This window comes from Proteus sp. LHD240705 (assembly GCF_047921555.1).
Taxonomy (GTDB): Bacteria; Pseudomonadota; Gammaproteobacteria; order Enterobacterales; family Enterobacteriaceae; genus Proteus.
Map to the genome: position 1 here is coordinate 173,015 of NZ_JBLRMI010000006.1, position 57,671 is coordinate 230,685.

At 38.5% G+C, this 57,671-nt stretch carries 52 protein-coding genes, 1 tRNA gene and 1 pseudogene (2 of these 54 running past the window's edge); 23 read left to right on the forward strand and 31 right to left on the reverse strand.

Annotated features, from left to right (window positions below):
* The 3 genes in view from ACNART_RS12885 to ACNART_RS12895 are tightly spaced (at most 1 nt apart) and all read left to right on the forward strand, a layout consistent with a single transcriptional unit that may run on beyond the window.
* Positions 1 to 703, forward strand: the 3' portion of a protein-coding gene (locus ACNART_RS12885) for an ABC transporter permease (protein WP_198632427.1). 260 nt of this gene lie to the left of the window's left edge; the window shows 703 of its 963 coding nt (coding positions 261-963); its start codon lies off the left edge, out of view; it ends in the stop codon at positions 701 to 703.
* Positions 690 to 1,697 carry an iron chelate uptake ABC transporter family permease subunit gene (locus ACNART_RS12890; RefSeq protein ID WP_198632428.1) on the forward strand — a complete coding sequence of 336 codons (1,008 nt, stop codon included), beginning with the start codon at positions 690 to 692 and terminating at the stop codon, positions 1,695 to 1,697. Before ACNART_RS12885 ends, ACNART_RS12890 begins: the two co-directional genes overlap by 14 nt.
* Position 1,698: 1 nt before the next feature.
* The gene (locus ACNART_RS12895; protein ID WP_196533912.1) at positions 1,699 to 2,454 is read left to right on the forward strand and encodes an ABC transporter ATP-binding protein; all 756 of its coding nucleotides are present in this window, start codon (positions 1,699 to 1,701) and stop codon (positions 2,452 to 2,454) included.
* A gap of 81 nt (positions 2,455 to 2,535) precedes the next feature.
* On the opposite strand, the gene ACNART_RS12900 is transcribed toward ACNART_RS12895, so the two are convergent.
* Positions 2,536 to 3,090 (reverse strand): TetR/AcrR family transcriptional regulator, encoded by a 555-nt coding sequence (locus tag ACNART_RS12900; protein WP_198620121.1) that lies wholly within the window; start codon positions 3,088 to 3,090, stop codon positions 2,536 to 2,538.
* A gap of 87 nt (positions 3,091 to 3,177) precedes the next feature.
* On the opposite strand from ACNART_RS12900, the gene ACNART_RS12905 reads away from it, so the two are divergent.
* Positions 3,178 to 4,668 (forward strand): MFS transporter, encoded by a 1,491-nt coding sequence (locus ACNART_RS12905; protein WP_198626273.1) that lies wholly within the window; start codon positions 3,178 to 3,180, stop codon positions 4,666 to 4,668.
* A gap of 38 nt (positions 4,669 to 4,706) precedes the next feature.
* Here ACNART_RS12905 and ACNART_RS12910 read toward each other — a convergent pair.
* Together ACNART_RS12910 and ACNART_RS12915 are read right to left on the reverse strand one after the other, a co-directional pair.
* Positions 4,707 to 4,907: pseudogene (locus ACNART_RS12910) on the reverse strand (hypothetical protein); the annotation flags it as partial.
* Positions 4,908 to 5,110: 203 nt separating this feature from the next.
* Positions 5,111 to 5,896, reverse strand: a complete 786-nt coding sequence (locus ACNART_RS12915) for an AraC family transcriptional regulator (RefSeq protein WP_198620123.1) — start codon at positions 5,894 to 5,896, stop codon at positions 5,111 to 5,113.
* 446 nt (positions 5,897 to 6,342) lie between these two features.
* Between ACNART_RS12915 and ACNART_RS12920 the strand changes: the two genes are divergently transcribed.
* The 4 genes from ACNART_RS12920 to ACNART_RS12935 all read left to right on the forward strand — a co-directional run bounded on the left by ACNART_RS12920 (position 6,343) and on the right by ACNART_RS12935 (position 10,946).
* A complete protein-coding gene (locus ACNART_RS12920; RefSeq protein ID WP_198632429.1) occupies positions 6,343 to 8,763 on the forward strand; it encodes a DMSO/selenate family reductase complex A subunit in 2,421 nt (806 codons plus the stop codon).
* Positions 8,760 to 9,401 (forward strand): DMSO/selenate family reductase complex B subunit, encoded by a 642-nt coding sequence (locus ACNART_RS12925; RefSeq protein ID WP_109406736.1) that lies wholly within the window; start codon positions 8,760 to 8,762, stop codon positions 9,399 to 9,401. Before ACNART_RS12920 ends, ACNART_RS12925 begins: the two co-directional genes overlap by 4 nt.
* Positions 9,398 to 10,297 carry a dimethyl sulfoxide reductase anchor subunit family protein gene (locus tag ACNART_RS12930; RefSeq protein WP_368927515.1) on the forward strand — a complete coding sequence of 300 codons (900 nt, stop codon included), beginning with the start codon at positions 9,398 to 9,400 and terminating at the stop codon, positions 10,295 to 10,297. The genes ACNART_RS12925 and ACNART_RS12930 overlap by 4 nt, the downstream gene beginning before the upstream one ends.
* 79 nt (positions 10,298 to 10,376) lie before the next feature.
* A complete protein-coding gene (locus ACNART_RS12935; RefSeq protein ID WP_311747436.1) occupies positions 10,377 to 10,946 on the forward strand; it encodes a molecular chaperone TorD family protein in 570 nt (189 codons plus the stop codon).
* Between the two features lie 98 nt (positions 10,947 to 11,044).
* Here the strand turns inward: ACNART_RS12935 and norR are convergent, their stop codons facing one another.
* The gene (gene norR, locus ACNART_RS12940; RefSeq protein ID WP_198620128.1) at positions 11,045 to 12,562 is read right to left on the reverse strand and encodes a nitric oxide reductase transcriptional regulator NorR; all 1,518 of its coding nucleotides are present in this window, start codon (positions 12,560 to 12,562) and stop codon (positions 11,045 to 11,047) included.
* Between the two features lie 190 nt (positions 12,563 to 12,752).
* Here norR and norV point away from each other — a divergent pair, with 190 nt between their 5' ends.
* From norV to ytfE, 3 genes are read left to right on the forward strand one after another with little or no spacing between them, the layout of a single operon-like run.
* Positions 12,753 to 14,201: an anaerobic nitric oxide reductase flavorubredoxin gene (gene norV, locus ACNART_RS12945; protein WP_368927513.1), complete on the forward strand. Its 1,449-nt coding sequence runs from the start codon at positions 12,753 to 12,755 to the stop codon at positions 14,199 to 14,201.
* On the forward strand, positions 14,198 to 15,352 hold the full coding sequence (gene norW / locus ACNART_RS12950; protein ID WP_368927511.1) for an NADH:flavorubredoxin reductase NorW: 1,155 nt from the start codon (positions 14,198 to 14,200) through the stop codon (positions 15,350 to 15,352). The genes norV and norW overlap by 4 nt, the downstream gene beginning before the upstream one ends.
* Positions 15,353 to 15,389: 37 nt before the next feature.
* Complete coding sequence (ytfE, locus tag ACNART_RS12955) at positions 15,390 to 16,052, forward strand: iron-sulfur cluster repair protein YtfE (RefSeq protein WP_368927510.1); 663 nt, start codon at positions 15,390 to 15,392, stop codon at positions 16,050 to 16,052.
* Between the two features lie 58 nt (positions 16,053 to 16,110).
* Here the strand turns inward: ytfE and ACNART_RS12960 are convergent, their stop codons facing one another.
* Complete coding sequence (locus ACNART_RS12960; RefSeq protein ID WP_198620131.1) at positions 16,111 to 18,318, reverse strand: extracellular solute-binding protein; 2,208 nt, start codon at positions 18,316 to 18,318, stop codon at positions 16,111 to 16,113.
* A 346-nt stretch (positions 18,319 to 18,664) separates the two neighbouring features.
* Here ACNART_RS12960 and ACNART_RS12965 point away from each other — a divergent pair, with 346 nt between their 5' ends.
* From ACNART_RS12965 to ACNART_RS12975, 3 genes are read left to right on the forward strand one after another with little or no spacing between them, the layout of a single operon-like run.
* Positions 18,665 to 19,486: an MBL fold metallo-hydrolase gene (locus tag ACNART_RS12965; protein WP_099076083.1), complete on the forward strand. Its 822-nt coding sequence runs from the start codon at positions 18,665 to 18,667 to the stop codon at positions 19,484 to 19,486.
* Between the two features lie 13 nt (positions 19,487 to 19,499).
* Positions 19,500 to 20,747: an MFS transporter gene (locus ACNART_RS12970; RefSeq protein ID WP_198620132.1), complete on the forward strand. Its 1,248-nt coding sequence runs from the start codon at positions 19,500 to 19,502 to the stop codon at positions 20,745 to 20,747.
* A 39-nt stretch (positions 20,748 to 20,786) separates the two neighbouring features.
* Positions 20,787 to 21,500 (forward strand): MgtC/SapB family protein, encoded by a 714-nt coding sequence (locus tag ACNART_RS12975; RefSeq protein ID WP_368927507.1) that lies wholly within the window; start codon positions 20,787 to 20,789, stop codon positions 21,498 to 21,500.
* Positions 21,501 to 21,578: 78 nt separating this feature from the next.
* Here ACNART_RS12975 and ACNART_RS12980 read toward each other — a convergent pair whose 3' ends face one another.
* The 11 genes from ACNART_RS12980 to ACNART_RS13030 form a co-directional block, all read right to left on the reverse strand.
* Positions 21,579 to 22,133: an SGNH hydrolase domain-containing protein gene (locus ACNART_RS12980; protein WP_416303616.1), complete on the reverse strand. Its 555-nt coding sequence runs from the start codon at positions 22,131 to 22,133 to the stop codon at positions 21,579 to 21,581.
* Positions 22,073 to 22,468, reverse strand: a complete 396-nt coding sequence (locus ACNART_RS12985; RefSeq protein ID WP_416303617.1) for an SGNH hydrolase domain-containing protein — start codon at positions 22,466 to 22,468, stop codon at positions 22,073 to 22,075. The genes ACNART_RS12980 and ACNART_RS12985 overlap by 61 nt, the downstream gene beginning before the upstream one ends.
* 101 nt (positions 22,469 to 22,569) lie before the next feature.
* On the reverse strand, positions 22,570 to 23,286 hold the full coding sequence (locus ACNART_RS12990) for a hypothetical protein (RefSeq protein WP_198620134.1): 717 nt from the start codon (positions 23,284 to 23,286) through the stop codon (positions 22,570 to 22,572).
* Between the two features lie 175 nt (positions 23,287 to 23,461).
* The gene (locus ACNART_RS12995; RefSeq protein WP_100158564.1) at positions 23,462 to 24,352 is read right to left on the reverse strand and encodes a dihydrodipicolinate synthase family protein; all 891 of its coding nucleotides are present in this window, start codon (positions 24,350 to 24,352) and stop codon (positions 23,462 to 23,464) included.
* 172 nt (positions 24,353 to 24,524) lie between these two features.
* A complete protein-coding gene (locus tag ACNART_RS13000) occupies positions 24,525 to 25,412 on the reverse strand; it encodes a MurR/RpiR family transcriptional regulator (protein WP_109373760.1) in 888 nt (295 codons plus the stop codon).
* A 187-nt stretch (positions 25,413 to 25,599) separates the two neighbouring features.
* Entirely contained in the window at positions 25,600 to 26,073 is a 474-nt protein-coding gene (gene nanQ / locus ACNART_RS13005; RefSeq protein WP_198620136.1) for an N-acetylneuraminate anomerase, read from the reverse strand.
* Between the two features lie 13 nt (positions 26,074 to 26,086).
* Positions 26,087 to 27,577 (reverse strand): sodium:solute symporter, encoded by a 1,491-nt coding sequence (locus tag ACNART_RS13010; protein ID WP_198620137.1) that lies wholly within the window; start codon positions 27,575 to 27,577, stop codon positions 26,087 to 26,089.
* A gap of 50 nt (positions 27,578 to 27,627) precedes the next feature.
* Positions 27,628 to 28,497, reverse strand: coding sequence for an N-acetylmannosamine kinase (nanK, locus tag ACNART_RS13015; protein WP_416303618.1), 870 nt, complete (start codon positions 28,495 to 28,497; stop codon positions 27,628 to 27,630).
* Complete coding sequence (locus ACNART_RS13020) at positions 28,494 to 29,192, reverse strand: N-acetylmannosamine-6-phosphate 2-epimerase (RefSeq protein ID WP_109373764.1); 699 nt, start codon at positions 29,190 to 29,192, stop codon at positions 28,494 to 28,496. The genes nanK and ACNART_RS13020 overlap by 4 nt, the downstream gene beginning before the upstream one ends.
* Before the next feature lie 211 nt (positions 29,193 to 29,403).
* Positions 29,404 to 30,099, reverse strand: a complete 696-nt coding sequence (locus ACNART_RS13025) for an oligogalacturonate-specific porin KdgM family protein (RefSeq protein WP_109373765.1) — start codon at positions 30,097 to 30,099, stop codon at positions 29,404 to 29,406.
* Between the two features lie 80 nt (positions 30,100 to 30,179).
* Complete coding sequence (locus ACNART_RS13030) at positions 30,180 to 31,337, reverse strand: N-acetylneuraminate epimerase (protein ID WP_198632435.1); 1,158 nt, start codon at positions 31,335 to 31,337, stop codon at positions 30,180 to 30,182.
* Between the two features lie 953 nt (positions 31,338 to 32,290).
* Here ACNART_RS13030 and ACNART_RS13035 point away from each other — a divergent pair.
* A complete protein-coding gene (locus ACNART_RS13035) occupies positions 32,291 to 33,607 on the forward strand; it encodes a sodium-dependent transporter (RefSeq protein WP_198620140.1) in 1,317 nt (438 codons plus the stop codon).
* Positions 33,608 to 33,694: 87 nt separating this feature from the next.
* Here the strand turns inward: ACNART_RS13035 and ACNART_RS13040 are convergent, their stop codons facing one another.
* The 4 genes from ACNART_RS13040 to ACNART_RS13055 all read right to left on the reverse strand — a co-directional run bounded on the left by ACNART_RS13040 (position 33,695) and on the right by ACNART_RS13055 (position 38,152).
* Positions 33,695 to 35,065 carry a class-II fumarase/aspartase family protein gene (locus ACNART_RS13040; RefSeq protein ID WP_198620141.1) on the reverse strand — a complete coding sequence of 457 codons (1,371 nt, stop codon included), beginning with the start codon at positions 35,063 to 35,065 and terminating at the stop codon, positions 33,695 to 33,697.
* A gap of 11 nt (positions 35,066 to 35,076) precedes the next feature.
* The gene (locus tag ACNART_RS13045) at positions 35,077 to 36,633 is read right to left on the reverse strand and encodes a PTS transporter subunit EIIC (RefSeq protein WP_109374183.1); all 1,557 of its coding nucleotides are present in this window, start codon (positions 36,631 to 36,633) and stop codon (positions 35,077 to 35,079) included.
* A gap of 334 nt (positions 36,634 to 36,967) precedes the next feature.
* The gene (locus ACNART_RS13050) at positions 36,968 to 37,708 is read right to left on the reverse strand and encodes a MurR/RpiR family transcriptional regulator (protein ID WP_109374182.1); all 741 of its coding nucleotides are present in this window, start codon (positions 37,706 to 37,708) and stop codon (positions 36,968 to 36,970) included.
* A gap of 198 nt (positions 37,709 to 37,906) precedes the next feature.
* A complete protein-coding gene (locus ACNART_RS13055; protein WP_198620143.1) occupies positions 37,907 to 38,152 on the reverse strand; it encodes a DUF2543 family protein in 246 nt (81 codons plus the stop codon).
* Positions 38,153 to 38,277: 125 nt separating this feature from the next.
* Between ACNART_RS13055 and ACNART_RS13060 the strand changes: the two genes are divergently transcribed.
* Complete coding sequence (locus tag ACNART_RS13060; RefSeq protein WP_368927502.1) at positions 38,278 to 38,994, forward strand: RluA family pseudouridine synthase; 717 nt, start codon at positions 38,278 to 38,280, stop codon at positions 38,992 to 38,994.
* 10 nt (positions 38,995 to 39,004) lie between these two features.
* Here the strand turns inward: ACNART_RS13060 and ACNART_RS13065 are convergent, their stop codons facing one another.
* Complete coding sequence (locus tag ACNART_RS13065) at positions 39,005 to 39,487, reverse strand: cold-shock protein (protein WP_349443230.1); 483 nt, start codon at positions 39,485 to 39,487, stop codon at positions 39,005 to 39,007.
* 101 nt (positions 39,488 to 39,588) lie between these two features.
* On the reverse strand, positions 39,589 to 40,122 hold the full coding sequence (locus tag ACNART_RS13070; protein ID WP_198626260.1) for a DUF2058 domain-containing protein: 534 nt from the start codon (positions 40,120 to 40,122) through the stop codon (positions 39,589 to 39,591).
* Positions 40,123 to 40,304: 182 nt separating this feature from the next.
* Here ACNART_RS13070 and yajD point away from each other — a divergent pair, with 182 nt between their 5' ends.
* Positions 40,305 to 40,652 (forward strand): HNH nuclease YajD, encoded by a 348-nt coding sequence (yajD, locus tag ACNART_RS13075; protein ID WP_006534437.1) that lies wholly within the window; start codon positions 40,305 to 40,307, stop codon positions 40,650 to 40,652.
* A 97-nt stretch (positions 40,653 to 40,749) separates the two neighbouring features.
* The gene (locus tag ACNART_RS13080) at positions 40,750 to 41,112 is read left to right on the forward strand and encodes a YibL family ribosome-associated protein (protein ID WP_198620146.1); all 363 of its coding nucleotides are present in this window, start codon (positions 40,750 to 40,752) and stop codon (positions 41,110 to 41,112) included.
* 183 nt (positions 41,113 to 41,295) lie between these two features.
* Here the strand turns inward: ACNART_RS13080 and ACNART_RS13085 are convergent, their stop codons facing one another.
* Positions 41,296 to 42,330, reverse strand: coding sequence for a virulence RhuM family protein (locus tag ACNART_RS13085; RefSeq protein WP_368927498.1), 1,035 nt, complete (start codon positions 42,328 to 42,330; stop codon positions 41,296 to 41,298).
* A 171-nt stretch (positions 42,331 to 42,501) separates the two neighbouring features.
* Positions 42,502 to 42,596: transfer RNA gene (locus ACNART_RS13090), tRNA-Sec, on the reverse strand.
* A gap of 241 nt (positions 42,597 to 42,837) precedes the next feature.
* On the opposite strand from ACNART_RS13090, the gene prlC reads away from it, so the two are divergent.
* Positions 42,838 to 44,880 (forward strand): oligopeptidase A, encoded by a 2,043-nt coding sequence (prlC, locus tag ACNART_RS13095; RefSeq protein WP_368927975.1) that lies wholly within the window; start codon positions 42,838 to 42,840, stop codon positions 44,878 to 44,880.
* A gap of 3 nt (positions 44,881 to 44,883) precedes the next feature.
* Positions 44,884 to 45,630, forward strand: coding sequence for a 16S rRNA (guanine(1516)-N(2))-methyltransferase RsmJ (rsmJ, locus tag ACNART_RS13100; RefSeq protein WP_198626259.1), 747 nt, complete (start codon positions 44,884 to 44,886; stop codon positions 45,628 to 45,630).
* Between the two features lie 76 nt (positions 45,631 to 45,706).
* Here the strand turns inward: rsmJ and gdhA are convergent, their stop codons facing one another.
* Positions 45,707 to 47,047, reverse strand: coding sequence for an NADP-specific glutamate dehydrogenase (gene gdhA / locus ACNART_RS13105; protein WP_196533884.1), 1,341 nt, complete (start codon positions 47,045 to 47,047; stop codon positions 45,707 to 45,709).
* Positions 47,048 to 47,303: 256 nt separating this feature from the next.
* Complete coding sequence (uspA, locus tag ACNART_RS13110; protein ID WP_023583131.1) at positions 47,304 to 47,735, reverse strand: universal stress protein UspA; 432 nt, start codon at positions 47,733 to 47,735, stop codon at positions 47,304 to 47,306.
* Between the two features lie 406 nt (positions 47,736 to 48,141).
* Between uspA and uspB the strand changes: the two genes are divergently transcribed.
* A complete protein-coding gene (gene uspB, locus ACNART_RS13115; RefSeq protein WP_160230819.1) occupies positions 48,142 to 48,474 on the forward strand; it encodes a universal stress protein UspB in 333 nt (110 codons plus the stop codon).
* Positions 48,475 to 48,541: 67 nt separating this feature from the next.
* On the opposite strand, the gene pitA is transcribed toward uspB, so the two are convergent.
* Positions 48,542 to 50,041 (reverse strand): inorganic phosphate transporter PitA, encoded by a 1,500-nt coding sequence (pitA, locus tag ACNART_RS13120; RefSeq protein ID WP_198620170.1) that lies wholly within the window; start codon positions 50,039 to 50,041, stop codon positions 48,542 to 48,544.
* A gap of 309 nt (positions 50,042 to 50,350) precedes the next feature.
* Between pitA and ACNART_RS13125 the strand changes: the two genes are divergently transcribed.
* Both ACNART_RS13125 and ACNART_RS13130 read left to right on the forward strand, forming a co-directional pair.
* Complete coding sequence (locus ACNART_RS13125; protein ID WP_160230820.1) at positions 50,351 to 51,559, forward strand: NAD(P)/FAD-dependent oxidoreductase; 1,209 nt, start codon at positions 50,351 to 50,353, stop codon at positions 51,557 to 51,559.
* Between the two features lie 541 nt (positions 51,560 to 52,100).
* A complete protein-coding gene (locus tag ACNART_RS13130; RefSeq protein WP_109374170.1) occupies positions 52,101 to 52,802 on the forward strand; it encodes a pirin family protein in 702 nt (233 codons plus the stop codon).
* Positions 52,803 to 52,974: 172 nt separating this feature from the next.
* Here the strand turns inward: ACNART_RS13130 and pckA are convergent, their stop codons facing one another.
* The 4 genes from pckA to umoB form a co-directional block, all read right to left on the reverse strand.
* Positions 52,975 to 54,594: a phosphoenolpyruvate carboxykinase (ATP) gene (gene pckA / locus ACNART_RS13135; protein WP_198620156.1), complete on the reverse strand. Its 1,620-nt coding sequence runs from the start codon at positions 54,592 to 54,594 to the stop codon at positions 52,975 to 52,977.
* A 204-nt stretch (positions 54,595 to 54,798) separates the two neighbouring features.
* Complete coding sequence (hslO, locus tag ACNART_RS13140) at positions 54,799 to 55,683, reverse strand: Hsp33 family molecular chaperone HslO (protein WP_198629948.1); 885 nt, start codon at positions 55,681 to 55,683, stop codon at positions 54,799 to 54,801.
* 26 nt (positions 55,684 to 55,709) lie between these two features.
* Positions 55,710 to 56,123, reverse strand: a complete 414-nt coding sequence (gene hslR, locus ACNART_RS13145; protein WP_368927976.1) for a ribosome-associated heat shock protein Hsp15 — start codon at positions 56,121 to 56,123, stop codon at positions 55,710 to 55,712.
* A gap of 71 nt (positions 56,124 to 56,194) precedes the next feature.
* Positions 56,195 to 57,671, reverse strand: partial view of a flagellar biogenesis regulator UmoB gene (umoB, locus tag ACNART_RS13150; RefSeq protein WP_109374168.1) — the 3' portion only. Its footprint extends 632 nt past the window's final position; the window shows 1,477 of its 2,109 coding nt (coding positions 633-2,109); its start codon lies off the right edge, out of view — the gene reads right to left on this strand; it ends in the stop codon at positions 56,195 to 56,197.

Genomic DNA, 57,671 nt, shown 5'->3' on the forward strand with positions numbered 1-57,671 from the left:
TGCAAGTCTTGGCTTATTAGTTGTCATGTTGCTCTTTCCAGCCGCTGGCATCTTTACCAAAATGATGGTTGCAACTATTTTTGCCCTTCTTGGTACTTTGTTATTTATGTTGCTTTTGCAAAGGATCACCTTAAAAACAACACTAATAGTACCTTTAGTGGGCATTATGCTCAGTGCAGTTATTGGCGCACTCACCATCTTCTTAGCGGTATATTTCGATTTACTGCAATCATTAGATGCATGGACAAGTGGCGATTTCTCAAGTGTGTTACAAGGCCGTTATGAGCTGTTATGGCTTGTCGGTGCGCTAGCAATCATGGCGTGTTGGGTAGCTGATAGCTTTACTGTTGCCGGAATGGGGCGTGAATTTTCCATTAACGTGGGACTCAATTACCGCAAAGTGATGATCATTGGGTTATCCATTATTGCACTGATTAGTGGTGTTGTGGTTTCCGTTGTCGGCGCATTACCTTTCCTCGGCTTAATTGTGCCCAATCTGGTGAGCTTAGTAATGGGCGATAACATCCGCAAAACCATTCCTTGGGTTTGCTTGAGTGGTGGTGCAATTGTTTTACTGTGTGATGTGATTGGTCGCCTTATTCGCTACCCATTTGAAATTCCTGCCAGCGTTATTTTAGGCGCAGTGGGTGCCGTTATTTTCCTTTTCTTAATATTAAAGCAGCAACGTTATGCAAAAAGTTAATTCATCCATAATTAGCAAATGTACTGGCGCTGTCGAACATAAGAAAACGCGCCTCTCACCTATGTCTCGTATTTGGTTATTATTAGGGGCATCGTTATTATCCATTGTGTTATTTATGACGATAAACCTAAACGGCAATATCTCTTATATTCTGACTCACCGTGCTTATATTGTACTTACAATGATTGTGGTAGCGTTTGCCGCTGGTGTTTCCACGATATTGTTTCAAACTATCGCGAATAACCGTATTTTGACACCCTCACTTATGGGGTTAGAAGCCCTGTTTGTATTACTACAAACTGTGTTTATTTTCTTTGAAGGGGATATGCCTACCTCGTGGATGTTGAACCTATCAAAGTTCTTCTTAGAATCGACATTGCTGGTGCTATTTTCTGTTGTGCTCTATCGTTGGTTGTTTAGTTCGGTACGCTTTAACATTAACTTAGTCCTGATGATCGGGATTATTTTAGGCACTTTATTTCGTAGTTCAGCTACGCTATTACAACGTTTGATGGATCCCAATGAGTTTTCCGTCTTACAAAGTCGTATGTTTGCCACTTTCACCCGTGCAACGCCTGATCTTATCTTTTGTGCCTTAGCCATGATTGTGGTTGTCGGTGTTTTACTTTGGCGTATGCGTTATAGCTTTGATGTCATGGCATTAGGACAAGCCAATGCCATTAACCTCGGTATTAATTACCGCAAACAAACCACTTATATTCTGTTACTGATTTCTATTCTAGTGGCTGTATCAACAGCGTTAGTGGGTCCGTTAACCTTCTTAGGGTTAATTGTCGCTAACCTCGCTTATCATATCAGTGGCAGTAGCCAGCACCGTTTCTTGATGCCCGTAGCCTTCCTACTGGGCACTATTGCCTTAATCGGTGGGCAACTGGTTTTAGAATATGGCTTAAAAATGACAGGAACACTTTCTGTTGTGATTGAGTTTGTCGGTGGGATGTTCTTTATCTATTTGGTGTTAAGAAGACTTTAATATGATTGAAATCAGCAAAATATCAAAACGTTATCAAGACACGACCGTTCTCGATAATATTACAACAACAATTCAACGTGGCGGTATTACTTCGATCATAGGCCCTAATGGCGCGGGTAAATCCACACTACTTTCTGTTATTGGACGTCTATTACTTCCTGAAAGTGGCATGGTGAGCGTTAATGGTATGGATGTTGCTGCAACTGATAGCGATGTTCTTGCTAGAAATCTTTCAATACTGCGCCAAGAAAACCAGTTTGTTAGCCGTTTAACCGTAGAAGAATTAGTTGGCTTTGGTCGCTATCCTTACAGCAAAGGTCGTTTAACGCTCGATGATAAAAAAGTCATTGATGAGTCATTAGACTTTTTAAATTTGACTGAATTTCGTCACCGTTATCTAGATGAATTATCGGGTGGGCAACGTCAACGTACCTATGTTGCGATGGTGCTATGCCAAGACACAGAATATGTCATGCTTGATGAACCACTGAATAATCTTGATATGAAGCATGCAGTAATCATGATGAAACTTCTGCGAAAAGCAGCAGATGAATTAGGAAAAACCATTATTATCGTTATTCATGATATCAATTTTGCTTCTGTTTATTCTGACTATATTTTAGCCATGCGTAACGGACAACTGTATTATCACGGTTCACCAAAAGAGATCATGAAAGCAGAGATTATCGAAGATATTTTCGATACACCCGTTGACGTTAAAGAGCTAGATAATAAGCTAATTGCTATGTATTACTAATTACAATGTATTACTAATTCCATTTAGCCCTATTATCTTCAATAAAAAGCATGTTGTTCTTCTCATTAACAACATGCTTTTTTATTGCCTTTTCCCTTGCTGAAGTAACTCTGAATCAATATCTTCAAAGATAGATTGCCATTCGTTATCATCAATATCCATTAATCCAAAATAGCGCAGTAAAAAAGTGCCTTCTGTCGCTAAAAATGCCAATCTTGCCCGTTTTCCAGCTTCTGTTGTCATATCTACACCTGCTAATCGTTGCTGATACCACTCTTTTGTACTTTGTAGATATTCAGGCGTTTGCAGCAATGCTGCCATCAAACTCGCTCCTTTAGCAAAAGAGACTTTGTCATGATTATGAGTGGCATGAATATGTGCAGTGACTCGATTTTCAGGTGAGTTATCGTTTTCAACGATTTTTTTAAATTGCGTTTCATAACTGCCTTCCCAGTGCTCAAACATCGCATCAATCATTGCTTCTTTGCTACTAAAACAGTATTGAACGCCCCCTTTTGAGATCCCCATTTTTTTTGCAACAGTATCAATCGTTAATGCTGCCGCTCCTTGCTCCATGACAATGTCGAAGATAGCTTCTAACAATTTTTCTCTATCAATGGTTCTTTGACGTCCCATAAAAAAAACCTCTTTTCAATACGTTCGTATGGATTTGTATTATAGCCGCTAGTAAAAATAATACACATAAAAATAACTGAGATTTCTATGATAAAAGATTATAAACGTTGGATAGTATTACTTTTGGTATCTAGCATGCTGTTTCTCATTGTTGTTGATGTAACCGTGCTTTATACCGCATTGCCACGTTTAACTTATGATTTAAACGCAAGTGCTTCAGAAAAACTTTGGATAATGAATGCTTATCCATTAATTGTTGCTGGATTATTACCCGCAGCAGGTATGCTAACCGATAGAATTGGTCATAAAACGCTGTTTATCTGTGGTCTTCCTCTTTTTGCGATTGCCTCTCTATGTGCTGCTTTCTCACCGACAGCAACCACTTTAATTGCTTCTCGAGGTTTTTTAGCCGTGGGTGCCGCAATGAGTATGCCTGCAACACTATCAATCGTGCGCCAAGTTTTTAGCGATCCACAAGAACGAGCTATTGCGATTGGCATTTGGTCTGCGGTTGCTTCTGGCGGAGCTGCTTTAGGGCCTTTAATTGGTGGCATGTTACTTGAACATTTTTGGTGGGGTTCTGTCTTTTTAATTAACGTCCCTATTGTGCTTATTGTCTTACCGTTCTCTATTTGGCTTATTCCTAAGTTTTCGGGATATGGTGATCATAAAATTGATTATTTAAGCTCAGTACTCATTTTAGTGGGTTTGATCAGTACTATTTATGCCTTAAAAGAGATAGGAAAACCTTATACACAGTGGAATGAAGCGACGATTGCCGCCATTATTGCCGTAGTTTTCCTCACTCTATTTACTCTACGCCAACGTAAACAGACTCACCCGATGATTGACTTTAGGTTATTTAAAAACCGCTTTTTTAGTATCGGTATTTTAATGGCCGTACTTTCTATGGTGATCATTGTAGGCATTGAATTATTGCTTAGCCAGCGTTTACAGCTTGTTGCGGGTTTTACTCCACTGAATGCAGCGCTGGTCATTTTACCTATTCCTATTGGCTCTGTACTTGCTTCTCCCTTGGCAGGTTATTTCTTGGTGCGTTTAGGTGAAGTTCGCTTAATTATTGCTGGATTTATGCTTACTTTGGTGGGAAATCTGTGGTTAATTGCTGTTTATCAAACAACATCTCCAATGGTGTTAATCGGTAGCTTATTCTTAATCGGCTTTGGTTTAGGTATTATCTTTACCTCGGCATCTACGTCAATTATGTTGAGTGTCGCAGATAGGCAAGCGGGAATGGCGGCATCAATTGAAGATGTAGCTTATGAGCTCGGTAGTGTGATTGGTGTGACATTTATGGGCAGTTTGATGAGTACCGTGTACACCTTAAAACTGATATTACCTGACTCATTAACAATTGATGATGCGGTATATGACAGTTTAGATGAGGCTCTTATTGTGGCAGAAAAATTGCCAAATGACATGGCTTCTCTTGTGATATCTCAAGCAAATATCGCCTTTGAAAATGCCTTTTTTGTCGTGCTAACCGCGACCGCAATTATTACGGCACTTAGCTTAGTGGTTCTACCTTATTGTTTACGGAATGAGGTGCGAAAGTAAAATTGTTTTGATAATAGCTATTTGCACATTTTTGTAGAAATTAAAGGACAGTTATCTCCTAGGTGACGTTGTTTTCTGTCACGACTTTGTTTACCTGAAAGAAACTGTCGTTTAAAAATTGCATAAATTTTTAAACCATTCGAATATTCAATAGTTGGATTTTCTTCAGACTCAGTTGTTAACCAATCAGAGCAATCATGTTCCACAATAACACATTGTTCTTTAAGAATTAATCCCACAAACATATCTCTATACTAAAAGAGAGCAAAGTATAAAAGAGATAAAATAATAGAACTATCTTCTAAAGAAGATATTTATTAAGAATACTATTCCTACTTATTTAAATAAAATTAACATCTAACTTAAAATAAGAGTATATTTATTTTTAAACTCAAAAATTATCTATATTTAATTTAATTAGAGAATTATTTTATTATTCATATTAAAACCGATCAATATCCAATGCATCCATACTAAAATGAGAAGGCGATTGTCCCATCTGTTTTTTAAACATTGTTGAGAATGAGCCAGCGCTGTTATAACCCAAATCAAAGGCAATCTCGGTAATACCGCGTCCTGATAAGATTTGTGTTAATGAATTTAATAAACAGACTTGCTGTCGCCATTGTGAAAATGACATTCCTGTTTGCTGACGAAAAAATCGGCTAAAAGAGCGCTCACTTTTATGTAATTTATCTGCCCACTGTTGCGGTAAAGAATCTATTTTAGGATTACGGATAAAATCACGGCATAATTTAGCTAATTTACTGTCTTGTGGAATAGGCGCAAAAAACGGTAATGGTTTTGCTTTCGATAATTCACATAGGATTAACTGCATTAAAAGACCATCTCGCCCTTTTTTGTCATATTCCGCAGGTACATCAACAGCTTCAAGTAACAACTGACGAAAGAGAGGAGAAACACTTAACACTTCACACTGTTTACTGTGACGAGGAGCAGCAGAAGGCTCGATATACAAGCTTCGCGTACTCACATCTAACATACGAGTTTCATGCCCTGTTTCTGGCGGTATCCATACGCCACAAGACGGTGGAATAACCCACTCACCATCATTGGTACTCACTTCAATTAAGCCTGTGGCAGGATATAAAAATTGAGCTCGACGATGTTGATGCGTTTCTAACAACGTATTAGGCAGATAGTCTGTACCTAGCGCAATAACATCTCGGTCAAGTGAATCAACGCTTTTTAAAGGTACATTTCTCACAATTTAAACCACTCTCTTTTTATTTTCTTCCTTTTAATATAGCAGTTATCCCACGCTCTACACACTGGCAAATAATAACCTATATAATTAAAATCGTTATATATTTAAATATATAGCTAAAATACCTTATGCGAAATTTCAACCTTCTTGATATCTATTTAACAAACCCTATTAACAATCAAAAAACGAGCTTTTAACACCTCTCGTAAATAGGCTGAAATTCAAATGTCATTGTCTGGTTTTAGAATGTTGGCAAAAGATTAATCAACTACTATCCCTCTCGCAGAGGTTATTTCGAGCATTCTGCAATTATCTATGCATTCAATAATAATGCAGCGGATACCAGACATTCCCTTTATTCATAGCCTAGAAAAAACACGCACATTCTTTATATCAAGTATCGGGTATATCGGGATCCGCCTATTATGTTTAAGGTAGAGTTCATTATGAGCAATCAGTCCGATCACGATAGTGATACAAAGAGCATTCTCAACGATGTTAGCCGCCGTCACTTTATTCAAGCGAGCTCAGCATTAGTCACCCTTCCTTTTCTCGCATCAAACTCTTTTGCTGCGACAACAGATAACGCTATCCCAGTAAAATCAATAACAACCGAAGATGGAGAGCGCGTTGTTTCAACCTGTAGTAGCTTTGACTGTGGAGGCAAATGTGACATTCGTGCCCATGTAAAAGATGGCAAAGTCACCCGTATTAGCACACGCCCAGATGCTGATTTAGATGAAGAGATGCCCATTATGCGTGCCTGTGTACGAGGCCGTGGTTATCGTAAATTTGTCTATCACCCAGACCGTTTAAAATACCCAATGAAACGCGTTGGAAAACGTGGCGAGGGCAAATTTGAGCGCATCAGTTGGGAAGAAGCCACCACGCTTATCGCACAAAATATGCAACGCATTAACCAGCAATATGGTCCAGCGTCTCGCTTTGTGAGTTTAAGTACGGGCGTTACTGGCGGTATTTTCTCAGGTGCGAATATGTTACGTCGCCTGTTTAATATCACTGGCGGTTTTCTGGAAAACTATCACTCTGTCAGTAACGGCAATACCCTTGCGGTCACGCCTTATACATACGGCACCGCAGCCAGTGGCAGTACATTAGATACGTTAGAAAATACCCCTCTCGTTATTTTATGGGGTCATAATCCTAACGAAACTATTTTTGGTCATTCAAACCATTTTTTCCAAAAAATGAAGAAAAACGGCACTAAATTTATTGTCGTTGACCCTCGTTATTCTGATACCGCCTCTTCTTTAGCTGATCAGTGGATCCCTTTATTACCCACGACAGATAACGCGATGATGGATGCGATGATGTATGTCATCGTCAGCGAAAACCTGCATGACCAAGCCTTTATTGATAAATACACAATCGGCTTTGATGAGCACCAAATGCCAGAAGGTGTGGGTGAAAATGAGTCTTTAGTTGCCTATTTAATGGGTAAAAAAGATGGCATTAAGAAAACCCCTGAATGGGCTGAAACCATCACTAAAGTACCTGCCGATACTATTAAACAATTAGCGCGTGAATACGCATCGACAAAACCTGCTGCATTAATGCAAGGCTGGGGGCCTCAACGTCATATTTGTGGTGAACGGACGGCGCGTGGCGCTACTTTACTCGCCACTATCACGGGGAATGTGGGAGTGCGTGGTGGTTGGGCTGCGGGTTATGGAATGGCATTAAATTCTGAACTGCGTAAAACCATCGCAGGGCCAAGCCTATTAATCAACCCAGTAAAAGCGAAAATCAATATCACCAACTGGGTACAAGCGTGTGAAGATAAAAGTTTAGTCACACCACAAAATGGGTTACTGAATGCAGAGAAACTTGATACTGAAATCAAGATGATTTTCTCAATGGCCGGTAACTACATGACAAATCAAAATACCGATATTCTTCATGCTGCGAAAGTACTTGAAGATGAATCGAAAGTCGAGTTTATCGTCTGTAGTGATCTCTATCTTACGCCAAGTGCAAAATACGCCGATATTTTACTACCAGAAACCAGCTTCCTAGAACGTTGGAACATCGGTGGTACATGGAGTTATGGCGACTACATTATTCTTTCTGAAAAAGTAATTGAACCTGAGTTTGAGCGTCGCACTGACTACGATTGGTTACGTGAAGTTGCCGATAAATTAGGGGTAGGCGAACAATTTAGCGAAGGCAAAGAGACTGACCGTGATTGGATTGAATATTTAGTTAATGACGCGAGTGTTAAACGTCCTGAAGACGGTATTCCAACCTTTCAAGAGCTATTGGTTAAACGCCGTCATCTCTTAAAACATCGTCCTCATACGCAAAATGTGGCATTTGAGAAAAATATCCAAGATATCGAGAATAACCCATTCCCAACACCATCAGGAAAAATTGAGATCTTCTCTAAGCGTTTATATGACATGAATAATGTCGATATTCCTGCGCTTTCTCATTATGTACCCGCAATTGAGGGCCCCGAAGATACGTTAACGGATAAATTCCCTCTGCAACTTATCACATGGAAAGGGCGTAACCGCGCAAACTCAACACAATTTGCTAACCCTTGGTTGCAAGAAGTCCAACGCCAAGAACTGTGGATTAATCCGTTAGATGCCCAAGATAGAAACATCAAAGAGGGCGAGAAAGTCAAAGTGTATAACGATCGCGGGGTAACCATGGTTCCCGTCAAATTAACACAACGAATTATGCCTGGTGTTGTCGCCTTGCAAGCAGGTGCTTGGTGGCAACCTGATGCAAAAGGCATAGATCAAGGTGGATGTGCCAACGTATTAACATCATCTCGTAGCACCGCAATGGCACACGGCAATGCTCACCAAACATTATTGGTCGAGGTAGCAAAAGCATGAGTAAATTTATCGTTTATCCCGCAGTGAGTAGTAAACAGTTAGGATTTTATATCGATAGCGCTCGCTGTTCAGGTTGTAAAGCGTGTCAGGTTGCGTGCAAAGATAAAAATAACCTCGATGTCGGGCGCAAATTTCGTCGTGTCTATGAAATTACGGGTGGCGGGTATACCCGAAATCCTAAAGGCGCACTGATTAATAATGTCTTTGCTTACACCTTATCTATCTCTTGTAACCATTGTGACGATCCTATTTGCGTTAAAAATTGCCCAACAACCGCAATGCATAAGCGTGAAGGTGATGGCATTGTGATGGTAGATACAGACAAATGTGTCGGTTGTGGTGCTTGTGCGTGGTCTTGCCCTTATGGCGCACCACAAATGAACCCAGAAACCAAACAGATGTCAAAATGCGATTTTTGCATCGATTTACAGCAAAAAGGTGAACAACCCGTTTGTGTCGCTACTTGTCCGTTAGGTGCAATCCAATTTGGCCCTATTGATGAACTACGTGAACGCTATGGCGATTTAGATTATGTCACGGGTTTACCTTCCCCTGAAATAACGCATCCAAACCTTGTTATTAACCCACATCAGGGTGCCAATAATGACGGAATTAATAATAAGGGAGAAAGAAAATGAATGAATGGTCATTATTAATCTTCACATTTATGATGAATGCGGCCATTGGTCTTGCGCTAACAACAGGGCTTTTTGCTCGCCGCCTTTCTCATTATCTCAATGCAGAAAGCTACTATCGCTTTATGCTATTGGCCTTATTTGTTATTTGCGGACTAGCAGGTTTAGGCTCTATTGCCTCAATCACTCACTTAGGTGTGCCATTAAATGCCCCAAATGCGATTAGAAATGTTTTTTCCGCTTGGCTAAGTCGTGAAGTTGCTATCACAGCTATTTTTGTCAGTTGTCTAGGCTTAACCTTTTTATGGCTCTGGCGCACTCGCAAACTCTCAATGCTGTTATTAAGTACCAGTATTCTGATTGGGTTATTTGATATTTATTGCATGGCATCAATTTATCGCCACACCTCCATTTTGACATGGATGGATAACAACACGTATGTGATGTTCTTCGGGGCGATGTTAACGCTAGGTGCTGCAATTTTCTTTTTATTGTTCAAAATAGTGCAACGTGTCGGAAATAAGTTAGGTATTGAAATACCACAAACCTCTTTCCCAATGCGTTGGAAATGGCAACTATGGGGAATAATAGCAGTTAGCTTAATGGGTCGATTATTGTATCAACCTTTTTATGAGCAATATTTAACTAGCACTCTATATAGCCAAAAATCGGTGACATTCCCGTTATCACCTATTCAAGTCTATTACTCCATTGGTTCGTTACGGACTACATGCTGGATCTTAGCAACCTTTGCAGTATTGGCTTGTGGTTATAGTTTAGTGAAATTCCTAGCCCCTAAAAATCAAGAGAAATCCACTGAGTCTATTTTTGCACTTGGCTGTGTTATCGCAATTATCGCTGACTTTATGTTGCGCTATGTTTTCTACTCAATTCACTAATTGCCATTGAGTATGTCGTTTAAATAATAAAAAAAACAAACCTCATTAATCGGGGTTTGTTTAAGGAAATATCAAAATTATGAGCAGACTCTCTTATTATGCGGCTGCATTTAATTTATTGGGAATTTGTTATTTGTTCCCACCTGATGATGACACCAATAAAACTGCACTCAACTTTTTTAAAACTGGGGATTTTGTAGCACAGTGGCCTTGTAAAATTGAAAACCGTTTGTGTGAACGTTTAATTGATTCTGTGTCTATCGATACAGAGCAATTAAAAACCCAATGGCAAAATCTTTTTGTTGGCCCTAATGCGTTGCCTGCCCCACCTTGGGGTTCGGTCTATTTAGATCCTGAAGGTTTATTACAAGGGGATTCTACCCTTGCGCTGAGTGAATTTTTAAAACAGGAACGTTTAAAAGTAAACACGCCTTTTCCAGAGCCTGTTGATCATATCGGTTTGATGCTATTTCAAGCGGCGGTATTGGCATCGGAAAAAAAAGAAGAAGCAGTTAATGAATTATTTTCCCTTCATTTAACCACATGGCTACCTCACTATTTAAATAAATTAAAAATGAGTGGGTATAGCCAATTTTATAGTACATTAACAGAACTGGTAACCATCACGGTGAACGCATTCAGAAAATAGAAATTTATTAACAACTTATCATCCTAACATAATTATTTAAGGTAATTTGGACCACGCACCCAAATTACCTTTTTTCATTTAGAACATCCCTTTTAAAATTATGATAATTTTAATCCCAAGCGTTTTGTTAAACGACGTAAATTAGCCGGATCAAGTGATAATTCTCGCGCGGTTGCTGCCCAATTTTGGTTATTACGCAGTAATGCTTGTTTGATTAAGTCTCGCTGAAATTCGTCCGTTGCTTCTTTTAGATTTTTTTCTTCTGAAGGTAACATTTGAGAACCAGAGTGAACTGGATTTTCAGCCCCTAAAGCAAAATGACTCACTTGTAAAATAAGGCTATCAGTTTTATTTCCCGCTCTGGCTAAAACAATCGCTCGATGAATGGTGTGTTCTAATTCTCGCACATTACCTGGCCAAGAATAGTGTAATAAATAAAGGCGTAATTCTGGGCTAATAATCACTTGAGTAAGATTAAAACGTTGACGATATTGCTCACAAAAATAACCTACTAATAGCAGAATATCTTCGTCTCTTTCTCGTAATGGAGGCACATGCAGAGGGAAAATACTTAAACGATGAAATAAATCAGCACGGAAATTCCCCGCTAATACTTCTTCCCATAAATCACGATTTGTTGCTGCTAATACACGCACATTGACGCGTAAATTACGATCATCACCAATACGTTGAATATCACCATATTGTAAGACACGCAGTAATTTGGCTTGCAGTGATAATGATAACTCCCCTATTTCATCAAGAAATAACGTTCCGTTATCTGCCATTTCAAATTTACCACTACGATGACTAATTGCTCCTGTAAAAGCCCCTTTCACATGACCAAATAATTCACTTTCCGCCACGCTCTCAGGCAGTGCGGCGCAATTTAAATAGACTAACGGATTATCTGCACGATTAGACATTTCATGAATGGCTTTTACCACCAGCTCTTTACCCGTTCCCGTTTCGCCACTCACTAAAATATTCATATCTGCGGGTGCAACAATTTCTATCTCTTTTTTCAGTTGCATCATTGAAGGCGATAAACCAATAATTTCTGTTTTTACTGTGGGCTTAAACGTATTGGTTGGCGTAAATAACATATTTTGATTTTCAAGTTGCTCAATCAATAATGCATTATTTAATGCTCCTGCGGTTAATGCAGCAATTAAACGTAATTCTTCATCACTAAAGGTATCAAACTGATTAGGGTCCATTCCATCAAGCGTTAACGTACCAATTAAGTCTTGTCCCGCAAATAACGGCAATCCCACACAAGCATGCACTTTTAAATGCTCTCTATCCGGAATAAGCCCATCATAAGGATCGGGTAAATCACTATCCGCAGGAAAACGAACAACATCCCCAGCACGCGCAATAGTTTCAAGGCGTGGATGCCCTTCAAGTAAAAAGCGTCGCCCTAATACATCAGGCACAAGACCATCTATCGCCAATGGAATAAACTGATGAGGCTCATAACGAAGCAGAGCGGCTGCATCGCAATTTAGCACTTGCCGAAGCGTGGTCACAAGGCGTTGAAACCTATCTTGATGACCCACATCTTTTTGTAATTCAATGGCAATTTTAGCCAGCACATCAACAGAAAAGCCCATAAAAACACCTCATAGTCATTATGACTGTTATTATGGTCATTTTGACATGATAAAGATAGTCATATTGACAATATATAAATAGCCAACAAAATAAAAAACGTTATAAAACAACAAATTAAAAAATGGCACGCTTCTTGATTATATCAATACATATCCCTATGAAAAGATTAATGAGAAGGAACAATATAAAATGGCTATTCATGTTAAAAATAATGTTAATTGGGTTGGACAACGTGACTGGGAAGTTCGTGATTTTCATGGCACTGAATACAAAACATTATTAGGCAGTAGCTACAACAGTTACCTAATACGTGAAGAAAAGAATGTGCTTATTGATACGGTTGATCATAAATTCAGCCGTGAATTTGTGCAAAATTTACGCACGCAAATTGCTCTAGAAGAGATTGATTACATTATTATTAATCATGCAGAAGAAGATCACGCTGGCGCACTCACTGAGCTGATGTCTTTTATACCTAATACCCCGATTTATTGCACAGCAAATGCCATTGATTCAATCAATGGTCATCACCATCATCCTGAATGGAATTTTAATATCGTTAAAACAGGCGATAGCCTAGATATTGGTAATGGTAAGCAACTCATTTTTGTTGAAACGCCAATGTTACATTGGCCTGACAGCATGATGACCTATTTAACGGGAGATGCGATTTTATTTAGTAATGATGCCTTTGGTCAGCACTATTGTGATGAACGGTTATTTAACGATGAAGTTGACCAAACTGAATTATTTGAACAATGCCAACGCTATTATGCCAATATTTTGACGCCATTTAGTCGCCTTGTAACACCCAAAATTAATGAAATTTTAGGCTTTAACTTACCTGTTGATATGATTGCTACTTCTCACGGTGTGGTATGGCGTGACAACCCAACGCAAATCCTTGAATTATATCTAAAATGGGCAGCAGACTATCAAGAAGATCGCATCACTATTTTCTATGACACCATGTCAAACAATACACGAATGATGGCAGATGCGATTGCACAAGGTATTAACGAAATTGACCCTAACGTATTTGTAAAAAGCTATAACGTCGCCAAAAGTGATAAAAATGACATCATCACTAGTGCTTTTCGTTCTAAGGGTGTGCTAGTCGGTTCATCGACAATGAATAATGTCATGATGCCAAAAATTGCCGCCATGCTGGAAGAGATGACTGGCTTACGTTTTCGTAATAAAAAAGCCGCTGCTTTTGGCAGTTATGGTTGGAATGGCGGTGCCGTAGATCGCATTCAAACTCGCTTAATGGATGCCGGATTTGAAACCGCATTAGCGCTAAAAACCAAATGGCGCCCAGATATGCAAGCACAAGAAATTTGTCGTGAATATGGTCGTGAAATTGCACGCCAATGGGCTTTAGCACCACTTCCTGCAACCCAATCTTGTTGTACAGTCTCATCACAACCTGAAGTTGCCACAAATGTTGAAGCTGTCGATTTAGGTCCTTGTATGCAATGCAGTGTGTGTCAATGGATTTACGATCCTGCAATTGGTGAACCGATACAAAATGTTCAACCTAATACGCCGTGGAGTGAAGTACCTGATAACTTCTTATGCCCTGAATGTTCATTAGGAAAAGATGTCTTTGATGCACTTGCCAAGGAGGCAAAATGAGTAAAGACCTTCTCAGTAATGGGATTGTCATTATTGGCGCGGGCTTTGCTTCGCGCCAATTAGTGAAAAATATTCGCAAATTTAATGCAGATATTCCTATTACCCTAATTGCATCAGACAGTATTGATGAATATAACAAACCCGATTTAAGTCATGTAATCAGTCAGGCACAAAATGCCGATGATTTAACGAAACAAACGGCTCAAGACTTTGCACAACAATATCAATTAGCAATTCATCCTTATACGCAAATTACGGATATTAATACGGATGAAAAACGTATTCAGAGCATGCAAGGCGAACAATGGTATTACGATAAATTAATATTAGCCACTGGTGCCAAAACCTATTGTCCGCCAATTTCAGGGCATGAGTTAATGTTGACGCTCAATAGCCAACAAGAGTACCGAGCTTATGAAACGCAAATTCATCACGCTAAACGTGTGTTAATTTTAGGTGCTGGGTTAATTGGTACTGAATTAGCGATGGATTTTAGTCGAGCAGGTAAAGAAGTGATCCTTGCTGATATTTCTGGGCAATTATTATCGTCGCTGATCCCATCTGATCTCAGTGGTCGTTTACAATCAAGCCTAACAGAAATTGGTGTGCGTTTAATGCTCAAATCACCGTTACAGTCATTAACACAAACCGATAACGGAATTTTAGCGACATTTAATCAACATCATCAATTAACCGTTGATTGTGTTATTGCCGCGACTGGGCTTACACCAAATATAGAGCTTGCTTATCTTGCAGGTTTACATACTGACCGTGGGATTATTGTGAATGAATATCTGCAAAGCAGTGATAAAGATATTTATGCCTTAGGTGACTGTGCACAAATCAACGGTAGCTTATTGCCATTTTTACAGCCAATACAATTGAGTGCGATGCATTTAGCAAAATCACTTGTAGGTGAAAATAATGCGCCACTTAATCTACCGCCAATGATTATTCGGGTAAAAACGCCTTTAATGCCACTGCACCTTGCCGGTGAAACCGCACGTAAAGATTTAACGTGGAATATTAGTACAACACAATCGGGCATTATCGCTAAAGGCTTTGATAAAAATGATGTATTACGTGCCTTTGTGGTAACAGAAGAGCAGGTAAAAGAAGCGTTTGCTTTATTAAGAGCACTGTCCGCTTAATTTAAATAATACATTCTAAATACTTCGAGATATAACCATGAACTTACGTAACCAATCCCTAGGACAACTGGCTTTATCTATTTCAGGTGCCAGTGCCATATTTCGTCAATATAACCTCGACTTTTGCTGTGGAGGGAAAAGAACATTAAGTAAATCGGCAGAAAAAGCAGGACTCAACGTTGATGAAATTGAAAATAAACTTATTGCCCTTTCAGAACAACCTTTAGAAAAAGATTGGCGACAAGCATCATTAGGTGAAATTATTGATTTTATTATTGTTCGTTATCATAACAAACACAAAACACAATTACCTGAGCTTATTCTACAAGCGGAAAAAGTAGAACGGGTTCATGAAGCAAAACCGACTGTTCCGAAAGGATTAGCCCGTCAATTAACACTATTATTAGATGAGCTGACAAGCCATATGATGAAAGAAGAACGCATTCTCTTTCCTATGATAAAAAATGGATTAGGAAACCAAGCCAGTGCACCCATTAGTGTTATGGAACACGAACATGATGATGCGGGGGAACTTGTTGAAGTAATTAAGTTTATTACCAAAAACGTCACACCACCACCTGAAGCCTGCACCACATGGCGAGTGCTTTATAATGGTATTAATGAATTCATTGATGACTTAATGAATCATATTAGCTTAGAAAACAATTTATTATTTCCAAGAGCATTAGCGGGCAAGTAATAGTTCATACACAGGGGATCTCATCATCCCCTGCTATTTTTATAGTGACCAATAAAACCTACCGCTCACCTTGAGTATCTATCAACAAACGCTGATTTATATAATCGATAGTCTCATCTATCGTCATAATATTATTAACGACATTCGTAATACCTTGTCCGATAATAATCTCGGCTTGGCGTAAATTAAATAACTTACCATTAGGTACCGAAGATTCTCGTATTCCCTTATTAATTTCTTGATAAGCCAATGTCATCCATGGGTAACGATGGCTAATTTCTTGGTTATGGCTGAAATTTTGATGATTACTGTTTCCACCTAATAAAATAAGGTGATCCATCACCATTGGGGAATAAAGCCAACGATAAAATTGCTCTGCATATTGTGATTTTTGGCTATAACGTGAAACGCCTAATACGCCACCGCCTAATTGTGGAATACTTCCGGGCACAGGTGCAAAACCTGTTTTAGGTAAAATATTGCTATGAGCGACATCGTTAAATAAATTCATATAAGCGATAAGCATAGCAAGATGACCTTGCTCAAATTGTCTAACTGATTCACTCCACCATTTATTATCAATATTTTCGGTGATCGACAATTGCTGTAGATACTCTTCTAATATTTCACCCGCTAACGGCATTGCTAATCTAGGAATATTATTACTTCCTATTAAACGCCCACCTTTTGCGTAGTAACGTAATAAATATTCTGTTGCAATGAGCCCTGCACTCCCTAATGTTGTTGAAGCGCCCATTGGACGATTTAATTGCCCTTCTTCATGCTGTTCAGTAAAAAACTGCGTTACATTATCGTATTCTTCGAACGTCGCAGGCACCGTTAATTCATTACCGGTTTTTTCGTAATACATTCTTTTTAGAATAGGATCTTCAAACAAGTCTTTTCGATAAAACAGAAGTTGCGCACTGGCATCAAAAGGCATGGCATAAGCAACATTATTGACTAAACTAAATTTCTGTTGAGTGGGCAATGAGAAATTATTTAATAAATCCGTTAGTCCATTACCGATCTTATCTAATGGCTGCAATATTCTTTCCGCAAACCAAGGAAAACACGCCATATCAATACGCAGCAAATCATAATATGGATGTAAATGTAGCTGACTCAATATTTGATAAACTTCATCATAAGGGTGTATCGCCAAATTAACTTTAATTCCTGTCTGGCGATAAAAATGGGGTAATAGTTTTTTTAATGCACTGGTTGAAGGACTAGGCAGAATAAGCAAATTAAGATTTATATCTGCTTTATCCTCACATATAACCGCAGCGGTTTGCGTATAAAGATGATCACTTTGATTACGCACATAAATGGCATTATTTGCTGTTATCTCTCCCTCATCGGCATCTTGCATTAGCGCATCAATTACTTCTAACCCAAGTTGGGCATAGTTCATTGGAAAGTAATACAACCCTTTTAATACAGGTGGAATATTATCGCTCAATGCAAAAATAGGCGGGCAATCATTATGGCTACCGAAATAACTGGCTTGTGTTAAATAACGTGCTTTTTCTATATCTTGAGCAATAAATATGTCTGGAATTTGCTCCATAGAAAAGAAATCAAACGCAATTTTATAGCTCTCTTCATCTGACGCGCAAAGCACCACATTTTTTTTATTTGGTGCGTACTTCAAAAGTCGATGTTGTAATTCATTAACAAAAATCTGATTATTTAAATAATCACTATTGCCAATAAAAATGCCGACCAATTTACCGACAGTTTTTGCTACCTGTTGGCAAATAGCCTCTGCCGCTTGAGCAAAATCGAGTGTAAAAAAACGTTGTGTATTGAGTGGTTGGCGATAAATAAATGCAATTTGAGAAGGGGACAATTTTAACGTGTCAAAATAGATATTCGCATCATTAAGGCAACTCACGGTGATCACTTGCTTATAACCACCTGCTGCAATTTTCTGTAATAGCTCTAACTCTGTGGTTTCAAGGTCATCCGTTAAAAAAAGATCGTAAGTAACCTCAGGAAAATGAGCGATAGATTGTCTTAAAGAATTAAAGAAAACAGCATATTTTTCAGAAACTAATTGAGGTAAAAGTATCGCAATTTTATGGCTTTTATTGGTTCTTAACAGTTGAGCCTGTGTATTTAATTGATAACCCATTTGTTTGGCGGCTTGATACACAGCTTCAATTTTCTCAACGCTTACATTTCCACGCTTGTTCAATACGTTAGAAACAGTACCATGAGAAACACCTGCTAATTTTGCAATATCTTTTATCGTTGCCATAGACCTTTTTCCATCTCAATTTCCGCTTTCACTAGCATACCTGAATTATTTATCTCGACTACCGATAATTAATTTGAACGTTCCATTTAATAATTGTTTATAAAACAATCTTTTATTACTTGTCTCAAATAAATAATTATCAATATCAATTAAAAACTCATATTCATATTAATCAATAAGATAATAAAATTAATTTGAATAAGATCACTGATCTGATCTTCATTTATTGGCAAAGACTCTTCATCATTTTATTATTGGAACGTTCAAATTTATCTATGTCTTATAGATAGCCAACACCAGATAATTAATAAAATCATAATAAAACAATAGGATAAGGGGATTTCTTATGAAACTTCATTTTTTAGGGACGGCTGCCTCAGAAGGCATACCCAATCCCTTCTGCCGTTGTGAACACTGTCTAAAAGCAAGAGAACTTGGTGGGAAAGATATCCGAACTCACTCGTCTGCCATTGTCGATGACATTATGTTAATCGACGTATCACCTACATTTAGCTACCAGTTAATGCGTGATGGAATGGATGCTACCCATTTTGAAAGTCTTCTATTCACTCACACGCATCCTGATCATTTCAATGTTGGCGATCTGTTTAGCCGAATGGAAGGTTATGGTTTTGAAATTAACCATCCCCTTCATATTTTTGGCAATGATCGCGCCATTAATGGTTGTATCGAAGTTTTACCTGGTTACAGCAAAGAGCGTTTCGCTTTTCACTGCTTAATTCCTTTTGTTACTGTCGAAAGAAACGGTTATAAAATTACGCCATTACTTGCTAATCATGCGAAATGGGAACTTTGCTATGTTTATCATATTGAGAAGGATGGCAAGGTGATTTTCTATGGTCATGATTCTGGTTGGTTCCCTGAATTAACGTGGAAATGGTTAGAAAACAAACCACTTGATATCGTTGTTTTTGAATGTACTTATGGACTCAATGGTAAAGATCGTACTGATAATCATATGAGCTTAGAAACCGTATTTGCAGCAAAAGAAAAACTGCAACAACAAGGTTGTTTACATCAAGATACACAAATTGCCGTTTCGCATATTTCACATAGCGGTAAATTGCTTCACCACGAATTAGAAGCTGTTTGTGCTCCTCATAATATCCGCGTTGCCTACGACGGATTAACGTTAGAAACAAATTAAGAGGAGAACGATGATGGATATGAAAATAACCTCTCGCTTACTAATTATGATGTTTGTGCAATATTTCATGCAAGGTGCGTGGAATATGACTATGGGGCTAGTATTAAGTACCTATGGTATGGCAAGCATTATTGGTAATGCCTATGCTTTATTAGGTGTAGCAACAATTATCTCCCCATTATTTATTGGTATGGTGGCTGACCGTTTCTTTGCTTCACAAAAAGTGATGGGCATCCTTCATTTAATTAATGCCGCAGTCATTATTTGTGTTCCTCAATTTATTGAAGCACAAAACAGTGGTATGACTTTATTCTTAATTTTCATTATTGGATTATTGTTTTATCCAACCACTGCGCTTTCAAATAGTATTAGTTTCTCCCATATTAATGGTGTGAAATATTTCCCTATTATTCGTGTATTCGGTACGTTCGGTTTTATGGCTATCGGATTTATATTAGGAGAAATGGGCTTCTCTGGTAGTACGATGACTTGGTATATTGCTTCTGCTGTGGGCGTATTACTGGGTTTCTATTGCTTTACTTTACCTAATACACCACCGAAAGCGAAAGGCAAACCGTTCTCTGCTCGTGATATTTTATGTTTGGATGCACTGTCATTATTTAAAGATCGCTATTTTGCTATCTTAATGTTTAGTATCTTTATTTTAATGATCCCTAAAACAGCTTATTCTGCTTATATTCCTGTTTTTATTAAAGCATTAGGTTTTAATAATGCAGCGTCTATTATGCAAATAGGGATCGCCTGTGAAGTGCTGTTTATGTTTGTCTTGTCATTCTTCTTAATGAAATTTGGCTTCAAAATTACACTTCTTTTAGGTGCTGTTAGCTGGATCATTCGCTCAATATTCTTTTCTTATGCTGCGGTAAATACAGAATTCTATTTTATCGTTATCGGATTAATGCTACAGGGATTATGTTGGGACTTCTTCTTTACCGCTGGTGATATCTATGTTGACCGCAAAGCAAAACCTGAAATCCGCGCTCAAGCACAAGGTTTACGTTTTATTGTCTCTAATGGTTTCGGCTTATTATTTGCTTCCACTATTTGTGGTCAAATCTTTAATTCAACCGTAACAGAAACAGGTGATGCAGCCTTACCACAATGGTCAACATTCTGGATATACCCAGCGATTGTTGCCGCCGTTGTGACGATATTCTTTATCTTCTTCTTTAAAGATGATGTGAGTAAAAAGAAAAGTAACGAAGATAAAAAAGCACAAGAAAGTATTGCAACACCGTAGTTTTAAAATAAAGGAATAAGCCAACGTTAGGAGCAAACCATGAACGCATTAATACAGTTTGTTGACAGCATTGGCCCTTTATCACTTTCAAGTATCGCTAAATTACTGGCCGCCTTTATTTTAGGCGGCCTTATTGGCTTAGAGCGTGAATCAAAGGGAAAGCCTGTCGGTTTTAAAACCTGTGTCATTATTGCTGTTGCCAGTTGTTTATTAACCATTGTCTCTATTCAATCCGCAGAATATTACGCCAATATCTCCGACAATATTCGTAGCGATCCCATGAGGTTAGCAGCACAAATTATCAGTGGTGTCGGCTTTCTTGGCGCAGGTGTTATATTGCATCGACGTGATGACGCAATTTCAGGTCTAACAACAGCAGCGATAGTATGGGCTTCAGCGGGTGTGGGGATTGCTTGTGGTTCAGGGTTTTATTGGCATGCCATGATTGTGACTTTTCTCTTTTTTATGGCTATTCAACTCAGCCCACAAGTGGTGCTATTCCAAATGAAAAACCAACGTTTAGGTAAGATAAAAGTACGTATGTTATTTACTCATGAAAGCGGTGTTCCTCTTTTAATTGAGTATTTAAAAAGTCATAAAGACGTAATTGAAAATCTGACTATTCGTGATATTAAAAAAGAGCGCGTTGAAGTAAATTTGAAGCTGTTAGTTAGGCAAAAAATTACCTTACCTGAATTTTATTGCTCATTAAAACAGCTTGAACATGTTCATTCTGTTTCTTTGGATCATTAATATATTCAAAAATAAAAAGGGCGGTTATCTAAGATAAAGCGCCCTTTTTATTATTTTGATGACCGATTGATGGTCATATTAAGGATTTTTGATGACTAGCGGATTACCAAAACGTTCTAGATACATCATGCCGAAGATTGTTGAAGCATAATCTGTAATATGCCCTACATCACGATAAACCGGCACACCTTCTATATAGGTTAAGCAGATATTTTTATCACACTGCACATCTTTAGGATCGATGATAATTAAAGTTGGATAATCCTGTTTTAATTTAACGAATAATTGATCCATCCATGTATTTCCCTCACCTTTATAGTTTTTGGGGTTACAGTTATTATCTGCAAAGTCTTTTCTTAATTTTGCATTTTCATAAAAACAGGTCATAAAACCACTTGGCATAAAATTGACTGTTTTAATAAAAACGGGTTTAGCGCCTGTGGCAATAATAATATCAAGCGCTTCACGCATCGCTTTTTCAACGCGTTTACGAGACTCTTCGACGGTTCTAACATCACCTAGATTATTAATGACATGATTTGATGCATAGTTATTCCAGACTTGCCCAAATATTACATAATCAAAGTGGCTATTCTTAATAAGTTGATAATATTTCGCCGTTTGATCGAACAACGCTGATAAACCGCATTTTTATGATTAGACCAATCATAAAGGTAAATATTAGGAAGAGTAATGCATGATAACGTGGCTTGTGCATATACATCTATTTTGGCGTCTTTACCTAAAATATCCATAAAGCCCCAATAATGATTTGCATGAGAATCACCAAATAAAAACGCTTTTCTCTGGCTTCCCACTTCACCAATATGGCACATTTTATCTGGATCAGAGGCTTCAAAATTCATACATTTAATTCGATTAGGATAATCAAACTGACTCAACTTAGCTTCTAAATTAACGTAATTTTGCCCAAGCCTTGCGCCAATACCGTGATATTTTTCATTCATAATTCAAGTACATTATCCAGATGAAAAGAATTGCCGGATTATATACCAATTAGCCATATCGCTTTAGTCACAAAAAGAAAAAGGCTATTTAATATTTATTATTAATAACACCTAAATGGCCATAACTGATTAAACTCCATCGTTAAACCTAATTGCACTTCAGATGAAAGAGAACCTTTACTCACCACAAATTTTGGATGTCGAATAACGATAGAGGTATTAATATCATAAAACATTAATGATGATCGGCTCTGTTCTAACTCATCATAAAGCGTCCTCATTTCTGCTGATGACCTATTTTCACATAATCGCCCAAGCGTGATATGAATAATATTTTTATGAAGGGTGTTATCAATGGGGATCTGCTGATAAACCTTTTGTCTAAATTGTTCTAATTCCTTTGAAACGCCCGTTAATATCACACTACCATTAGACGTTAACACAACGTTATTAAATGAAATTTCAATTCGTTTTGTTTGATTAAAGATTTGGGCAATCTCATGGCACCACGCCAATAATCCGGGTCGTTGCAGTTTAAACTGTTCATTTTGTTGATTAAAAATCGTTAATAATGTGGAATGAAATTCTTGTGGCTGAGCAAATTCAATAAATGGAAACTTAAGTGCAAGCGGTTCACAATAAGCCATTAGCTTCTGGCTAAAGGGAATAAAGCTTTCCTCAATTTCAGGCTGACAAATCATTAATTGCCCCGCATTTAAGCTGACATCAAAAATACTTTCATCATTGATTTGTCGTTGCCAAATTTCACCTGTTGACAATTTTTTGAGTGTTGCTTGTGTCAGGAATTCGCATGCCATAAATGCACCTAAGTAAAGAATATAATTATTGCTATTACTTTGGTTGGAGTGAAATTTAAAATCAAGTTGCAGAGTGAATAATAAAAAGTGGCTTTCATCTAAAAGCCACTGTCACATCAATGGGGGAGATGTTAAAAATGGGCTATCTATAAATACTCAATCAAAATCAAATCAATTACAGAAAATTAGCAGCTTTAAACTTCGCGAGAGCATCTGCTGTTTGCTCTGCGGTCATTGGGCGTAATGGGCGACGAGGAGAGCCCACATCAATACCATGCAGTTGCATTGCCACTTTTCCTGCCGCAACGCCGCCGTATTCGACTAACACACGAATAATCGCAATCACTTTATCCATGCAAGCGGTCACACCTTCATGATCACCCGCTTTAAATTTTTCAATAATTTCAAGGTATAATGGCGCAGCATAGTTATAAGTACTGCCGACTGCACTTAATGCACCACAGGCTAATCCAGCAGGAATAAATTCATCAACCCCAAATGGGATGTCATATTTTCCACCATCTACACGTAAGCAACGCTGGAATTCATACATATCAGGAGAGTTAAATTTCATACCTGATAGATTTGGGATAGCTTTACCCGCAGCTTGTAAGAATTTTTCCATATCAATGCTTAAGCCTGACATCGTGGAATGATAATAATAAAAACCTTTTGATGGCGCACTGGCGGCGGCTAAACGGCAATATTCAACCAAGTCATCAACATTGCCTGGCTTAAAGAAACAAGGACCAATCACTGATGTTGCTTTGATATCTAATGTCTCAGCATGGCGAGCAAGTTCTAGTGTATCCGCAATGCTTAATGCACCCGTGTGAATAATAAGGTCTAGTTTACCCTGACTGGCATCAACCCAGCGTTCGGCTACCTTCTTACGTTCTTCAACAGAGCAATGAATACCTTCACCCGTTGTTCCTAATACATAAGCACCCGTCACACCGCTTGCTATAAGGTGTTTTGCTATCTCATCAATGACAGGATAATTAACGCTACCGTCAGTCGCAAATGGGGTATGAGGCGCGGCAATCAGTCCAGAGAGTTTGTTCATGATCACTTCCTTTGGAGGTTAATTTCTTTATTGTTTAACTTATGGAGTTTGACTCTATATTAGAGAGCTATACTTCAGAACGCAATAACGAAATGAGCGTTAAAGGAAGAGAAAAATGAAAGTGTGATCTTTCGCCAATTTTCGCAAAAAATCACACAATGCAGAAATGAGCTTACGCGGAATGAGTCTGTTTTAACGCATTCAGTGTTCGTAGTTTTTGCTCCTTGACCATTTCTGGTTGAGCTTGAACTAACAAGGTATAGAGGAGATCCAACACAAAGAGTTGTGCTGTTTTTGTACCAATAGAGTCGCCTTGCAATTTCCCTTGTCGATTACCATTAATCAAATGATAGTCCGCATGTTCCATAATTTGTGAACCCAAATTATGAGTCAGTGCAATGGTATGGGCTCCCGCTTCTTTTGCCAATTTAAGGGAATGAACCGTTTCTGGTGAATTACCTGAGTGGCTAATACCAATAGCAACATCACCCGGTTTTAATAACGAGGCTTGCATATACATAAAATGGTTATTTGTCACCGCATCAACACGATAACCAATTCGCATTAATTTATTTTTTAGATCTTCCGCCGTTATACCTGAAGAACCAACACCACAGATAAAAATATAATTTGCTGACAATAAAGCATCTACAGCGCCTTGAACTTGCTTCATATCGAGCAGATTCAATGTCTCTGATAGTACGTTATTAATCGTTGCTTGAAGTTTTAAACCAATGGTATGGATATCGTCTTGATGAGTGACTTCTGCATCAAGAATAGGTGACTCTTCATTATCAGAGGTCGCCATTTCAATCGCCAAATCCATTTTAAAATCTTGAAACCCTTTATAACCCAATGTGCGACAAAAACGCACAACCGTCGCTTCACCCGCTTTTGTCGCTTGTGAAAGTTGAGCAATAGAGAGCTGAGTAACTTCTGTAGGATGGAACAGGATATAGTCTGCAATACGCTGTGATACTCGCGTTAGACTATTTTTCATTGCGCCTAGCGTATCAAGTATTTTACCCGGCTTTAATCGGGTCGTTGCCTGTTCTGTCATGGAGATTATCCTTGGTTGCAGCGGATACACGGAAAAAATTCTGCTAACAAGAGTACCAATTCCAACAGGTTAAAAAAAGCCTTGCTCATACAATAATGTGATAATAAAAAACGCTTTATTCCTTATATCATCAGAATACAACTTACTGATACATCAGAAATAAAGCGCTTAATAAAAACAGTAATTGTTAGTCAGTCAATGCGGCGACATCCAACTTAACGACTACTTTCTTCAGTGTATTTGCACCCTTTTCAGCCGAAATTCCCGGTTTATGAGGTTCATAAGGCATAAAAACAGCAAACATGCTTGGTGTAAGCGTTAAGGTCTGTTGACCTATTATTGTATCGGTTAGTTGATAATCATCAGCCTCATTATAAGGCGTCACATCTTGAGCTGAGCCCTGTATACCAAAATCAATAATTTCCTCACCAGATAGCAATATCTGAATATCAATATAACGCTGATGTAACTCTGCACGTTTTTGCTCACGAGGCTGCGTGTCAAACGTCATCACATTCATAAACAACGTTTCACCGTCAATTTTATAACTACCCGGTGCGAGAGATGCGGGATCAAGTGCGAGTGCTTTTTCCATCGCGTTACGCAGTGTTGAATTCATTTCTGGCATCAAAGCCAAATCTGATATGTGTCCAAATAACATAGGTTATCCCCTATTAATTCCCTGATGTTTCATTGTCATCTAATGAAATTTGTTTTGCTGAGGCGAAAAGAGGCGCTGTGATTGTTCCTGCTATTACCACAGACATTGCACCGATCACACCGTAGAAGAAGAAGTTAAGATCACTGCCATAACGAGCCGCTAATACCGCAATAATACTGACGATAATACCCACCACGGCACTGCCTGCATTGGCACGTTTAACAAAAATACCCAACATAAACAGACCTGTCATTGGGCCACCCATTAAGCCAATCAGGCTGTTAAAGGCATCCCAAATTTCAGACTCATCAGATAAAACTAACCAAATTGCGGCAAGGCTACTGAACACACCCGCTACGATAATCACTAATCTTGCGACTTTCATTTTTTGTTCAGCACGGCGTTCTACTTTACTTAAACGAGTATAAATATCTGAGTTAAAGCAACTTGAAATACTGTTTAAGCTACTCGAAATACTCGATTGAGCCGCAGCAAAAATAGCAGCGATAATTAATCCAGCAATACCGACAGGCATTTCGGTCACAATAAATAGAGGTAGAATACCACCTGTATTAAAGCCTTCAGGTAAGAAACTAGGATTCTGTTTGTAATACACAAACAAGGCCGAGCCAATAGCGAAGAAGAAAATAGGAATAATGGCAACTAATTTAGCGTTTGTTATCAGTGTACGCTTAGTTTCTTCAATGGAATCCGTCACAATATAACGCTGTACGACATCCTGACTTGCGGTAAATTGCTGAATATTCGCGAATAAAAATCCGATCATCAAAACAGGAATGGTGCTATCAGTCCAACTCCAACGTAATTGTGTCGCAGGGAAGAATTTATCTGCCTGTGATGTTGCAGTGAAAATTTCACTAATTCCGCCATCAACTTTAAAGCAGATCATAATAAAGATAAGCACTGCGCCACCTGATAGTAATAACCCTTGAATAACGTCAGTCCAAATAACGCCTTCAATGCCGCCCATCCAAGTATAAACAATACATAGCAAGCTAATCAGCACAATTAATACAACGGGATCGATACCCATAAAAGGACGCAAAGCAAGTACAGTTAAATAAGTAATAATTGCCACTCGACCAATATGGAATAACATAAATGAAAGGCTGGCAAATAAACGGCTGCGTATATCAAAACGCGCTTCTAAATATTCATAAGCCGAGGTGATTTTTAATTTTCTAAAAAACGGAATATAGAAATAAAAGACTAATGGCAAAATAGCGATCGCTAAATATTGCCCAATAATGAAAGTCCAGTCTGAGGTATAAGCCTTTGCAGGAATAGACATAAACGTAATCGAGCTTAATGTGGTTGCAAAGACGGAAACACCCGCAGCCCAACCAGGAACGCGACCTCCGCCACGGAAATAATCATCCGCGGTTTTTTGACGTTTAGAGAAATAAACACCAACGAGTAGCATTGCTGCTAAATAACCAAACAGCACTGCATAATTAATGAAACCAAAATCATGTAATTGCATTTTTTAGTCCTGCCATATGTAGGGTAAAAGGTAAGTTTTACGACAGTTTTTTATTGCTCTCTAGCCCACAGGACAGCGCCCCAGAGCCCGGCATCATGATGGTAGTGAGCCGATAATATCGGCACTTGTAATGCTAATGGCTGTTGTGTCATGGCTGCTTGAACGAGTTCTATATACCCTTTCGCTAGCCCAACACTACCGCCAAGAACGACACAATCGGCATCGGTTGTGGCTTTAATATCTGTTACCAAATTTGCAATTGTGTTTGCTGAGTGCTCAATAATTGATTTTGCTTGTGAATTTCCCTGATGAAAGACAGCAAAAATCGCTTTAGCATCTTTTCCTGCAAGCTCTCCAGTTGCCTGTGCGGCAATCGCACGACCTGAAGCGATGGCTTCAACGCAACCATAGCGACCACAGCCACAACGTGGGCCATGAGGATCTGCTAAGGTGTGACCTAAATGGCCTGCAATACCTCGTTTTCCTGTAAAAAGTTGTCCTTGTTGAATAACGCCACCGCCAACACCTGTCGATACAGTGATAAACGCCATATCAGAAATAGTTTCACGACGATAATCATATTCAGCCCATGTTGCGGCTTGAGCATCATTCAGTAACCAACATGGCAACCCCGTGATCGCAGATAACGTTTCTTTTAAAGGAAAATCCTTTAATCCGCCTAAGTTATCCGGATTCAGAGCCGTTAAAATGCCATTACAAATAATGCCTGTTGATGCCACGGCAACACTATCAGCATGGTTTTTTAGTGGTGTCGTAATAGCAACGAGTGCTTCATAAAGTTGTGTTGGTGATGCACTTGCGGGTGTGGTGATCTGCATATGTTGTGTCAATTGGTTATCTCGGCTAATTAATGCTGCCGAAATTTTTGTTCCTCCAATATCAATGGCTAATGTATTCATTTATCTAACTCCTGCTGCCACTTTAATGCTTGAGTGAACCAATCACAGACATGCTCAAGACGTGTTAATGCAGAGCCTACAGTGACAGCCCAAGCACCCGCATGCATACCTCTTGCTGCCATCATCGGTGTGTTATAACGCCCTTCAGCAATCACTCGGCATCCTTTTTCAGCCAATGCAGTGACCAGCTGTAAATCAGGCAGCTTTGGTATTTCGCCACCGGTATAGCCCGACATCGTTGAACCAATAAATTCGGTGCCCAACTCTTGGCAATACATGCCTTCGTCAAAGGTGGCGCAATCCGCCATCGCCAATTTTCCTAAACGATGAATATGAGCTAATAACGTTTTCACGGGTACAGGACGCACACGATCAGTACCATCAAAAGCAATAATATCTGCACCTGCGGTGGCTAATTCTTCAATATCACTGAGCCACGGTGTGATCCTTACAGGGCTATCAGGCAAATCACGCTTCACAATGCCAATAATCGGCACATCAATAAGAGGACGCGTTGCTTTTAAATTATCAATTCCCTCAATACGTACTGCGATTGCACCTGCATTTACTGCGGCTTGAGCCATAGCAGCGACAATTTCGGGCTTATCCATTGGACTATTATCAACTGGCTGGCAAGACACGATTAATCCGCCTTTTTGCTGAATATCCTTAGTCATTTTTTCAATTAGCGCCATTTTGAACTCACTGTTCTCTTTTTTTGAAATACAACTCCAAATTATAATATTTTACGGAGTTTAATTTCTCAATCAAAAAAATAACAATTTGTGAAGAAGATCAAACAATAACCACAGCCATATAACCAACTGATAAATAAACAAAATAAAAAGGAAGAATGATGTCTCCACCACTCTTCCTGTTTTTTTACTTTGTTTTCATTAAGTAAAATCAGAAATGGAACTGTAACCCAACACGATAACGCGTCTGACGAGCATCACTAAGTGGGCTTACTGCCATGTTGCCAATTTCAATATAAGGCGTGAATGTGCTGTTGATTTGATAAGAGAAAGCGACGTTATGCTCATAATTACGTTTTTTATTATCGTATTTTATGGCATCGCTATACATTTGCGTGTAGTCATATTCCACTTTAAATTTATTATATTTATAACCAATAAAGCCATCAAAACGATTTGTCTTTTCGTCATCAACACCCTGTTTTGTTTTACGGGCATAATCAAAACGATAACGCCCTGCAATATATAAACCACTATCAAAATTATATTGTGCTTTTAAATAAGGTTTATATATAGAAGTATCGGTAACTGTTTCGAAAATAAGACCAGGTTGTAATGTGACATTATTATTTAATTTATGATTGTAGCTTAACCCCATTTCAATGGCATTATTAACAACATCACTAAATAATTTATCTTTTTCACCATCAACACCACCTGATTTGACACTCGCATCAATATAAAAACCAATACCATTTGAAAAAGAATGAATAAATGCAATTCTATCTTTATTAATTCGTGTCGAATCTGCATATTCATGACGGAAGTCTAATGTAGTCGCATATAATTGAGATGACATTAATAAAGTACAGCATGCCAATAAAAGTTTTTTCTTTTTATTTGCCATAATATTTACCTAAATAGGTAAGACTCCCTGAATAAATCAGGGGTCTTAATGGGTTATTTTAATTTATATGTAGGGAGAGATTATTCAATAATTAATTGTTTATCTTTCATCGTTAAAGTAATAACTGAATTAACAGCTTCACCTTTATTTGTTTCACCTCCGATTAAATAAAGTGAATTATCATGTGAGATAGTGACACCATAGCCAAGAGGAAGCGGTAATTCGCCAATGACTTTCCATTGATTATTAATAAAGCCATAAATTTCTTTATGCCATGTTTTTTCTAGTCCTTGGTGTGCAAAATAATGTTGCTGTGCATAGTTTGCCTGAGAACCCGGAAAATTAGCCCCTCCAGCAACCAGCAAGGTGTGCATGCTGTAACCCGCAAATGCACCTGCTAAGCCGTCTTGTTGCTGATCAGGTGTAGGATTTGGTAGCTTTTGTGCTACCGTGTCCCATTGTAATTGGTTGTTTTTAAATGTCGCTGTTTGTACTTCACTGGTTCGTAATCCCGGTTTTATTTCACCATTTATTAAGGTGATTTTATTACCATCATAAGCTAATGCCGAACCCGCCGTTCCATTAAATGGCATAACACCTAATAATCGCCATTGATTACTTTCAGCGTTATATTCCATTATATTTCGATTAAAGAAGTAACCTTCCGCAGGTTTATTAAAATAATCACTGATGACTTTTTTATTTTCAGATCCATTCTCTTTGGTGCGGTTTAAATCAACAAAGTAACCATCAAAAATTTGTTGATTAACACCACCAAGAATAATAGCTTCATGGTTGTTAATATTGATAGCAGCATGCCCAACTAATCCGTAAGGCGCTCGCGTATTCACTTTTTCCCATTTATTTTCTTTAGGTAAATAACGATAAACTTCTGTGAGTGCACTAATAGTTTCACTCTCTTTATTTTCTTTTCCCGCACCACCAAATACATAAATATCGTTATTTAATGCTAGTGCAATGGCCTGGTCTCTTTGTGTACCAGGAAAGTCTGCTATTTTTTCCCATTGTTTTGTTTGATTATTAAGATCAAGCTTATACCAAGATTTTCCTGCTGTGCCTAAACCAATATAAATAACATTTTTGTTGATTGTTCCTGCCCCACTTTTAAATGTGACAGGTAAGTTAGGAAGTTTTTCTGCAAAGCTAGTAGAGGTGAATATTGCTGACACTAGCATTACAGAGAGACAGGCGTAAGATATTTTCTTTATTCTGTTCATACTTATTAGCTCTTATTATTGTCATCAAGTAGGGTGTTTTTTGTATATTGAAGATCACTCCAATATATAATTATTTTCGGAGTTAAACTTCAAATCGATCTTTTCTGAATTGTGAAGACGATCAAAATGTCTATTTTTTAGCCTTATATTTTTATAACTTTCCTTAAATCAAATTTAGGAATAAAAATCTGACATTGGAATAAAAAGTAGTCACAATAATTTATTGTTGAGATTTTATGCAGAATATAATGTTACTTCTTTTACAGTAAAATTTTTTTATAAAAGAGATAAGAATGGAGTTTTATTTCAAGAGCCTTTTTAATCGATTTAATCCCCATTTTCACCTTGTGTGCTAACTAGGGAGTAAAAGAGTCATAAAGAACTTTCAATTAATCAGGAATTATTCCAATTAAATTTTTTAAATATAATCAATAAGATATAAAAATAAAATAATGTTTAATAACCGTTTCGACATTTTTGCCGATGCTCACCTTACACAAATAAGGTTAATTCCATGACTTATTACGACATTTATCTATTGGCATCAGAAAAACATTTAGAAATAAAAATTAACACTGAATTCCAATAAAATTTATTTCTTTAGTTTGAATTTATGATATAAATAACAAATACGCATTTTGAAAAACAATATTTCATATTGCATTGCGATGATATCCATTTCAATAAAGAGCAAAAAGATGAATATGAACACTAACAACCGACTTTTAGGCCTAAACCTACTACTACTTCGTTAGGTGGCCACGCTTATTCATCTTTTGCAAAAGCCACCAGTAAGGTGGTTTTTTTGTTTGTAACCTACTGGTGGAACTGATTTTTTAGGGGAGTTCTATGATGTTTAGTTTCACCACAAAGGTTATGAATTACAATGTTTTATCTGCAATTCGTTGTTTGCCAGCTACCTCCATCACTAAAATAATTAAATCGGAGGCAAAATGAGCCAGCAATGGACATCACGAGTCGGCCATATCTTAGCAGCCGCAGGCTCTGCAATCGGTATTGGCGCAATCTGGAAGTTTTCTTATGTCGCTGCCAATAATGGTGGTGGTGCATTCTTAATCGTCTTCTTATTATTTAGTTTTATTATCGGGCTTGCGGTATTACTGGCTGAAAATATATTAGGCAGTAGCACACACGCCGAAGCAGTTAATGCATTTAAGAAAATGATGGGGCGCAATTGGGTCATTATAGGCGTTATTGGTGTATTCAGTTCATGGTGTATTTATAGCTTCTATAGTGTTGTCGGTGGTTGGACAATTGGCTATACCGTTATGGCGGCAACAGGTCAGTTGAATATTACAGATAGCGCTGAATTAACGGGTATTTTTACCCGCTTTATTAGTGATCCTTTATGGCCTATTTTGGCTCACCTTGCTTTTGCTGGATTAACCTGTTTTGTGGTTTTAGCAGGTGTACAACGCGGATTAGAAAAAGCCGTTAAAATCATGATGCCAATGTTATTTATCATTATGATTTTATTGATTATTGTTGGTATTAGCTTACCTGGTTCTTCTGAAGGCTTAAAATTATTTTTATACCCTGATTTCAGCAAATTAACCCCTCAAGGCGTATTAGATGCGTTAGGGTTAGCCTTCTTCTCACTGTCTATCGGTTTAGGTATTCACATCACTTACAGTGCTTATTTAGCGGATAATAAAGGTATCGCTAACTCCAGTATGTGGGTGGTTATTCTGTCTTGTATGGTATGTGTACTTGCCGGATTAATGATTTTCCCTGCATTATCTGCCGCAGGCTTAGAGCCTAATGCGGGCCCAGGTTTAACCTTTATGACCATGCCAGTTTACTTTGCTAACTTACCTGGTGGCAATATTTTAGCCGTGACGTTCTTTGTCTTGTTATTAATGGCAGCGTTAACTTCTGCAATTTCATTACTGGAACATATCGTCGCTTACGTACAGATGCGTTTTCAGTGGACACGCCGTCGTGCAGGGTTAGTCGTAACCGCATCGATTATGTTGATGGGTATTCCAGTGTCATTATCTTTTGGACCGATGAGTGACGTGACGCTGGGGGGCAAAACAGTCTTCGATTTGTTGGATTACCTGACTTCTAATATTTTGATGCCACTGTTTGGTATTGCAATGTGTTTAATCTTTGGTTGGTCACGTAGAGCGAATGCCTTTATTCCTGAAAATATCACAGGATTAAAACGTCAAAGCTTATTATTGGTATGGCGTTATATTGGGCCAATTTGTATCGGGATTATTTTAGTGCATGGTTTGATTGGTTAGTCATCAGCAAAAAGAGCCACTCAAAATGAGTGGCTCTCGACTTAACTGATAATGATTTATTGATGGATACTTGATAACTTTTACGACTTATTTATAGCTTTGCTTAATTTCTTGAGCCGCCACTAATCCACGTTTTGCTTCTTTTTCAGCAAGTTCAACAGATAAACCGATATAAGAACGAGGATCAAGCATTGCCTTAATTTCATCTGCATTAAATGCCGCTGTAATGGTTTCATTCTTCATCAGATTAGTGTAAAAATCTTCACCATCTGCCGCCGTTTTAATGGCTTCTTCATATAACAATGAATGCGCTTTATCTTTGCCTAATTTTTCTGCCATTTTCATCATAACGTATTCGGTATTATCTAAACCCTTATTTCTCATCACGTTATGTAGCATTCTCTCTTCATGAGGAACGATGGTTCTTGAAAGCTCTTCCGTTCTTAGCAAAATTTCTGTTGTTAATTCTAATGCTTCTTCAATTAAGCCATCGAATAACATATAAGAGCTGCTATCGCCCTCGTATGGTCTTACTGCGGAATACATGCCCACATTCGGTAATGAGTAAAGCTTTTGTGAGTTAGCGATAATTCCTTTGGCTAATTTTGGATTAATTTTATGAGGCATCGTGCTACTACCCACAGTGCCTTTTGTAAATCCTTCAGAAACTTCAGCAATTTCTTCTAACGTGGTGCTATACACTTCTTCACCCATTTTATGGCAGATATTTGCCATCAATGCCAAATTCATCATGTACTCTAATTTATGCGTACTTAGGTTACGTGATGGGACTTCCATTGCTTGCATACCCACTAATTCAGCAACGCGTTTTTGTACTTTCATCCCCACTTCAGGCATGGAGTTAAAAGCACCTACTGCGCCCCCCATCATGATAGTGAATACACGCTTTTCACACTCTTTCATACGCTGGTAGCAATCAATAAAATCACTGATCCAAACAGACACTTTATAACCATAAGTAATTGGAATAGCATGGCGACCGTGTGTTCTACCTGCCATCACCATATGTTTGGTTCTTTCAGCGAGATTTGATAAGTTTTCGATGATCTCGCTTAACAACAACATAAATTTGTTGTGTACCGTTTTCATCATATACAGCTGTGAACTTTGCTGTATATTTTGAGTGGTAATGCCGTAGTGCACATATTTACCACTCTCTTCAGAGCATGCATTCACCAGTACTTTTAAGAAAGGCACAAAGCCATGACCGATTTTTTGATAAATACGGTTCATCTCTTCGAAATCGATATTCTCAATAATCGCCTTTTCTTTAATTTCATCTGCGGCAGACTGTGGAATAAAACCGTATTCAGCTTGTGCTTGCGCTAACATGGCTTCAAACATCAACCAAGTTGAATATTTCGCTTCATTGGACAGCAGATTTTTTATACCGCGATCGTCGATTGTTTTACTTTTAGAATCGTATAACGCTCTCATCATGTATCCTTTTATTTCTTCATTGCTTCATCAACAGCATTGCGAACAAATTCGACTTTAGGGCCATAAACGACATGGACATGGTTTGCTGCCGGAAAGAAGAATGCTGTACAGCCAGACTCTAACATTAACTCTTTATCTATTTGATTAACTTCATTAATATCGATACGTAATCGTGTAATACAGTTATCAACATTACGAATATTTTGTTTGCCACCTAACGCTTGAATAAGAATTTCTGCAATTTCGCCATAACGTTTTTCTTTGATTAACGTATTTTTCATATTGCTTGATTCTTCTCTACCTGGTGTTTTGATATCAAATTTGACGATAGCCCAGTAGAAAATAAAGTAGGTCACAACAGCCAGTGCGCTACCAATCAACACTAAGAAGATCCAGTTAGTATGTTCGTACAGTAAACCAAAGATGGTGAAATCAAAGACTGTGCCTCGAATATAACCAATCGCAACTCCCGCAAAAGAGAGCAGAACAGCGCCAATACCGACGATAATCGCGTAAATTAAGTAGAGTAACGGCGCGATAAAGACGAAAGTAAATTCAAGTGGCTCAGTAACGTTACCTAACATTGCCGTTAAGACCATCGTCACCAGCATCGATTTAACTTCAGCGCGATTTTCTTTCTTCGAGGTTTTATAAATTGCTAATGCAATCGCAGGGAATAGGAACAACGTAACCAACATTTGTTGTTGAGCCATAAAGCGCGTTAGGCTTGGCATCATTGCCCAATATTCACTACTTGGCCCTTGATTAAACAATACTTCGGTCATTGCTGGCACAACACCCACATAGGTTTGACCTTCAATAACATAAGAGCCACCCGCTTCGGTAAATCTAAACAGAACGTTCCAAACATGGTGTAAACCAAATGGAATAAATAGACGTTCACCACCCGCGGTAAAGAAAGGCCCGACAGGGCTTAAGAAGACAGCCGAGAGCTTAGTTAAGCCCATGACTAATACTTCCCAAATAAATGGCAATAATGCGCCTACGCCTATCATCAATCCGACCATAATAATGGCGACAGATTTTTTCCCTGAGAAGAAAGCAAATGCAGTTGGTAATTCCAGGTTATAGAATTTATCCGTTGCCCATGCGGCGATTAATCCCGTGATAATCCCCCCTGCTGCACTGATATTCATGGTTTGGATACCAAGCACCTTGATTTGCCCCACTTGCGTCATAATCGCAGGATCAGCCAATTTTCCTGTCAATACCAGCCAGATATTGATAGTACTTATCAAGGTTAAATAGCCGACAACAGAGGCAAAGACCGCTATCCCCTTATCTTTGTGGCTCATACCATATGCCACACCCATTGCAAATAAGAGAGGGATATTGTCAAACACAACGCCCGCAATAGAACGGATACTCACTAACAATGCGTTGACGGTTTCATTTCCTAAGAAAGGAAAGCGTGCAATCATATAAGACTGAACTAAAGCACCACTGATCCCCAATATCATACCGATTGGTGCCAATACGCCGATAGGTAGAAGTAGGGTTCTACCAAAGCGCTGAATAGATTCGCTGAACTTTTTCCTGGCCATATTTTTTTCCTTATGACTTCTCGAATATAAAAGAATTACAGAGGTACTCTATCTTAGGGATTATAGGAAATGAATGACGCGCTGGTTTTAAATATTATCTCAGGTCATATTTTATGACTTAGGTCTTTTTGTTAATTATCGATGTAATAAAGAACAATGAATAAATCCTTTTATTCTATTAAATAATATTTATTTTAGGGTTGAGAAGTAAGATTGAAAAGAAAAGCTATTTTAGAATAAATAACGATTAATCTAACAAGATATATTAATATTATTCACGCTTTAATAATTAAAAATAGTATTTAATAAATCATATAAGCTCTATTATCCCTTTTTAAAGTAGATTTTCTAACTCATTAATCAGTAAATCCACCAGCATAAAAAATCCAATTCGTGATTTGGTATCATCTTTTTTAGTATCATGATTATCAGCAAAACAAAATAGAGCATGAGTTGCATAAGTGGTTAATTCATTGGTATTAAATGCTGTCATACTAATGATGTTAGCATCTTTTAGCTGCACGATTTTTGCTGTCTCGATGATTTTCTTAGTGCCACCAGAAAGAGAGATAAAGATAACCGTGTCATCTTCATTAACAAGACGTGTAAACGAATCAGATAAGTTGTAATCATTAATAAAAAAGCAATGCAGACCTAATGCAAACAATAGGTGTTCAAGGTAATACCCTACGGCTTTGCTTGTACCTCTTGCAACAATAAAAATATTCCTAGAATGGCGTAAGGTTTTTGCACACTCCTGAATTTGTTCTTCATTAATTAAGGTAAATGTTTTATGAATATTTTTTTCTAATTGTTTTTTATAAGATGCCGCATTCGTTTTTTCGACTTTATTTTTCGTCAAAATATAATTATTAATTTGGAATTTAAGCTCTTTAAATCCACTAAATCCTAATTTTTGCGATAAATTAATGATAACCGTTTTTGATACAAAGGTTTTGGCGACTAAATCATTAATATTTAAATACGGAATATCCGCAATATTATCGGTGAGATATTTTAATACTTTCTTTTCGCTGATCGTCAAATTGTCATAATTTTTTAAAAAATCCAGCATATCTCACCCAATAAATTAATCTAAAATATCTAATGAAAACAGCAAACATCAAAAAAGCAGTTCGGTTATTTTTTACGAGTTTATGTGAAATAAAGTGCATAACGAGTATACGTTAAATCATACAGTTATGTAGGATCAGAGTGACATTTTGTGAATTAGGATAATATTGAGCCCATTTTTTAATGAGCCCAATACGTATTATTCGTTACCCCAGCGATTAAGAAACATGGCGATATCATCAATGCGTTTTTTATCAATACCCGCTTCTTTTGCCATCTCTTGCTGTGCGTTTTCGCTAATTTCTTCGTTATTCATTAATCGTGTAAGTAGTAACTGGAAGTAGAGAGCCAGCGCATCTGCTTCAGCCTCAGCAACAGGCTCTATCGATTCCATCGCATACTCTTCTACCATGTCATAATATTTAAAATGAATGTCATTGTTCATCGGTTGTCCTCAGGGATTAACGTTTATACTCGTCGTATTCAAATTACTAAGAGTATATCTCTACATTCGCCTGTTAACCTAAAATTCGCTATCATCCATTTCCTTCTTTTTCTGCGGATAAGCTGATGTCTACGATTATCGATACTTTTATTGCCCCACCTTGCCATGATGAAATCGAGATCCTTTATCAAGACGAGCACTTAGTGCTTATCAATAAGCCAACAGGGCTACTCAGTCTGTCAGGAAAGAATCCAGAAAACATCGACTCAGTACACTATCGATTAGTGAAGCTATTTCCGGGTTGTACGCTTGTTCATCGACTTGATTTTGGTACATCTGGATTGATGGTTGTGGCACGCAATAAAACAATCAATGCTCTTTTGTGTCAGCAATTTAGCCAGCGCAGTGTAACCAAAGTATACAGCGCGCTACTGTGCGGGCATTTAGATGATAATGAAGGAATAATCGATGCGCCGATTGCAAAAGATACGGCTCTGTTCCCACGTATGTCGATTAGCCCCATTAATGGCAAACCCGCGCGCTCTCGCTACCACGTTATTGAACGTTTTTATCATACGTTAGAAGATGGAACGTTATTGCCTTTAACGCGAGTACAATTTATGCCTGAAACAGGGAGAACTCATCAACTTCGTATTCACAGCCAGTTTATAGGGCATCCTATTTTAGGTTGTGATTTATATGGTGGGTGCGACGGAGATTTAATTGAAGGAATAGAAGGAACTGAACGGACTCCGCGACTTATGCTTCATGCGAGTGAACTTCATTTTGTTCATCCCATTAGCCAAGCACCCATAAAAGCGCGCTGCGAGAGCCCGTTTTAAATATCGATATTTACAGTTTAAGTGCTTTTACTGTTTCATCGATATCAAGTTCATCTTCAGTAAAAACTATTTCTGTTCCGTGCATTGTGGTGATCGCAAGCTTTCTCAACGTGCGCATATTATTGGCGTCATCCGCTGATTTTGGTCTGATGCTATTCATTAAAGTACCGACAGAAAGTATGGTGTTTTCTTTATTGATATGCGTATCTGCGGGCACATCTTCACTATAAATTCGAAATGATTTAATGGATGTCAGTTTAACTCGCTCACCTGCAATATAGACATATTTGCTGTCTGGGATCACTTTCACCGCGTAAGCAGATAGACCTTTAGTATTTGTGGTTGGTTCAAACGTGACATTTGCATCTGTTTTTATCAAAGCAGGGTTGGCAACTTTAATCACATGAAAATAACGGTTATCACCGTTTTCATCTTTAATAAATCCAAAACCTTTATCTTCAAACCACTTTGTGATTATTCCGTTCATTGCCATTATCGCCTACTTAATCGTTTATCTACAAAAATTTCCAGATGCAGTATAAAGCACAATGCTTATACAGACTATGTCTTTGAGGTAATAAGCTACTTTGCTTATTACCACATCAAATCATCTGGGATTTTAAAATCAGCATAAGGATCGTCTTCATCTTGTTCTGTTTCGCTAAGTGCGTTATTTAACAAGATACAGTCCACATCTCTTTGTGTAATTTTATCCGCAACACTTGCTGGAATAATCGCATATTCAGTTTTATCTGCACTATCCAGACGAGCAATGGCGAGACGTCCATTAATCAATTGAGATTGTGTCAGTTTATCCACTACGATATTTTTAATCACATTATTGTCAGTGAAGTTAAAATCAATATCGCCTGTTGCTGGCGTAATTCTATTCATCTCAATAAGTTGCTTAACTTGCGCTTTATACTCTTTAGATAAAGTTGCTTGTTTTTGTTGCTCACTAAGCAGTTTATCGCGCTCAAGTTGGGCTTTTTTATTTTCTTCCACGGCTTCTCTTGCTTCTCGTGCCTGAACGCGTGATTTTTTCGCCGTTCTTTGAACTTTCGCCATTTTTTTACTGGTCACAAGCCCTGCTTTTAACATTTGTTCTTGTAAGGTAAGTTTTGCCATTTTTATGCCTAAATCTGCTAAATAATTTTTGAAATTATACCTGTAATTTCCAAGAGTGCATCAGATTGTGAGTGTGATGGGTTATTGGAGGAAATAGGCCTTGTGAGATTTGAACCAATGAGTGCATTCAGAGTATATTGGAAAAACTATCGTCAAACTTTCTCTTATAACAGGTAATAACAATGGCACTGATCCCTAAAAACTATGCACGGTTGGAAAGTGGCTACCGTGAAAAAGCGCTGAAAATCTATCCGTGGGTATGTGGGCGTTGCGCTCGTGAGTTCGTTTATTCCAATCTACGTGAATTAACCGTTCATCATATTGATCACGACCATACCAATAACCCAGAAGATGGCAGTAACTGGGAGTTATTGTGTCTGTTTTGCCATGATCATGAACACTCGAAATATACAGAAGCAGACCAATACGGTACAACCGTTGTCGCGGGTGAAGATGCACAAGACGATGTAGGCGCAGCCACTTATAATCCGTTTGCTGATTTAAAATCGATGCTGAACAAGAAAAAATAATGAATGTGATGTCTGCTTTAATTCGTCCCCCTTTTCATGCTCCTATGCAGAATGGTGTATACTTGCCAACAAGAAATTTGTTCACGGTTAATTAATAATGAAAGAAATCGAAAAAGCAAAAATCAAACTCCTTAGCGACCGTTTAGATCTTATTCGTCACAAAATGGCAAATATCTCGCTGACAGACGAAGCAGAAAAATACGCAGAGTTTGAGAAAGAAAAAGTAGAACTGGAAACTGAAATCGTTCGTTTGAAAGAAGTACGTAGCAATAAACTAAGTAAAGAAGCGCAGAAATTAGAAGATATGCCATTCAAACGCCCCATTACTAAGAAAGAACAAGCTGATATTGGCAAGCTGAAGAAAGCCGTACGAGGCTTGATCATTGTCCATCCAATGACAGCATTAGGCAGAGAAATGGGGCTAGATAGTATGACTGGTTTTTCTAAGACTGATTTCTAGTTAGAAAATTACTCCGACTAAAACCTGCAAAGATCGACTAATACTGGCTGGTTCTTAATATACTTTTCGTTGTTATGAACCGTCAGTAAATAATTCGCCTTCAATATTCGCTACCTCATCTTCTGCCATAAAACTGATCCTGACAATTTAGTTAATATAAAAATTAATAGAATGACTGCTTTTTTATTTACCTCTTTTTAGCAAATCTTTCAGTGCCGCAATATTCGCTCTTGCCCCTTCGATTTCTTTTAATCGACGACGTTTTTGGGCAAAAATATCAAATACTTCTTTAGCTTTTTCATCAGCGGCTTTTTTACTTATTTCACCTGCGCCTTGTAATACTTCACGGTCGTTGAAACTTAAAAACTGATCCAGCTTGGTATCCCAATCCTGTAAGAAAACTTGCTTACGGCGCAGTGCTTGGTCTTCAGCAAAATCGAGCCACATATTGACAATACGGTTTAATTCTTTAAGTTCATTTTCACGCAGATAGTTCTTCGCAATCGTTACATCCGTTTTACGTACTTCATCAAATTTATAGCTGGTTAATCCCATATCTGGCTGACTCGCATCTGCACGGCTGGCAATAAGCTCTGCGGCAGTCATTCCCGTACAGGCAAAATGCAATTTGTTTTGGATGGTTTGGAAGAATCGATTGGTTTCTTTATTTGAAGGTTCGTAGTCTGCTGCCATGGTGAATATCTCTTTCACCCGTAGATAAACTCGTCGCTCACTGGCACGAATATCACGGATACGTTCGAGTATCTCATCAAAGTAATCTGGCACGACAGACTGACCAACAGGCGGGTTTTTCAGCCGCTCATCGTCCATCACAAACCCTTTGATCAGATACTGTTCTAAGGTTTGTGTTGCCCACTGACGAAACTGAGTACCGCGAACTGAACGGACGCGGTAACCAATAGCAAGGATCATTGAAAGGTTGTAATGCAGCGTATTGCGATTAACCTGCCGATTGCCTTCTTGTCGAACTTGTAAGAAAGACTTACAAGTTGAATTTTGTACAAGCTCGCCTTCTTCGTAGACAGCTTTAATATGTTGAGTTATTGCCTGAGGTGTTACCTGATAAAGATTGGCAATTTCAGCCTGAGATAACCACAGAGTATCCGACTCAAAGCGGCATTCGACGTGAGTCTGACCATCTTCACTACGGAACAAAATAAATTCGCCCTGTGGTGCTTCAGGAAGATTTTCGCTCATCAAATTGCCCTCACTCTCTATACATTACGAATAAACTGTGAACAACAATATACCATGTTTAACAAAAAAATAAGGGCATCAGTAAATAGATAACAAACGTACTATTTTGCTGAAAAACAATATGATAAGAGAATAAAAAGAGGTTTTATTGGAAGATCAGTTAATACAAAGTGGCGGAAGATCACAGGAGTCGAACCTGCCAAGGACCGCTGGCGGCCCCATCTGGATTTGAAGTCCAGCCGCCCCACCGGGGACGATGATCTTCCATTTTTGAATGGGTCAAAAGGAAATAACGGGATGATTATACGCTGAATTATTTTTAATCCCAAGTGCATCAAATCAATAAAAGCTCTTTCAAATAAAATAATCCCATTTTTGAGTAAAACCTCGGATAATTACCGCGATACTATTGAACTTATGCGGTTTCATCCTCATCTTACTCTCTATAACGAATAAACTCAGTGGTGTGTTTTACGCCACTGCAAACCTAAATACAGGATGTTTTTTATGTCAAATCCATTACTTAGCACAACGGGATTACCTGCATTTTCCCTTATCAAACCAGAACACGTTGTTCCCGCTCTTAAAGAAGTCTTAGAAACTTACCGTGAAACAGTTGAAAAATTATTGGCTGATAATACTCAATTTAACTGGGATAACCTTTGCCAACCGTTAGCAGAAGCTGGCGATAAACTGTCTCGAGTTTGGTCTCCTGTTAGCCATTTAAACTCAGTTAAAAATAGTGCAGAACTGCGTGAAGCCTATGAACAAAGCTTACCGCTATTGTCTGAATTTAGTACTTGGATGGGGCAACACGAAGGTTTATATCAAGCTTATAAATCCATTAAAGAAAGTGCAGATTTCAACACATTAACTCAACCTCAGAAAAAAGCGGTTGAAAATGCACTGCGTGATTTTGAATTATCAGGTATCGGTTTACCAAAAGAGAAACAACAGCGTTTTGGTGAAATTAGTGCGCGTATGTCAGAATTAGGTGCGAAATACGGCAATAACGTATTAGATGCCACAATGGGTTGGTCTAAATTAATTACCAATGTAGACGATCTATCTGGTATGCCACAAAGTGCGATTGATGCAGCAAAAGCGATTGCGCAAGCTAAAGAGCAAGAAGGCTATCTGTTAACACTTGATATGCCAAGCTATCTACCAGTTATGACTTACGCAGATAACCGTGAACTGCGAAAAGAGATGAGCATTGCTTATAGTACTCGCGCCTCTGATCAAGGTCCAAATGCTGGTCAGTGGGATAACAGTGAAATTATGGCGGAAATCTTAGCGTTACGTCATGAACTCGCTCAACTGCTAGGCTTTAAAAATTACGCTGAAAAATCCCTTGCTACTAAAATGGCAGAGTCTCCTGAGCAAGTAATTAGCTTCTTAACTGATTTAGCCCAACGCGCTCATCCACAAGGTGAAGAAGAATTAGCAGAACTCACTCAATTTGCAAAAGAACACTATGGTGTTGATAAACTCGAATCGTGGGATCTGGCTTATTACAGCGAAAAGCAAAAACAACACCTATTCTCAATCGATGATGAACAGTTACGCCCTTACTTCCCTGAACAACGTGCTTTAAGTGGTTTATTTGAAGTCGTTCATCGTATCTATGGTTTAACAGCCAAAGAACGTAACGACATCGAAACTTGGCATGACGACGTCCGTTTCTTTGAGCTTTATGATGAAAGCAACACTTTACGTGGTAGCTTCTATCTTGATTTATATGCACGCGAGCACAAACGTGGTGGCGCTTGGATGGATGATTGCGTAGGAAGAATGCGTCATGCTGACGGTTCACTACAAAACCCCGTTGCTTACCTCACTTGTAACTTCAATAAGCCAGTAGGCGATAAACCAGCACTGTTTACTCATAATGAAGTAACCACTCTATTCCATGAGTTTGGTCACGGCTTACATCACATGTTAACTCAGATTGATACGGCAGATGTTGCAGGCATTAATGGCGTGCCTTGGGATGCTGTTGAATTACCAAGCCAATTTATGGAAAATTGGTGTTGGGAGCCAGAAGCGTTGGCCTTTATTTCGGGTCATTATGAAACTGGTGAACCATTACCACAGGCAATGCTTGATAATATGCTTAAAGCAAAAAATTATCAGTCAGCGATGTTTGTGTTACGTCAACTGGAATTTGGTCTGTTTGATTTCCGTTTACACGCTGAATATGATCCATCGAAAGGAGCGCGTATTATGGAAATCTTAAACAGTGTGAAAGAGAAAGTTTCCGTGGTTCCTTCTACACCTTGGGCGCGTTTTCCTCACGCCTTTAGCCATATTTTTGCAGGTGGATATGCAGCAGGTTATTACAGCTATTTATGGGCTGATGTACTGGCAGCAGATGCATTCTCTCGCTTCTCTGAAGAAGGCATTTTTAACCGCGAAACGGGTCAATCATTCCTTGATAATATTTTAACTCGTGGTGGTTCAGAAGAGCCAATGGAGCTGTTCAAACGCTTCCGTGGTCGTGAGCCGAAACTTGATGCTATGCTCAAAGGCTACGGCATTAAAGGATGATATGTGAATATCTGTTTACTTTGTGAAGAAGGCGCTGATAACAGCGCCTTATCTGATTTAGCGCAACGTTGGGGCTTAGTTCACGATGAAACGCAAATTATGGCATTAGTGTTAACACCTACTCACCTTGAATTACGCAAACAAGATGAACCTAAATTGGGTGGTATTTATGTCGATTTTGTGGAAGGCACCATGGCGCACCGTCGTAAATTTGGCGGTGGTCGAGGTGAAGCTGTGGCAAAAGCGGTCGGCATTAAAAAAGACTACCTACCTGATGTAGTTGATGCAACAGCGGGACTTGGTCGTGATGCGTTTGTATTGGCCTCTATTGGTTGTAAGGTGAGAATGGTTGAACGCCACCCTGTTGTCGCGGCGTTGCTTGAAGACGGCTTAAAACGAGCTTATCTTGATCCTGATATTGGTGAATGGATGCAAGAACGTATGACACTGATCCACGCCTCTTCAGCTCAAGCACTGACAGAAATCACACCAGCACCCGATGTAGTTTATCTTGATCCTATGTATCCACATAAAGCGAAAAGCGCATTAGTGAAAAAAGAGATGCGAGTATTTCAGTCTTTAGTAGGTGCCGATGAAGATGCAGATGCACTATTAGAACCAGCAATGACGTTAGCTAAAAAAAGGGTTGTGGTAAAACGCCCTGATTATGCAGAACCATTAAATAATCAGCCCGCACACGCCAATGTAACTACAAAAAATCACCGTTTTGATATTTATCCTTGTGTGTAATCACTTACACATTAGGAAAAAATAAATAAATTTTAAATCTAACGGGTGTTAAACACCCGTTCAGAATAGATAAAATTTACAGAACGCCTTGTGCCAGCATTGCATCAGCGACTTTAACAAAGCCTGCGATGTTCGCGCCTTGGATATAATTAGTTTGCTTACCTTCACCACCGTAATTCACGCAAGCATGGTGAATATCTAACATAATGTGATGTAAGCGAGCATCCACTTTCTCTGCTTTCCAGCTTAAACGTGCCGCATTCTGTGCCATCTCTAAACCAGAGGTTGCAACACCACCAGCATTAGCAGCTTTACCTGGCGCAAACAGGACACCCGCTTCAGTAAAGGCATCCGTTGCTGCAATCGTTGTTGGCATATTCGCGCCTTCAGCAACGGCTTTCACACCATTTTTGATAAGTATTTTAGCCGCTTCCAAATCTAACTCATTTTGTGTTGCACAAGGCAAAGCAATATCAACAGGAACAGCCCAAGGTTGTTGCCCTTCAAGATACGTTAAGCCAAATTCTTTTGCGTACTCTTCAACACGACCATAATTATTTTTAATTTCAGTGAGTCGAGCGAGTTTTTCAGTAGTAAATCCAGCTTCATCAACCACAGTACCACCTGAATCCGATGCTGTTATTACTTTAGCGCCTAACTCTAAACATTTTTCGATAGTGAACTGTGCAACGTTACCCGCGCCAGAAACCGCTACACGCATTCCCTCAAGAGACATACCATGACGTTTAAGCATCGCATTAGTAAAGTAAACTAAACCATACCCAGTAGCTTCTGGGCGGATTAAACTACCACCAAATGAAAGACCTTTACCTGTAAATACACATTCATTGCTATTAGACAGCTTTTTCATCATGCCTGCCATAAAACCGACTTCTCGTGCACCCACACCAATGTCACCAGCAGGAACATCCGTATTGGCACCTAAATGGCGATAGAGTTCCGTCATCAGTGCCTGACAAAAACGCATGACTTCCCCATGACTTTTACCTTTAGGATTAAAATCGGAACCACCTTTGGCTCCTCCCATTGGCAATGTAGTTAATGCATTTTTAAATGTTTGCTCAAAACCTAAGAATTTTAGGATAGAAAGATTTACTGATGGATGAAAACGCATACCACCTTTGTAAGGTCCAATGGCTGAGTTAAATTGGATACGCCATGCACGGTTAACTTGCACTTGCCCTTTATCATCTAACCAACAGACGCGAAACTGGATAATACGTTCAGGCTCAACTAAGCGCTCAAGTAATGATTGTTCACGATATTGTGGGTTTTTCTCTAAAAAAGGCCACAAAGTGGTAAAAACTTCACGAACCGCCTGATGATACTCAGGTTGATGAGCGTTATATTTTTCTACCCCTTCTAAAAACGAAGATAATGAGCCAGATATATTCATTCAGCTATTCCTTTTTTGTGTAATGTGATGTTGGCATAACCTCATTTATTCGGAATATTTTTGGGTTTTGTGAGGTTGATGTTGTTTTACTTCTTGAATATATCATTAAAATACATTCACACTTCAAGACATTTTTTTCATAATTAGACAAAAAAAAAAGGTTGACTCGGTTTAAAAGCAGGAAAAATAGGAATTTTAGGCAAAAAAAATACCTGCATAAGCAGGCATTTTTTTTGCTTAAACAAGCAATCGATTATTATTCATCATCTTTCAGAGGAACAATTAGCATATCAACATGCACAGTATTAATTAGTTGGCGTGCTGATGACATCAATTTGCTCCAGAAGTCTTGGTGATGACCACAAACGACTAAATCCATATCGTATTTCTTAATCGCATCAACCAGAACTTGGCCTAAATCACCACTACCACTCAGGGTTTCCTGAATTTCATAACCTGATTTATCAGAGAGGTCTTTTAACGCGTTACGGGTTTCATCAGTAATACGTTGCTGCATATCACCGAGGTTGACATCAATTAGACCGGTATAAAGATCAGAGTAGTTAACATCAACGTGAATTAAGGAAACTTTGGCATTATAGGGTTTTGCCATAGATACAGCTTTCTGTACTAAGACGTTACTCTCAGGGGATAAATCAACTGCCACTAGAATATGCTTATAAGCCATCGTGAACTCCTTCCATAAGCTGATTAATCGGTTGGAAAGGCTGTTAAGCCTAAATCCTATGTATTAAATATAACGTTTTAAGATGAAAATTAGATGTCGCCTTGATCACAACTTATGTCAAATTCATCAAGAAAGCATCTATCGATAAATAACAATATACACCATTTTACATTAGCACGATGTCATTCACCGACAATATCATCATAATAATGAGAATTGAGTATAAAAAACAACAAAAACACCCTTTTAGAGTTATTTTTTATCTTTTTTTCTGAAAAAGGAAACAACTTGAAAAAGTCACTTTTGTTTATTGCTTAATTTCACCTAAACTTAAATTAGAGAAAAAAGTAACCTTTATTGGTAAAGGTTTTCTCATCTCAGAATCTATTATTCTAGGGAGGGGATTATGTTTAATGTCATTGTTGTCTTTTGGGCGCTATGTATTCTTTGCCTGATTAATATGATGCGTTATTTTTCATCTATTCGGGTATTGCTCACGATATTGCGCCAATCTGATCCTTTGCTCTACCAATCTGTGGATGGCAATGGATTTTTTACTATGCACGGACAATTTTCAAAACAACTAAGACTAATTCGCTATATCAACCAACGCCAATACGTCAGTCATCATAATCCTGAAGTCATTATGCGTTGTGAGCGGATTTATCGGCAATTTTATCTTGTTAGCCGTTTTTGTATTTTGGCTGTCGCAAGTTTAATTGCCATGCTTTTTTGGTAGGTAATAAAAATAAAAAACGGTGACTAAAAAGTCACCGTTTATAAACAAACTTAGGTAATTATTGTTATCAGCTATTCACAATAAATGTAAGTGATATCCAATAAAGTAAACCTGATAAACCAATGCTAACTGGTAATGTTAAGATCCAAGCCAGTGCAATATTTTTCACCGTCTTCGATTGGACACCACCACCATCAACAATCATTGTACCTGCAACTGCAGATGACAGAACTTGTGTTGTTGATACAGGCATACCCGTATAACTTGCTACACCAATGGATACCGCTGCTGTTACTTGCGCAGAAACCCCTTGAGCATAAGTCATACCTTTCTTACCAATCTTCTCACCAATCGTTACTGCAACGCGTTTCCAACCTACCATTGTCCCGATAGAGAGCGCTAATGCCACTGCGATAATGATCCAAATCGGAGCATATTCCACGGTGTTTAGCAGGTCACGACTCAATGTTTTTAAGAACCGTGCATCTTGGGCGCTAGTTTCTGGTAATTTAGCCACTTCTGTTGCGGTATCAGCGATACACATAAGTAATCGACGCATTTGAGCACGTTGGTCTGCAGTTAGCTCATCATAAGAGCTAATATTTGCAAGCATCTGTTCTGTTTGATTCAGAACAATTGGCGTTCTTGCGCTATTACAATGGAAATCTGTATCACTAGCATCAGCTTGTACTGGTACTACTGGTGTATTATCAATAGCATGCTGTAGTGCTGGCTGATGTTTCTCATAATATTGTTGTAAGTGCACAACTGCATCATGAGTTTTGGTGATATCGTATCCGCTCGCACTCATATTGACGACAAAGCCCGCAGGCGCCACGCCAATTAATACCAACATGATAAGACCGATACCTTTCTGCCCATCATTTGCACCATGAGAGAAACTCACCCCAACTGCAGATAAAATCAGTGCAGTACGAGTCCAAAATGGCGGCTTACGCTTACCATCTTGCTTCTCACGTTCAGCAGGTGTCAGGTGAATACGACGACGTTTTTTCGTACCACTCCAGTAACGGCGCAGTAAGAAAATCATCGCGCCTGCAATAACCAAGCCGATAATTGGTGAAAGAATGAGTGATAGAAAGATACTGATCATTTTTGGTATGTTTAATGCGTCAACGATAGACGAATCTGTCACGATAGCATTTGTTAAACCAATACCAATGATAGCACCTATCAGCGTATGTGAACTTGATGCTGGAATACCGAAATACCATGTACCTAAGTTCCAGATAATGGCGGCTAACAGCAACGAGAAGACCATGGCAAGGCCATGAGCTGAGCTCACATTCAGCAGAAGATCTGTCGGTAACAAGTGAACGATAGCATAAGCTACGCTCAATCCACCGAGCAAAACTCCAAGGAAGTTAAATACACCCGCCATCACGACCGCAAATTGCGCACGCATAGCACGAGTATAGATAACAGTTGCTACCGCATTTGCGGTATCATGGAAGCCGTTAATAGCTTCATAAAATAGCACAAATAACAGTGCTAAAACCAACATCAAACCTGTGTGAAATTCTAGGTCAGTAAACAAATGTAGCATAGACGTTAAGCCAGTTAGTTGGACATGAACGCGGCGCATTATCAGCGACAAATGCGAACGGTGGAAGCGAAATTTAACCTTTTTTTGATTTGATAACCAAGAAAATTAGAACCTTTTTAAGATAATTCCTTATATATCATTTAATTAATAAAAATAAAAAAAAAGTAAATTTCTGACAATTTTTTTCCTTGCTAATAAGAATTTAGGTGAAAAATGCAGATTTCTCCATATAATTTTACAAAAATACTCTGATCTTACGCGAAAATCATTGATTAAGTTGTCAGAGAAAACCAAGAACGAGACATCATTGTGGGATCATACGATACAGTAATTATAGGTGCAGGTGCCGCGGGGCTTTTTTGTGCGTCTTTAGTAGGACAAGCAGGATTATCTGTTTTAGTCCTCGATAATGGCAAAAAAGCGGGCCGTAAAATTCTAATGTCAGGTGGTGGGCGTTGTAATTTCACCAATATGTATATCGAACCTTCAGCGTACTTATCAGAGAATCCTCATTTCTGTAAGTCAGCACTTGCTCGCTATACACAATGGGATTTTATTGAATTAGTGCAAAAACATAACATTGCCTACCATGAAAAAACGCTAGGACAGCTATTTTGTGATGATTCAGCACAGCAAATTGTTGATTTATTACTCACTGAATGTCAAAAAGGGAAAGTAAGTGTTCGCTTACGTAGTGAAGTCACGCAAATCGAGAAAACGGATGTGGGCTTTACTATTTTTGTTGATGGAAAAACGATCACAACACCTTCGGTGGTCATTGCCAGTGGTGGTCTTTCTATGCCTGGTTTAGGAGCTACTCCTTTTGGCTATAAAGTTGCAGAACAATTTGGACTTTCTGTTTTACCCACTCGCGCAGGTTTAGTGCCTTTTACTCTGCATAAACCCCAACTTGAGCAATTAAGCCAACTATCTGGTGTAGCTGTACCTGCCATTGTGACGGCAAAAAATGGGACAAGCTTTAAAGAAAATATTCTTTTTACACACCGTGGTCTTTCAGGTCCCGCGATTTTACAAATTTCTAGTTATTGGCAAGCTGGAGAGTATGTAAGTATTAACTTACTTCCAAGCATTGATCTTGAAAGCCTTCTCCAAGAAAAACGTCAAGAGCATCCGAATCAATTATTAAAAAATACACTTTCTCGCTTATTACCAAAGCGTTTTATTGAAATAATGATAGAAAATAAACAGTTACCTGATGTTTCCCTGACCCAACTTAGTAATGAACGTATTACGCAAATTGCAACGTTATTACAAGAATGGCAAGTTCAGCCTAATGGTACTGAGGGATATCGCACCGCAGAAGTCACACTAGGTGGCGTAGATACCCGTGCCCTTTCCTCTAAAACAATGGAAGCCACAAAAGTAAAAGGACTCTATTTTATTGGGGAAGTGGTTGATGTCACAGGTTGGTTAGGTGGATATAACTTCCAATGGGCGTGGAGTTCGGCTTATGCCTGTGCGCAGAGCCTTATTTCAACACCAAAATCAACAAACTGATAAATTACACATAATAAAAGCCAGCCATCATCAATCAGTGATGGCTTTTTCTTCTTGTATTTCTCGGTAGAGATTAAAAATACCTTATATCCCTTCCTTTCCTCTGGTTCTATGCCACATTTTCTCTTCTTTTTCCTATAAATGACCCCATAAAGAATATTGTTAACTATTTGGTTATATTACTGTTTTAAAAAATTATTAAAATAACACAACTCTTTAATCAGTGAGTTAAAACTTTTTTAGCGCTTTTTTCTAATTTGCTTAAAAAAGGGCTTTACAAATGATACTGAGAACTATTATCATCAATAACACTTTCAGATGCACCACCTTCAGGGTCATATGAAAGAACGACATTGCTCACATTGCTTCCAGTGTTTTATTTTAGCCAGCCGGGTGCTGGCTTTTTCTTTTCTAGAACTTATTCGATGTTTTTGTTTTCTCTTATTCAAATTATTTGGATCTTCAGGTTAAATTCCTCCGCTTTTTTACTTTGCGCTATTGAGTAAACTGTGTTCAACAACTTCAGAGAAGGAAACACATTATGATTTATCTACGCAAAGCAAATGAAAGAGGACACGCTAATCATGGTTGGCTAGATAGCTGGCATACCTTCTCTTTCGCAAATTACTACGATCGTGATTTTATGGGATTTTCTGCACTACGAGTGATTAATGAAGATCGCGTAATACCCGGTGAAGGTTTTGGTACTCACCCACATAAAGACATGGAAATTTTAACCTATGTGCTTGAAGGTAATATCGAGCATAAAGACAGCATGGGTAATAAAGAAAATGTTCCCGCAGGTGAGTTTCAAATAATGAGTGCAGGTACAGGTATTACTCACTCAGAATATAATCCAAATAGTGATAAAGGACTGCATTTTTACCAAATTTGGATTATGCCAAACACCGTCGGTATCACACCACGTTACGATCAACGTCGTTTTGATACAACAGTGAGCAAACAGCTTATTTTATCGCCAGATGCCCGTGATGGCTCTTTAAAAGTCTTTCAAGATATGACGTTATGGCGCTGGAACCTGAAAAAAGGTGAAGAAGCACAATATCAAGCTGAAACAGGACGCAATGTTTGGCTACAAGTTGTGAAAGGCAAAATAACGATTAATGACATAATTGCGACCACCAGTGATGGTGTGGCTATCGCAAATGAAGATATGATCCGTTTCGTTGGTGATGAGGACAGTGAAATTTTACTGTTTGATTTACCTCCAGTAACAGCATAGTTGGGTTATCACCCTCTAAAGTCACTTTTTCTCTAATAAACAATTTCACTTTATTTTCTTTCTATTCCCTGAAATCTTCTCGCATTTCAGGGATTTTTTTTATCTCAAAGATCTCAAATAAAAAACACCAAACATCCTATGAGTTTGGTGTTTTTATTCATGCTAATAAAAATTAACGTTTTGGCCCAACTTTAGTCAACGCTTGACCCGCTGGGGTGTCTGTATATTTATCAAAGTTTTTCACAAAGCGATCGGCAAGATCGTCTGCTTTGGTATCCCATTGCGTTTTATCAGCATAAGTATCTCGAGGATCTAATATTTCACTGTTAACGCCTGGCAGTGCGGTTGGGATCTCTAAATCAAATACTGGCAGTGTTTTCATTGGTGCTTTATCAATATCACCATTTAAGATGGCATCAATAATAGCGCGTGTATCTTTAATAGAGATACGCTTACCTGTACCGTTCCAACCTGTATTAACCAAGTAGGCTTTAGCACCTGATGCTTGCATACGTTTTACCAATACTTCAGCGTATTGTGTTGGGTGCAGAGATAAGAATGCCGCACCAAAACAAGCCGAGAATGTTGGCGTTGGCTCAGTCACACCACGTTCAGTTCCCGCAAGTTTAGCGGTGAAACCTGATAAAAAGTGGTATTGCGTCTGTTCTGGTGTTAAACGTGAAACAGGAGGTAACACACCAAAAGCATCCGCTGTTAAGAAAATAACTTTCTTAGCGTGACCTGCTTTGGAAATGGGTTTAACGATATTATCAATATGATAAATAGGGTAAGAAACACGAGTATTTTCTGTTTTCGAACCATCGTCGAAATCAACAGAGCCATCAGATAACACAACCACGTTTTCTAACAGTGCATCACGTTTAATTGCACCATAGATATCAGGTTCGGCTTCTTTTGATAAGTGGATTGTTTTCGCATAACAACCGCCTTCAAAGTTAAACACACCGTCATCATCCCAGCCATGTTCATCATCACCAATTAGCTTACGCTTAGGATCGGTTGAAAGGGTTGTTTTACCTGTGCCTGATAGACCAAAGAAAATAGCAACATCACCACTTTCGCCAACGTTTGCGGAGCAGTGCATAGAAGCTATGCCTTTAAGAGGAAGGAAGTAGTTCATCATAGAGAACATACCTTTCTTCATCTCGCCACCGTACCAAGTACCACCAATTAACTGAATGCGTTCAGTTAAATTGAAAGCAACGAAGTTTTCTGAATTCAGACCTTGCGCCTTCCAATTTGGATTTGTACATTTCGCTCCGTTCATCACAATGAAGTCTGGTGTGAAATTCTCCAGCTCTTCTTGTTCAGGACGAATAAACATATTTTTAACAAAATGCGCTTGCCAAGCAACTTCTGTGATAAAACGAACTTTCAAACGTGTATCCGCATTCGCACCACAAAATGCATCGACAACAAACAAACGTTTGCCTGATAGCTGATTGGTTACTAATGATTTTAAGTCAGTCCACACTTCTTGTGAAAGTGGCTTATTATCGTTCTTACCTTTACCCTGATCAGCCCACCATACGGTGTCACGAGTAACATCATCACGAACAATGTATTTATCTTTCGGAGAACGTCCAGTAAATATACCTGTATCAACGGCAATAGCGCCTAACGAGGTTTGTGTGCCTCGCTCGTAACCTGTTAATCCAGGCTTGGTTTCTTCATTAAATAACAGTTCATAACTTGGGTTATAAATGATTTCACTCGTGTCCTTAATACCGTACTGCTGGAGATCCTTAGGGGTAAGACCTTTAACGCTCATAGTTTCGCTCCTGATAAATAGACCTTTCTACGAATAATATTAAGGTGTTACGAGTAATTAACAGCGATTGTTATCAATATTTTGAAAATTTATAATTTTTTTATGTTAAGAACGAGAGCTAATGCACAAAACTACAGAAAAATTGTTGAATAAAAAAGGACGCAAAATGGCGTCCTTTTGATAAAACTGACTTGCTAAATCGAATCAGTGCAATTCAGAGTCGCTCAACTTATTGATATTATTAATATCATTCTCATTGAAGATATAATGAGTTCCACAATATTCACATTCCATATCAATATTTCCCTGTTCTTGCAACAGGTGAGTTACATCTTCTTTCGACAATGTTACTAATGTATTTTCACAGCGTTCACGTGAACAAGTGCAATGAAATTCAACAGGTTGAGGATCATAAAGAGTGACATCTTCCTCGTGATATAAGCGATGTAAGATCTCTTTAGTATCTAGCGTAAATAGCTCTTCAGCTTTAATTGTGTGCGTTAACTGTGTGAGCAATTCAAAATGTTCAGCAGTATGTTCTGCTGTGAACTCTTCTGATGCAGGCAATACTTGTAATAGCATACCCGCTGCGGCTGGTTTGCCCGCTTGCATACCACTACGAATAAATACGCGTGTAGGTAACTGTTCTGATTGCTTAAAGTAGTTATCAATACATGCTTCAATAGTTTCACCATCAAGAGCAACAATACCTTGATAACGTTCACCTTTTTCAGGCGTTACCGTGATGACCATAAAACCATTACCGATCATCTCTTTTAATGTACTTCCAGCCTTAACATCATCACCTACACGCGCAACACCACGCATTTGTTGATTATTGTTGCCATTAATAACCGCCAATCGTACTGGACCATCGCCTTGTATTTGAACTGTAATATCTCCTTCAAATTTAAGCGTTGCTGTTAACAAACTCGTTGCCACCAACAAATCACCCAAAAGGCATTGAACTGGCTCAGGATAATGGTGATTTTCAAGCATTGATTGATAGGTTTCAGTCACATTGACCAATTCACCACGTACCGCGTTTTTTTCAAATAAAAAACGTGATAAAGCGTCTTTTTTAGACATAACTTTCTCTCATTTCAGGGAATCGGTTAATCCGATTCTTGTAAATTTGTCTGTTTGAAGCGAAGTAAGGTGCGTCTTTCCTTTTTATCAGGGCGACGCTCAGGATGAGGCATTGTTAACGCATTCATTTTTCTTGCTAGAGCAATTTTTTCTCTTTTAGCAATACTCTCTGGTGTTTCACAATAGAGTGTCTGCGCTTGTGTAGCACCTTGTCGCTGTGCACTCACCATGAGAATGGTTACCGTCCGTTCATCATTACCTTGTCGTAGGCGTATTTCTGCGCCTTCTTCAACGATTTTACTTGGCTTGCCTCTCACACCGTTGTAATGGACTTTACCACCTTCAATCATTGTGTGAGCAATGGCACGCGTTTTATAAAAACGAGCAGCCCAAAGCCATTTATCTAAGCGGACACCACTTTCTTGTGATGGTTGACTCATCCCTTTCTCCTTAACTTCAACTTCTTTACGAAGGCGATAGTGTAAACACATAGCCTTCCACAACAAGGGACTTACTGAGGAGGGCGATAAAAACAGTGCTCATAATAGAGACTGATTTTATTCATGCGTTGGTTATTTTGTCGCCGGCGCCGGATGATAAGAAATAGGTTCAATATTAAGAACCCGATAGCAAGAAACAATAATAACGTATTACCGATGTAATATAACATTGTCATCGAGTCTGGCAGGCTATGTAAAAATATCTGTAACGTGCCATTTGCATCGATAACCATGCCTGTTATGACACCTCCGGTATCAAAAGGCGTGTGTAATAAAATATCAGATAAACGTTGTAGTTCTCGCCACTGTTCTAACGGGGTCGGTTCAAATACCGAATTTGAACTTGAAGCGTAATCAACAAGTTGTTTTCTCTCATCACTGATTAACAGCACACCACCTGGTGGAGGACTGTTTAACAGTATTGCGGCTTTATCTATTTCTCGGTAGATAAAAGAAGATGTGGTGGTGTCGATAAGCTTTTCCAAGGCCTCAGCACTCACTGCACGCAATAAAACATTAGTTCCGGTTAATTTTCCACTTTCAGCTCGTTGAACTAATGCAGTCCAATCATTGACGTTACTTAAGTTAACTAGCGCCATTTTTAGCCGAATACATTCATTTTCTCGTGGACATAAATCCTGTGTTTTCAACACAATGCCATCAAAATTATCTAACAAGTTCATCCCAGATTTAGTTATCGCTTGGCCTAAACTTGGGTTAACTCTGTTATTAGAAACAGGGTGTAATTGCTCTTCAACCATATGCAATAAAGCGGCAGCTTTTTCTATCGTGCTCGATTCAGGCATTGGCATTGGATTACTGTTATTCCAATAAATCCCTGAGCAATCAAAAGGTGCAAAAATCGTTTTATTATTCTTACTTGATAAATTAGGTGGCATGTAGCACATCCCAACCCCTTTAGCTTGAATAATATCTCCGACATGCAAATCGGTTGTTTCCAACTCGGTAAAGTTGGTGACTAAATGAGGTTCAGTATCTTTAAGCCATGAAAAGCTGAGTTTCATAGAAAGAGAAAGTGGCTGATAAAGATACAACATTCCAATAATAAACAAACTCCAAAAAACGAAAATAATATTTTTAATATATCGTTTATAAGGATAATTTTTCTCTTCATCATGTAATGAAAGGTAATTTCCTTGTTTTACAACATGATGGTTTGGATACATTTCTAAATAGGTCACCTTATCAATATCGTTTTGGATATAAGGCTCCCAATGAGGCGGGTAAACAAGATCAATCCCCCCTAAAGAAACATTTTTTACCTGCCCATGATCAAAATTACCAAAAAGCCCCCAGCGCTTTAAGCGCCCTTTAAAACAGTGGATTTCTTGTTTACGTGGTTTGATTAAAGGGTTGTGGATCAGAAAAATACCAACAGCAAGAAAAGCACCACCAGTCGCTAGGATCCAAGGAAGAAAAACTTGAGGCATCATTAAGGCTGTTAGACACAACGTAAGCCCTATACAA

Coding starts and splice junctions, on each gene's coding strand:
- ACNART_RS12890 (WP_198632428.1), top strand. CDS start 690: ATGCAAAAAGTTAATTCATCCATAATTAGCAAATGTACTGGCGCTGTC.
- ACNART_RS12895 (WP_196533912.1), top strand. CDS start 1,699: ATGATTGAAATCAGCAAAATATCAAAACGTTATCAAGACACGACCGTT.
- ACNART_RS12900 (WP_198620121.1), bottom strand. CDS start 3,090: ATGGGACGTCAAAGAACCATTGATAGAGAAAAATTGTTAGAAGCTATC.
- ACNART_RS12905 (WP_198626273.1), top strand. CDS start 3,178: ATGATAAAAGATTATAAACGTTGGATAGTATTACTTTTGGTATCTAGC.
- ACNART_RS12920 (WP_198632429.1), top strand. CDS start 6,343: ATGAGCAATCAGTCCGATCACGATAGTGATACAAAGAGCATTCTCAAC.
- ACNART_RS12925 (WP_109406736.1), top strand. CDS start 8,760: ATGAGTAAATTTATCGTTTATCCCGCAGTGAGTAGTAAACAGTTAGGA.
- ACNART_RS12930 (WP_368927515.1), top strand. CDS start 9,398: ATGAATGAATGGTCATTATTAATCTTCACATTTATGATGAATGCGGCC.
- ACNART_RS12935 (WP_311747436.1), top strand. CDS start 10,377: ATGAGCAGACTCTCTTATTATGCGGCTGCATTTAATTTATTGGGAATT.
- norR (WP_198620128.1), bottom strand. CDS start 12,562: ATGGGCTTTTCTGTTGATGTGCTGGCTAAAATTGCCATTGAATTACAA.
- norV (WP_368927513.1), top strand. CDS start 12,753: ATGGCTATTCATGTTAAAAATAATGTTAATTGGGTTGGACAACGTGAC.
- norW (WP_368927511.1), top strand. CDS start 14,198: ATGAGTAAAGACCTTCTCAGTAATGGGATTGTCATTATTGGCGCGGGC.
- ytfE (WP_368927510.1), top strand. CDS start 15,390: ATGAACTTACGTAACCAATCCCTAGGACAACTGGCTTTATCTATTTCA.
- ACNART_RS12960 (WP_198620131.1), bottom strand. CDS start 18,318: ATGGCAACGATAAAAGATATTGCAAAATTAGCAGGTGTTTCTCATGGT.
- ACNART_RS12965 (WP_099076083.1), top strand. CDS start 18,665: ATGAAACTTCATTTTTTAGGGACGGCTGCCTCAGAAGGCATACCCAAT.
- ACNART_RS12970 (WP_198620132.1), top strand. CDS start 19,500: ATGGATATGAAAATAACCTCTCGCTTACTAATTATGATGTTTGTGCAA.
- ACNART_RS12975 (WP_368927507.1), top strand. CDS start 20,787: ATGAACGCATTAATACAGTTTGTTGACAGCATTGGCCCTTTATCACTT.
- ACNART_RS12985 (WP_416303617.1), bottom strand. CDS start 22,468: ATGAATGAAAAATATCACGGTATTGGCGCAAGGCTTGGGCAAAATTAC.
- ACNART_RS12990 (WP_198620134.1), bottom strand. CDS start 23,286: ATGGCATGCGAATTCCTGACACAAGCAACACTCAAAAAATTGTCAACA.
- ACNART_RS12995 (WP_100158564.1), bottom strand. CDS start 24,352: ATGAACAAACTCTCTGGACTGATTGCCGCGCCTCATACCCCATTTGCG.
- ACNART_RS13000 (WP_109373760.1), bottom strand. CDS start 25,412: ATGACAGAACAGGCAACGACCCGATTAAAGCCGGGTAAAATACTTGAT.
- nanQ (WP_198620136.1), bottom strand. CDS start 26,073: ATGTTATTTGGACACATATCAGATTTGGCTTTGATGCCAGAAATGAAT.
- ACNART_RS13010 (WP_198620137.1), bottom strand. CDS start 27,577: ATGCAATTACATGATTTTGGTTTCATTAATTATGCAGTGCTGTTTGGT.
- nanK (WP_416303618.1), bottom strand. CDS start 28,497: ATGAATACATTAGCCATTGATATTGGAGGAACAAAAATTTCGGCAGCA.
- ACNART_RS13020 (WP_109373764.1), bottom strand. CDS start 29,192: ATGGCGCTAATTGAAAAAATGACTAAGGATATTCAGCAAAAAGGCGGA.
- ACNART_RS13025 (WP_109373765.1), bottom strand. CDS start 30,099: ATGGCAAATAAAAAGAAAAAACTTTTATTGGCATGCTGTACTTTATTA.
- ACNART_RS13030 (WP_198632435.1), bottom strand. CDS start 31,337: ATGAACAGAATAAAGAAAATATCTTACGCCTGTCTCTCTGTAATGCTA.
- ACNART_RS13035 (WP_198620140.1), top strand. CDS start 32,291: ATGAGCCAGCAATGGACATCACGAGTCGGCCATATCTTAGCAGCCGCA.
- ACNART_RS13040 (WP_198620141.1), bottom strand. CDS start 35,065: ATGAGAGCGTTATACGATTCTAAAAGTAAAACAATCGACGATCGCGGT.
- ACNART_RS13045 (WP_109374183.1), bottom strand. CDS start 36,633: ATGGCCAGGAAAAAGTTCAGCGAATCTATTCAGCGCTTTGGTAGAACC.
- ACNART_RS13050 (WP_109374182.1), bottom strand. CDS start 37,708: ATGCTGGATTTTTTAAAAAATTATGACAATTTGACGATCAGCGAAAAG.
- ACNART_RS13055 (WP_198620143.1), bottom strand. CDS start 38,152: ATGAACAATGACATTCATTTTAAATATTATGACATGGTAGAAGAGTAT.
- ACNART_RS13060 (WP_368927502.1), top strand. CDS start 38,278: ATGTCTACGATTATCGATACTTTTATTGCCCCACCTTGCCATGATGAA.
- ACNART_RS13065 (WP_349443230.1), bottom strand. CDS start 39,487: ATGGCAATGAACGGAATAATCACAAAGTGGTTTGAAGATAAAGGTTTT.
- ACNART_RS13070 (WP_198626260.1), bottom strand. CDS start 40,122: ATGGCAAAACTTACCTTACAAGAACAAATGTTAAAAGCAGGGCTTGTG.
- yajD (WP_006534437.1), top strand. CDS start 40,305: ATGGCACTGATCCCTAAAAACTATGCACGGTTGGAAAGTGGCTACCGT.
- ACNART_RS13080 (WP_198620146.1), top strand. CDS start 40,750: ATGAAAGAAATCGAAAAAGCAAAAATCAAACTCCTTAGCGACCGTTTA.
- ACNART_RS13085 (WP_368927498.1), bottom strand. CDS start 42,330: ATGAGCGAAAATCTTCCTGAAGCACCACAGGGCGAATTTATTTTGTTC.
- prlC (WP_368927975.1), top strand. CDS start 42,838: ATGTCAAATCCATTACTTAGCACAACGGGATTACCTGCATTTTCCCTT.
- gdhA (WP_196533884.1), bottom strand. CDS start 47,047: ATGAATATATCTGGCTCATTATCTTCGTTTTTAGAAGGGGTAGAAAAA.
- uspA (WP_023583131.1), bottom strand. CDS start 47,735: ATGGCTTATAAGCATATTCTAGTGGCAGTTGATTTATCCCCTGAGAGT.
- uspB (WP_160230819.1), top strand. CDS start 48,142: ATGTTTAATGTCATTGTTGTCTTTTGGGCGCTATGTATTCTTTGCCTG.
- pitA (WP_198620170.1), bottom strand. CDS start 50,041: ATGCTACATTTGTTTACTGACCTAGAATTTCACACAGGTTTGATGTTG.
- ACNART_RS13130 (WP_109374170.1), top strand. CDS start 52,101: ATGATTTATCTACGCAAAGCAAATGAAAGAGGACACGCTAATCATGGT.
- pckA (WP_198620156.1), bottom strand. CDS start 54,594: ATGAGCGTTAAAGGTCTTACCCCTAAGGATCTCCAGCAGTACGGTATT.
- hslO (WP_198629948.1), bottom strand. CDS start 55,683: ATGTCTAAAAAAGACGCTTTATCACGTTTTTTATTTGAAAAAAACGCG.
- hslR (WP_368927976.1), bottom strand. CDS start 56,123: ATGAGTCAACCATCACAAGAAAGTGGTGTCCGCTTAGATAAATGGCTT.